Source organism: Sphaerotilus sp., from assembly GCF_031429695.1.
In the GTDB taxonomy this organism is placed as follows: Bacteria; Pseudomonadota; Gammaproteobacteria; order Burkholderiales; family Burkholderiaceae_C; genus Sphaerotilus.
On the sequence record NZ_JANPAB010000014.1, the window covers coordinates 57,029 to 104,957 of the forward strand.

At 67.2% G+C, this 47,929-nt stretch carries 46 protein-coding genes (1 of these 46 only partly in view); 18 read left to right on the forward strand and 28 right to left on the reverse strand.

Annotation, left to right across the window (positions count from 1 at the left end; genetic code table 11):
* Window positions 1–435: the 5' portion of an SDR family oxidoreductase gene (locus RMP06_RS03115; RefSeq protein WP_310460307.1), read on the reverse strand. 417 nt of this gene lie to the left of the window's left edge; 435 of the gene's 852 nt are visible here — the first part of the coding sequence; it begins with the start codon at window positions 433–435; the stop codon falls past the left edge of the window.
* Window positions 436–536: 101 nt separating this feature from the next.
* Between RMP06_RS03115 and RMP06_RS03120 the strand changes: the two genes are divergently transcribed.
* Window positions 537–938, forward strand: coding sequence for a winged helix-turn-helix transcriptional regulator (locus tag RMP06_RS03120; RefSeq protein ID WP_310460308.1), 402 nt, complete (start codon window positions 537–539; stop codon window positions 936–938).
* A 28-nt stretch (window positions 939–966) separates the two neighbouring features.
* On the opposite strand, the gene RMP06_RS03125 is transcribed toward RMP06_RS03120, so the two are convergent.
* The 3 genes from RMP06_RS03125 to ybeY are packed head-to-tail and all read right to left on the reverse strand — an operon-like array spanning window position 967 to window position 5,159.
* On the reverse strand, window positions 967–2,616 hold the full coding sequence (locus RMP06_RS03125) for an ABC1 kinase family protein (protein ID WP_310460309.1): 1,650 nt from the start codon (window positions 2,614–2,616) through the stop codon (window positions 967–969).
* A 24-nt stretch (window positions 2,617–2,640) separates the two neighbouring features.
* Window positions 2,641–4,701: a prolyl oligopeptidase family serine peptidase gene (locus RMP06_RS03130; protein ID WP_310460310.1), complete on the reverse strand. Its 2,061-nt coding sequence runs from the start codon at window positions 4,699–4,701 to the stop codon at window positions 2,641–2,643.
* On the reverse strand, window positions 4,698–5,159 hold the full coding sequence (gene ybeY, locus RMP06_RS03135; RefSeq protein ID WP_310460311.1) for an rRNA maturation RNase YbeY: 462 nt from the start codon (window positions 5,157–5,159) through the stop codon (window positions 4,698–4,700). The genes RMP06_RS03130 and ybeY overlap by 4 nt, the downstream gene beginning before the upstream one ends.
* A 210-nt stretch (window positions 5,160–5,369) precedes the next feature.
* Between ybeY and RMP06_RS03140 the strand changes: the two genes are divergently transcribed.
* The 4 genes from RMP06_RS03140 (at window position 5,370) to ruvB (ending at window position 9,857) form a co-directional block, all read left to right on the forward strand.
* Window positions 5,370–7,322 (forward strand): sensor histidine kinase, encoded by a 1,953-nt coding sequence (locus RMP06_RS03140; RefSeq protein ID WP_310460312.1) that lies wholly within the window; start codon window positions 5,370–5,372, stop codon window positions 7,320–7,322.
* 113 nt (window positions 7,323–7,435) lie between these two features.
* Window positions 7,436–8,104, forward strand: coding sequence for a response regulator (locus RMP06_RS03145; RefSeq protein ID WP_310460313.1), 669 nt, complete (start codon window positions 7,436–7,438; stop codon window positions 8,102–8,104).
* Window positions 8,105–8,147: 43 nt separating this feature from the next.
* On the forward strand, window positions 8,148–8,723 hold the full coding sequence (gene ruvA / locus RMP06_RS03150; protein WP_310460314.1) for a Holliday junction branch migration protein RuvA: 576 nt from the start codon (window positions 8,148–8,150) through the stop codon (window positions 8,721–8,723).
* 57 nt (window positions 8,724–8,780) lie between these two features.
* Window positions 8,781–9,857 carry a Holliday junction branch migration DNA helicase RuvB gene (gene ruvB / locus RMP06_RS03155; RefSeq protein ID WP_310460315.1) on the forward strand — a complete coding sequence of 359 codons (1,077 nt, stop codon included), beginning with the start codon at window positions 8,781–8,783 and terminating at the stop codon, window positions 9,855–9,857.
* Between the two features lie 92 nt (window positions 9,858–9,949).
* Here the strand turns inward: ruvB and RMP06_RS03160 are convergent, their stop codons facing one another.
* The 8 genes from RMP06_RS03160 to RMP06_RS03195 are packed head-to-tail and all read right to left on the reverse strand — an operon-like array spanning window position 9,950 to window position 15,532.
* Window positions 9,950–10,636 (reverse strand): histidine phosphatase family protein, encoded by a 687-nt coding sequence (locus RMP06_RS03160; RefSeq protein WP_310460316.1) that lies wholly within the window; start codon window positions 10,634–10,636, stop codon window positions 9,950–9,952.
* Window positions 10,637–10,639: 3 nt separating this feature from the next.
* Entirely contained in the window at window positions 10,640–10,963 is a 324-nt protein-coding gene (locus tag RMP06_RS03165; RefSeq protein ID WP_310460317.1) for a DUF1840 domain-containing protein, read from the reverse strand.
* A 26-nt stretch (window positions 10,964–10,989) separates the two neighbouring features.
* On the reverse strand, window positions 10,990–11,760 hold the full coding sequence (locus RMP06_RS03170) for a lysophospholipid acyltransferase family protein (RefSeq protein ID WP_310460318.1): 771 nt from the start codon (window positions 11,758–11,760) through the stop codon (window positions 10,990–10,992).
* Window positions 11,760–13,067 carry a dihydroorotase gene (locus RMP06_RS03175; protein ID WP_310460319.1) on the reverse strand — a complete coding sequence of 436 codons (1,308 nt, stop codon included), beginning with the start codon at window positions 13,065–13,067 and terminating at the stop codon, window positions 11,760–11,762. The genes RMP06_RS03170 and RMP06_RS03175 overlap by 1 nt, the downstream gene beginning before the upstream one ends.
* The gene (locus RMP06_RS03180; protein WP_409050087.1) at window positions 13,064–14,026 is read right to left on the reverse strand and encodes an aspartate carbamoyltransferase catalytic subunit; all 963 of its coding nucleotides are present in this window, start codon (window positions 14,024–14,026) and stop codon (window positions 13,064–13,066) included. Before RMP06_RS03180 ends, RMP06_RS03175 begins: the two co-directional genes overlap by 4 nt.
* Entirely contained in the window at window positions 14,026–14,526 is a 501-nt protein-coding gene (pyrR, locus tag RMP06_RS03185; RefSeq protein WP_310460320.1) for a bifunctional pyr operon transcriptional regulator/uracil phosphoribosyltransferase PyrR, read from the reverse strand. Before pyrR ends, RMP06_RS03180 begins: the two co-directional genes overlap by 1 nt.
* The gene (ruvX, locus tag RMP06_RS03190; protein ID WP_310460321.1) at window positions 14,523–14,942 is read right to left on the reverse strand and encodes a Holliday junction resolvase RuvX; all 420 of its coding nucleotides are present in this window, start codon (window positions 14,940–14,942) and stop codon (window positions 14,523–14,525) included. Before ruvX ends, pyrR begins: the two co-directional genes overlap by 4 nt.
* A 2-nt stretch (window positions 14,943–14,944) precedes the next feature.
* Window positions 14,945–15,532 carry a YqgE/AlgH family protein gene (locus RMP06_RS03195; protein ID WP_310460322.1) on the reverse strand — a complete coding sequence of 196 codons (588 nt, stop codon included), beginning with the start codon at window positions 15,530–15,532 and terminating at the stop codon, window positions 14,945–14,947.
* Window positions 15,533–15,567: 35 nt separating this feature from the next.
* Between RMP06_RS03195 and RMP06_RS03200 the strand changes: the two genes are divergently transcribed.
* Window positions 15,568–17,055, forward strand: a complete 1,488-nt coding sequence (locus RMP06_RS03200) for a cryptochrome/photolyase family protein (RefSeq protein ID WP_310460323.1) — start codon at window positions 15,568–15,570, stop codon at window positions 17,053–17,055.
* A gap of 21 nt (window positions 17,056–17,076) precedes the next feature.
* Here RMP06_RS03200 and RMP06_RS03205 read toward each other — a convergent pair whose 3' ends face one another.
* The 7 genes from RMP06_RS03205 to RMP06_RS03235 form a co-directional block, all read right to left on the reverse strand.
* A complete protein-coding gene (locus tag RMP06_RS03205; RefSeq protein ID WP_310460324.1) occupies window positions 17,077–18,150 on the reverse strand; it encodes a GGDEF domain-containing protein in 1,074 nt (357 codons plus the stop codon).
* On the reverse strand, window positions 18,147–24,140 hold the full coding sequence (locus RMP06_RS03210; RefSeq protein ID WP_310460325.1) for a hybrid sensor histidine kinase/response regulator: 5,994 nt from the start codon (window positions 24,138–24,140) through the stop codon (window positions 18,147–18,149). The genes RMP06_RS03205 and RMP06_RS03210 overlap by 4 nt, the downstream gene beginning before the upstream one ends.
* Window positions 24,140–26,479 carry a methyl-accepting chemotaxis protein gene (locus RMP06_RS03215; RefSeq protein ID WP_310460359.1) on the reverse strand — a complete coding sequence of 780 codons (2,340 nt, stop codon included), beginning with the start codon at window positions 26,477–26,479 and terminating at the stop codon, window positions 24,140–24,142. The genes RMP06_RS03210 and RMP06_RS03215 overlap by 1 nt, the downstream gene beginning before the upstream one ends.
* Window positions 26,480–26,501: 22 nt before the next feature.
* Complete coding sequence (locus tag RMP06_RS03220) at window positions 26,502–27,032, reverse strand: chemotaxis protein CheW (protein ID WP_310460326.1); 531 nt, start codon at window positions 27,030–27,032, stop codon at window positions 26,502–26,504.
* A gap of 34 nt (window positions 27,033–27,066) precedes the next feature.
* On the reverse strand, window positions 27,067–27,432 hold the full coding sequence (locus tag RMP06_RS03225; protein WP_310460327.1) for a response regulator: 366 nt from the start codon (window positions 27,430–27,432) through the stop codon (window positions 27,067–27,069).
* Window positions 27,433–27,497: 65 nt separating this feature from the next.
* Complete coding sequence (locus RMP06_RS03230; protein WP_310460328.1) at window positions 27,498–27,923, reverse strand: response regulator; 426 nt, start codon at window positions 27,921–27,923, stop codon at window positions 27,498–27,500.
* Window positions 27,924–27,953: 30 nt separating this feature from the next.
* The gene (locus RMP06_RS03235; protein ID WP_310460329.1) at window positions 27,954–28,106 is read right to left on the reverse strand and encodes a rubredoxin; all 153 of its coding nucleotides are present in this window, start codon (window positions 28,104–28,106) and stop codon (window positions 27,954–27,956) included.
* Window positions 28,107–28,254: 148 nt separating this feature from the next.
* Here RMP06_RS03235 and thiD point away from each other — a divergent pair, with 148 nt between their 5' ends.
* The 5 genes from thiD (at window position 28,255) to RMP06_RS03260 (ending at window position 31,924) form a co-directional block, all read left to right on the forward strand.
* A complete protein-coding gene (gene thiD, locus RMP06_RS03240; protein WP_310460330.1) occupies window positions 28,255–29,190 on the forward strand; it encodes a bifunctional hydroxymethylpyrimidine kinase/phosphomethylpyrimidine kinase in 936 nt (311 codons plus the stop codon).
* A 34-nt stretch (window positions 29,191–29,224) separates the two neighbouring features.
* Window positions 29,225–30,517 (forward strand): glutamate-1-semialdehyde 2,1-aminomutase, encoded by a 1,293-nt coding sequence (gene hemL, locus RMP06_RS03245; protein ID WP_310460331.1) that lies wholly within the window; start codon window positions 29,225–29,227, stop codon window positions 30,515–30,517.
* A gap of 17 nt (window positions 30,518–30,534) precedes the next feature.
* Entirely contained in the window at window positions 30,535–31,410 is an 876-nt protein-coding gene (locus RMP06_RS03250) for a D-hexose-6-phosphate mutarotase (RefSeq protein WP_310460332.1), read from the forward strand.
* Between the two features lie 52 nt (window positions 31,411–31,462).
* Entirely contained in the window at window positions 31,463–31,657 is a 195-nt protein-coding gene (locus tag RMP06_RS03255; RefSeq protein WP_310460333.1) for a hypothetical protein, read from the forward strand.
* Between the two features lie 93 nt (window positions 31,658–31,750).
* Window positions 31,751–31,924, forward strand: a complete 174-nt coding sequence (locus RMP06_RS03260) for a hypothetical protein (RefSeq protein ID WP_310460334.1) — start codon at window positions 31,751–31,753, stop codon at window positions 31,922–31,924.
* A gap of 806 nt (window positions 31,925–32,730) precedes the next feature.
* On the opposite strand, the gene yhhC is transcribed toward RMP06_RS03260, so the two are convergent.
* From yhhC to yhhA, 3 genes are read right to left on the reverse strand one after another with little or no spacing between them, the layout of a single operon-like run.
* Window positions 32,731–33,306 carry a cyclophane-containing peptide 2OG-Fe(II) oxygenase YhhC gene (yhhC, locus tag RMP06_RS03265; protein WP_310460335.1) on the reverse strand — a complete coding sequence of 192 codons (576 nt, stop codon included), beginning with the start codon at window positions 33,304–33,306 and terminating at the stop codon, window positions 32,731–32,733.
* Window positions 33,303–34,424 carry a cyclophane-forming radical SAM/SPASM peptide maturase YhhB gene (gene yhhB / locus RMP06_RS03270; protein WP_310460336.1) on the reverse strand — a complete coding sequence of 374 codons (1,122 nt, stop codon included), beginning with the start codon at window positions 34,422–34,424 and terminating at the stop codon, window positions 33,303–33,305. The genes yhhC and yhhB overlap by 4 nt, the downstream gene beginning before the upstream one ends.
* A gap of 13 nt (window positions 34,425–34,437) precedes the next feature.
* Window positions 34,438–34,614 (reverse strand): YhhA family cyclophane-containing RiPP, encoded by a 177-nt coding sequence (gene yhhA / locus RMP06_RS03275; RefSeq protein ID WP_310460337.1) that lies wholly within the window; start codon window positions 34,612–34,614, stop codon window positions 34,438–34,440.
* A 435-nt stretch (window positions 34,615–35,049) separates the two neighbouring features.
* Between yhhA and RMP06_RS03280 the strand changes: the two genes are divergently transcribed.
* Entirely contained in the window at window positions 35,050–35,256 is a 207-nt protein-coding gene (locus tag RMP06_RS03280; protein ID WP_310460338.1) for a TetR family transcriptional regulator, read from the forward strand.
* Here RMP06_RS03280 and RMP06_RS03285 read toward each other — a convergent pair.
* A complete protein-coding gene (locus RMP06_RS03285; RefSeq protein ID WP_310460339.1) occupies window positions 35,253–36,323 on the reverse strand; it encodes an RNA-guided endonuclease InsQ/TnpB family protein in 1,071 nt (356 codons plus the stop codon). The two genes, RMP06_RS03280 and RMP06_RS03285, sit on opposite strands and share 4 nt — an antisense overlap.
* A gap of 173 nt (window positions 36,324–36,496) precedes the next feature.
* Here RMP06_RS03285 and RMP06_RS03290 point away from each other — a divergent pair, with 173 nt between their 5' ends.
* From RMP06_RS03290 to RMP06_RS03305, 4 genes are read left to right on the forward strand one after another with little or no spacing between them, the layout of a single operon-like run.
* Window positions 36,497–36,850: a hypothetical protein gene (locus RMP06_RS03290; protein WP_310460340.1), complete on the forward strand. Its 354-nt coding sequence runs from the start codon at window positions 36,497–36,499 to the stop codon at window positions 36,848–36,850.
* Window positions 36,850–37,824 (forward strand): Bug family tripartite tricarboxylate transporter substrate binding protein, encoded by a 975-nt coding sequence (locus tag RMP06_RS03295; protein ID WP_310460341.1) that lies wholly within the window; start codon window positions 36,850–36,852, stop codon window positions 37,822–37,824. Before RMP06_RS03290 ends, RMP06_RS03295 begins: the two co-directional genes overlap by 1 nt.
* Window positions 37,821–39,374, forward strand: a complete 1,554-nt coding sequence (locus tag RMP06_RS03300) for an amidase (RefSeq protein WP_409050089.1) — start codon at window positions 37,821–37,823, stop codon at window positions 39,372–39,374. The genes RMP06_RS03295 and RMP06_RS03300 overlap by 4 nt, the downstream gene beginning before the upstream one ends.
* Before the next feature lie 2 nt (window positions 39,375–39,376).
* Entirely contained in the window at window positions 39,377–40,618 is a 1,242-nt protein-coding gene (locus RMP06_RS03305) for an NAD(P)/FAD-dependent oxidoreductase (RefSeq protein ID WP_310460342.1), read from the forward strand.
* Between the two features lie 14 nt (window positions 40,619–40,632).
* On the opposite strand, the gene RMP06_RS03310 is transcribed toward RMP06_RS03305, so the two are convergent.
* From RMP06_RS03310 to RMP06_RS03320, 3 genes are all read right to left on the reverse strand, one after another.
* On the reverse strand, window positions 40,633–41,877 hold the full coding sequence (locus tag RMP06_RS03310) for a type II toxin-antitoxin system HipA family toxin (RefSeq protein WP_310460343.1): 1,245 nt from the start codon (window positions 41,875–41,877) through the stop codon (window positions 40,633–40,635).
* Entirely contained in the window at window positions 41,874–42,113 is a 240-nt protein-coding gene (locus tag RMP06_RS03315) for a type II toxin-antitoxin system Y4mF family antitoxin (RefSeq protein WP_310460344.1), read from the reverse strand. Before RMP06_RS03315 ends, RMP06_RS03310 begins: the two co-directional genes overlap by 4 nt.
* A gap of 170 nt (window positions 42,114–42,283) precedes the next feature.
* Entirely contained in the window at window positions 42,284–45,373 is a 3,090-nt protein-coding gene (locus RMP06_RS03320; RefSeq protein WP_310460345.1) for an FG-GAP-like repeat-containing protein, read from the reverse strand.
* Between the two features lie 272 nt (window positions 45,374–45,645).
* Between RMP06_RS03320 and RMP06_RS03325 the strand changes: the two genes are divergently transcribed.
* Both RMP06_RS03325 and RMP06_RS03330 read left to right on the forward strand, forming a co-directional pair.
* Window positions 45,646–45,948 (forward strand): type II toxin-antitoxin system prevent-host-death family antitoxin, encoded by a 303-nt coding sequence (locus RMP06_RS03325; protein ID WP_310460346.1) that lies wholly within the window; start codon window positions 45,646–45,648, stop codon window positions 45,946–45,948.
* On the forward strand, window positions 45,945–46,379 hold the full coding sequence (locus RMP06_RS03330; RefSeq protein WP_310460347.1) for a type II toxin-antitoxin system VapC family toxin: 435 nt from the start codon (window positions 45,945–45,947) through the stop codon (window positions 46,377–46,379). The genes RMP06_RS03325 and RMP06_RS03330 overlap by 4 nt, the downstream gene beginning before the upstream one ends.
* Window positions 46,380–46,413: 34 nt before the next feature.
* On the opposite strand, the gene RMP06_RS03335 is transcribed toward RMP06_RS03330, so the two are convergent.
* Entirely contained in the window at window positions 46,414–47,475 is a 1,062-nt protein-coding gene (locus tag RMP06_RS03335; protein ID WP_310460348.1) for a 6-phosphofructokinase, read from the reverse strand.
* Window positions 47,476–47,518: 43 nt separating this feature from the next.
* Window positions 47,519–47,929: MarR family winged helix-turn-helix transcriptional regulator (locus tag RMP06_RS03340; protein ID WP_310460349.1), on the reverse strand; the 411-nt coding region annotated here is incomplete at its 5' end.

Here is a 47,929-nt window from a genome sequence, read left to right on the forward strand (position 1 = left end):
GAGGTAGTTCTCGGTGTACCAGCCGTTGCGCAGCAGCACATGCGGCACGCCCGACGCGCGCAGCAGCGCTTCGGTCGCGGTGTGCTCGGCGGCGAGGCCCAGCGGCGAGGTGTCGGCGTGCAGCAGGCTGGTGTAGGCCAGCAGCGCGACACCGGCGCGGCGGGCAGCGTCGATGACGTTGCCGTGCTGCGCGACGCGCTCGCCCACAGCGCTGGACGAGATCAGCAGCACCTTGGTGGCGCCCTGAAAGGCGGCGTCGAGCGTGGCGGGCTGCGTGTAGTCGGCCTGGCGGACCTGCACGCCCAGCGCGGCGAGGTCCGCGGCGGAGGCCGGCTGGCGCACGGCGGCGACGATGCCCGCGGCGGGCACGGTCTTCAGCAGCGACTGGATGACGAGGCGGCCAAGTTGGCCCGAAGCTCCGGTGACGACGATCATGGTGAGGTTCCTGACAAGGTCAAAGCAGTGAAGGTGGTGTCAGCTTAGGTTATTAACTTACTATTCGTAAGTACACACAAAAAAGTAAGTAAAGAATCGCCATGACACCCGACACTGATCCGACCCGGTCCCTGCGCGCGAAACTGCAACTGCGCGGCAACCTGTTCGCCGAAGCCTGCCCGTCGCGGGAGGTGCTGCAGCACGTGACGAGCCGCTGGGGCGTGCTGATCCTGGTGGCGCTGCTCGGTGGCACGCACCGCTTCAGCGAACTGCGCCGCAAGATCGGCGGCGTCAGCGAGAAGATGCTCGCGCAGACGCTGCAGGCGCTGGAGAGCGACGGCTTCGTGCTGCGCACGTCCTTCCCCGTGGTCCCGCCGCATGTCGAGTACAGCCTGACGCCGATGGGCATCGAGATCGCCGGCCAGGTGCAGACGCTGGCCGACTGGATCGAGCACAACCTGTCCGAGATTCTGAACACCCGGGCACAACGGGCTGAGGCTTAGGCCACGCGCGCCGGCCACGCGCCCGGCGCTAGTCCGCCCGGTGCAGCGCCCGAGACGCCCGCCCGCTGCGCAGCACCGACCACGCCAGCCACAGCGCCCCTCCCCCCGCCGCCAGAAAGCCCAGCAGCCCGAAGGCCGGTAGTCCGAACAAGGTCGGACCGCCTTGCACCGTCATCACGATCGACGAGCCGATGATCAGCGCCGCGACCACCATCGCCACCGTGAGCCGGCTGACGGCGCGGTCGAGCTGGTCGGCCACTTGCTCCAGGTGGCGCACCTCGACATGCACCTGCACCCCGGTGCGCTTGGTCAGCCGCATCAGCCGGGTGATCTCGCGCGGCAGGCCGGTCAGCAGGCGCACGGCGTGCAGCGCCGAAGTCCAGCCGCGCTGCGCCAGCGCCTGCGGCGCGTAGCGCGCCCGCAGCGCAGCCTCCAGCAAAGGCTGGGCCTCGGTGGCCATGTGGAACTCAGGAGCGAGGGTGCGGCCCAGCCCTTCGAGCGTGATGAAGGTCTTGATCAGCAGGGCCAGATCGGCCGGCAGCGCCAGCTGGTATTCGCGCAGGATGGCGGTCACGTCGCCGAGCATGCCGCCCAGGCTGAGCTTGGCCAGCGCCGTGCCGCGGTACTGGTCGACGAAGGCGACGACGTCCTGCTGCAGCGCGTCCTGGTCGAAGCCCGCACCCGGCCCCGCGTCCTGCGTCCAGGCCAGCAGCACCTCGACCACCGCCTCTGGCTCGCGCTGCACGAGGCCGAGCATCAGCGACAGGAGCTGGTCGCGGCGCGTCTCGCTGAGCCGGCCCATCATCCCGAAGTCGATGAAGGCGAGCCGGTTGCCGGGCAGGTAGAAGACGTTGCCGGGGTGCGGATCGGCGTGGAAGAAACCGTCGTCGATGATCATCTGCAGCACGGCGTTGGCACCACGCTGGGCCAGCAGCGTGCGGTCGAGGCCCGTGGCATCCACCCGCGCCAGGTCGTTGCCGGGGATGCCGACGATGCGCTCCTGCACGTTCACGCGCTCGCGGGTCCAGTCCCAGTAGACCTGCGGCACGACGATGTGCGGCCGGTCGGCGAAGTTGGCGGCGATGTGCTCGGCGTTGTGGCACTCGCTCGACAGGTCCAGCTCCCGGCGCAGCGAGCGGCCGAACTGGCGCTCCAGCAGACGCAGGTCGGCCTCGATCACCGGGCCGATGCCGGGGCGGCGCACCTTGACGACGACCTCCGTGCCATCGTGCAGCGCGGCGGCGTGGACCTGGGCGATCGAGGCGGCAGCGAGCGGCTCGGCGTCGAAACGGGCGAAGACCTCCTCCGGCGGCGCGCCGAGGTCTTCCGTCAGTTGCGCACGCAGCAGGGCCGGATCGACGGTGGGCGCCTGGCTGTGCAGCTTCTCGAACTCGGCGATCCAGGCCGGGCCGAACAGGTCCGCGCGGCCGGCCAGGATCTGGCCAAGCTTGACGAAGGTCGGCCCCAGCTCCTCCAGCGCCAGCCGCAGCTGCACCGGCGGATCCAGCCGCGCCAGATCGGCTGCGTGGTCCAGATGCAGCGCATGCCCGGCGCGTGCCAGCCGGTCCGCCCAGCCCAGGCGCCGCACGAGGTCACCGAGGCCGTGGCGGATGAAGACGGCGGCGATGCCCTGCAGGCGGCCGAGGTCGCGGGCGGCGGTGAGCGTGGCGAACGGCATGGGTGCGGCGCAGGGCAGGTCAGTTCAGGCGCCGAGCTGCGCCCAGAGGTAGGCAAACTCCAGCGCCTGCAGGTGCGCGCGCTGGGTGTTGTCGGCCGCACCACCGTGGCCGCCTTCGATGTTCTCGAAGTACAGCACCGGGTGGCCGAGTGCCTCCAGCTGCGCGACCATCTTGCGGGCGTGGCCGGGGTGGACGCGGTCATCGCGGGTCGAGGTGGTGAACAGCGCCCGCGGGTAGCGCACATCGGCGCGCAGGTTCTGGTACGGGCTGAATTTCTGGATCCACGCCCACTGTTCGGGCTGGTCCGGATCGCCGTATTCCGCCATCCACGAGGCACCCGCCAGCAGCCGGTGGTAGCGCTGCATGTCCAGCAGCGGCACCTGGCAGACGACGGCGCCAAACAGGTCCGGCCGCTGCGTCATCGCCGCCCCGACCAGCAGGCCACCGTTGCTGCCGCCCATGATGCCCAGTCGCTCGGGGCGCGTGACCTTCGTGCGGACGAGATCTTCGGCCACGGCGATGAAGTCGTCGTAGCTGCGTTGCTTGTGCTCGCCGACCGCGGCCTGGTGCCACGACGGGCCGAACTCGCCGCCGCCGCGGATGTTCGCGACGACGAGAACACCGCCTCGCTCGTACCACGCCAGCCCGAAGCCACCCGAGTACCACGGCTGCATCGACACCTCGAAGCCGCCGTAGCCGTAGAGCAGCGTCGGGTGGTCGCCGTCGTCGCGGCAGCCTTTCGGGCGGACGACGAAGTACGGCACCTGCGTGCCGTCCGCGCTGGTGGCGAAGCGCTGTTCGGCGGTCATGCCATCGGCGTCGAAGTAGCGCGGGCGCTGCTTGAGCACCTCCAGCTCGTCGGTGCCGGCACAGGCCAGCATCAGCGAGTCGGGGGTGAGGAAATCGGCATAGGTGACCCAGTAGTGCTCGGCCAGCGGGTCGTCCGGGAGGTGCGGTTCGTGCAACGCGGCGATGCCGAGCGTGCCGGGGCCAGGCAGGTTCACGGCGCGGCGCTGCCATTGGCCGTCCACCAGCCGCAGTTCCTCGACGCGGTTCGCCACCTGGTCCAGCACGTTCAGCAGCACATGGCCGCGGGTCCACGCGCTGCTGCCGAGCGAGCGCGTCGGCGTCGGCGTGAACAGCGCGGTCCACTGCGGACGGCCGGCGAGCAGATCGTCCGCCTGGGCGACCAGCAGCGAGCCGGCCAGGTGCGTGACGGCGCCTTGCACGAGGTCGCTGCGCAGCTCCATCACCGCCCAGTGCTCGTGGAAACCGAGGCTGGCGTCCGCCGGTTTGTCGAGGTGCTGCAGCGCACTGTCCGCGCCGACCAGCCACATCTCGGTGGTGTAGAAGTCGACCGAACGGCCGTGGATGACGCGCTCGAAGCCCGGCGTGTCGTCCACGCTGACCCAGGCCGAGACATCGCTGGTTTCGCCCTCGTGCACCGTGACGGCCGCGCTCAATGGCGTGCCGCGGTGCCAGCGTTTGATGACCCGCGGATAGCCGGAGTCGGTGAGCGCGCCGGGGCCGAAATCGGTGCCGACGAAGAGTGTGTCCGCATCGAGCCAGCTTGTGCTGCTCTTGGCCTCGGGCAGCGTGAAGCCCCCTTCGTCGGCGTCGAGGAAACGCTTGTCGATCAAGTCGAACTCGCGCACCACGGTCGCGTCCGCCCCGCCCCGCGACAGCGAGACCAGGCAGCGCCGCCAATCGCCACCGGGCACCGCAGGAGCCAGCACGTCATCGCCGTGCCAGACCCAGTTTTCGCCTTCGATCGCAGCGAGCGCATCGAGGTCGAGCACGATCTCCCAGTCAGGTTCCTGCTGCCGGTAACTCGCCAGCGTGGTGCGGCGCCACAGGCCGCGCACGTGCTCGGCGTCCTGCCAGAAGTTGTAGAAGTGCGGGCCGACACGGCTGACGTAGGGAATGCGCTCGCGGGCGTTCATCAGCGCCAGCAGCCGCGGCTTGAAGTCGGCGTACTCGGGGCGGGCGCAGAGTTCGGCCTGCGAGCGCACATTGCGGGTGCGCACCCAGTCGAGTGCAGCCTCGCCCTGCACGTCTTCGAGCCAGAGGTTCGGGTCCGTCATGGTGTGCTTTCGGCGTAGGGATCGGCAAAACCGAGCGCGGCCATGATCTCGCGTTCGCGCTCTTCCATGTACTCGGCGGCTTCCTCGTCGTCCTCGTGGTCGTAGCCCTGGGCGTGCAGCGTGCCGTGGACGAGCAGGTGGGCGTAGTGGGCCAGCAAGTCCTTGCCATTGGCGGCAGCCTCGGCCTCGACCACCGGCGCGCACAGCACCAGGTCGGCCACCACCACCGGCTCGGCGCTGTAGTCGAAGGTCAGCACGTTGGTGGCGTAGTCCTTCTGGCGGAAATCGAGGTTCAGGCGCTGGCCCTCCTCGGCACCGACGATGCGCACGGTGATCTCGCCGGGCAGTTCCAGCGCGGCGCGGACGAAGCGCGCCACCTTGTGGCGGGGCAGCACCGCACGGTGCCGCGGGTCGGCGAATTGCAGGGACAGGCTCAGATCGGGACGGGCAACAGGCATGGTTCTTCAGCGCTCGGGGTGGAAGTCGTCGGCCGCAGCGGCAGGCCGTGCAGCATCGTGGGCCTCGACAAAAGCGTGGCGCAGGATCACGGTCGGAATGTGAACTATGAGGCAAGGGCCGGGGGCGTGATTGTCGCCGCCCGTCCGGGGTGCCCGTGGTCCGGCAGAATCAAATGCTTGGCTTCAATTCTTCCGGATTTCACCATTTCAGTGGCCACGCCTACCGCGCCAGCGACCCCCGCACCATCGCCCGGCTGGCTGACCCAGCTCCGGACGCTCAGCTCCGATCGCGGCCGCCCGCTGCTGATTGCCCTGCATCCTGCACGCTGGGGACTGATGGTGGTGGCGCTGATCCTGATCGGCCTGTGGATGGTGGAGATCGGCGGGCGCGCCAGTCCCGAGGGCATCACGACGATCCGCAACGCGGTGGTGGTACGCGCCCCGACCCGCGAGGTGCCGGTCACCGGCGCTGCGCGGTTGATCACGCTGCCGGACACTTGGGATTTTTCGCCCAAATTCACATCCCCGCTGTGGTATCAGCTGCGCTTTGACCTGCCTGCCAGCCCCAACCCGGCAACGATGCAGGGCCTGTATTTCGAGCGTCTGTGTGCGTCCTACGAGGTGCGCATCAACGGCTTCCGCCTCGCCGCACGTGGCAATGTCTCGGCGCCGCAGCCCTTCAACTGCCTGGATCCGGTGCTGATCACGCTGCCACCGGCGCTGCTCAAGCGCACCGACAACCAGCTCGACATCCAGATCACCGCGCAGGTGCGCTCGCAGGTGGCGGTGCGCGAACACGCGGGCTACCTTTCGGCGGTCCGCATCGGACGCATGGACGTGCTGGAAGAAGAACTGCGCCGCGCCCGCACCTTCAACGTCAGCGCCACGCAGGCGCTGGCGCTGCTGGCCGGTCTGGTCGGCGCTGCGGCGCTGGCGCTGGCGACGCTGACCCGGCTGGCCTACCTGGGTTACTTCGGGGCGGCCAGCGTGGGCTGGGCGCTGTTGTGTGCGCTGCTGACCGGTGCGCGGCTGCCGATGTCGGTGGTGGCGCACGAATGGCTGATCGGCGCACTGATGCCGCCAGTGGCCGTGGCGAGCATCCTGTCGCTGATGCGTTACAGCGGCATCAAGGTGCGCTGGCTGGAGCTGTCGATCGCGCTGCAGAGCATCGTCGTGCCGCTGAGCCTGGTGATCGCCGCCCCGGACCGCATCAGCACCATCACCCATCCCTGGATGGTGATCCTGTCGCTGGAGGTCGCCGCCGCCACGCTCGCCTTCCTGCACCGGGCCTGGAACTACTCGCCGGCCGATTTCTGGGTGGTCTGCGCAGCGCTGGTCACCGGTCTGTTCGTGCTGGTGGTCGAAGCGCTGTTCGTGCCGGTCGCCCTGCTGCTGCCGGGCAACCACGCACTGAGCGTAGCGTCGGTCGTGATGTTCGGCGGCATGGTGCTGCGCCTGTACCAGCAGCTGCGCGGCGAGGTGACCGCGGCCGAACAGGGCCGGGCGCAGGCCGATCGCCGGGTGCAGGAAATCTCCGCCGACATCGAGAAGAACTACAGCCACATGGCCGAACTGCGTGTCGAGCAGGTCACCGCCAAGGAGCGCAAGCGCATTGCCGCCGACCTGCACGACGACCTCGGCGCCAAGTTGCTCACCATCGTCCACACCAGCGACAACGAGCGCATCGCCACCCTCGGCCGCGAGGCGCTCGAAGAGATGCGGCTGTCGGTGCGGGGCCTGGGCGGGCGGGCGATGCAGCTCGGTGACGCCATCGGCGACTGGCGCAGTGAGGTGATGATGCGCATGTCGCAGGGCGGCGTCGAGCTGGCCTGGAACACCCCCGACGACCTGCTGATGAGCGAGCGGGCGATGAGCGCCCGCGCCTATGTGCAGACCACCCGCATCCTGCGCGAGGCGGTCAGCAACATCCTCAAGCACAGCGGCGCCACGCACGCCGAGATCTCGATCCGCCAGGACATCAACGACTTCGAGCTGACCATCGCCGACAACGGCAAGGGCATCCCGATGGAGCTGGACGGCAAGCTCGACCGCGGCCACGGCATGTCCACGATGAAGGGCCGCGCCAAGCAGCTGCAGGGCCAGTGCCTGGTCGAGTCCGGACCGGGCTATGGCACGACGATCCGCTTGACTCTGCCGCTATGAGCCTAACGTCCTGCGATCTTTCACGAAATTCGTTCAATTTCGTCACCACGTTCATGTTCACCATCCAGCGGCCGATAGAGTCGTCACACTGCCATCCCGCCTGAGGAACGCTTATGAAAACGATTCTGCTGCTCGAAGATCTGCCCGAAATCCGCGCCTGGCTGCGCGCCCTGGTGATGCAGGTGTTCCCCGGTTCGACCGTGGTCGAATCCGCCCGTGTCCACGACGCACTGCAACAAGTCACTGCCCACCGCTTCGATCTGGCGATGATCGACCTCGGCTTGCCCGACGGTTCCGGCGTCAAGGTGGTGCAGGCGCTGCGCGAGTCACAGCCAGATGCGCAGTCGGTGGTGGTCACCATCCACGACGACGACCACCTCTTCCCCGCGCTGCAAGCCGGCGCTTATGGTTACCTGCTGAAAGAACAGCCGCGCGAGCAGCTGATGGAGCACCTGCAGCGCATCAGCCAGGGCGAGCCGCCGCTGTCGCCGTCGATCGCGCGGCGCATGATTTCCTACTTCTCGGCCCAGGCCAACAAGCCGGCCCTGCAGCCCTACCCGGCCACCGACACGCTCATGCCCAATGTGCAGCTGACCGAGCGCGAGCGCGAGGTGCTGCTGCGGGTGGCCAAGGGCTTCACGCTGCCGGAGATCGGCGTGCAGCTCGGCCTGTCGCGCCACACGATCGCCGACTACGTCAAGCAGATCTACCGCAAGCTGAACGTGAGTTCGCGCGCTGAAGCCGCCCTCGAAGCGCAGCGCCTCGGTCTATTCCGCCGCTGATGGCCCGCAAGCCGGTGAATCGCCCCGCGCATAATCGCGCCCCATGATCGGACGACTCACCGGCACCCTGGCGGAAAAATCCCCGCCCCAACTCCTCATCGATGTGAACGGCGTCGGCTACGAAGTCGACGTCCCGATGAGCACCTTCTACAACCTGCCCCACCTCGGCGAGCGTGTCACGCTGCACACGCACTTCGTCGTGCGCGAGGACGCGCAACTGCTCTACGGCTTCCTCACGCCCGCCGAGCGCGAAACCTTCCGCCAGCTCATTCGCATCACCGGCGTCGGCCCGCGCATCGCCTTGGCCGTGCTGTCGGGCATGGGTGCGGGCGAGCTGGCGCAGGCGGTCAGCACGCAGCAGGTCGGCCGCCTCGTCAAGGTGCCCGGCATCGGCAAGAAGACCGCCGAGCGGCTGCTGCTCGAACTCAAGGGCAAGCTCGGGCCGGACCTGGCGCTGCCGGGCGCGGCGGTGCAGACCGATGCGCAGTCCGACATCGTGCAGGCCCTGATCGCGCTGGGCTACAACGAGAAGGAAGCGGCGGCGGCGATCAAGCTGCTGCCGGTGGACATCGGGGTGAGCGACGGGATCAAGGCCGCGCTGAAATCACTGGCGAAATAACCAGTCCTGCGCACCCGCGAACCCCTGCGATCGGGCCTTTGACGGACAATCGCCCGCATGGCCATCCAGACCGACGACTTCGCCCCTGCCCCGTCCAAGCGCATCGTCAGCGCCGCACCCAGCACCCCGCAGGAAGAGGCGATCGAGCGCGCCCTGCGCCCCAAGCTTCTCGATGAATACGTCGGTCAGGCGAAGGCCCGCGAGCAGCTCGAAATCTTCATCGGCGCCGCCAAGAAGCGCTCCGAGGCGCTGGACCACGTCCTGCTGTTCGGCCCGCCCGGACTGGGCAAGACAACGCTGTCGCACATCATCGCGGCCGAACTCGGCGTGAACCTGCGCCAGACGAGCGGCCCGGTGCTGGAGAAACCCAAGGATCTGGCCGCGATGCTGACCAACCTGGAGCGCAACGACGTGCTCTTCATCGACGAGATCCACCGGCTGAGCCCGGTCGTCGAGGAGATCCTGTATCCCGCGCTGGAGGACTACCAGATCGACATCATGATCGGCGAAGGCCCGGCGGCACGCTCGATCAAGCTCGACCTGCAACCGTTCACGCTGGTCGGCGCCACGACCCGCGCCGGCATGCTGACCAACCCGCTGCGCGACCGCTTCGGCATCATCGCGCGGCTGGAGTTCTACACGCCCGAGGAACTCTGCCGCATCGTGACGCGCTCGGCCGGGCTGATGGGCGCGCCGATCGACGCCGAGGGGGCAATGGAGCTGGCCCGCCGGTCCCGCGGCACGCCGCGCATCGCCAACCGCCTGCTGCGCCGCGTGCGCGACTACGCCGAGGTCAAGGGCGACGGGCGCATCGTCAAGCTGATCGCCGACAAGGCGCTGACGATGCTGGACGTCGACCCGAAGGGTTTCGACGTGATGGACCGCAAGGTGCTGGAGGCCATCGTGCATCGGTTTGACGGCGGGCCGGTCGGGCTGGACAACGTGGCGGCGGCGATCGGCGAGGATTCGGGGACGATCGAGGACGTGATCGAGCCGTACCTGATCCAGCAAGGGTATCTGCAGCGCACGCCGCGCGGGCGGATCGCGACGCTGGCAGCATATCGGCATCTGGGGGTCACGCCGCCGGCGAAGGCGGGGGCGCTCGGAGCAGCGGGGGAGCTGTTCGGCGAGTGACCGTAGCCTGACCCCGTCATGCCCGCGAAGGCGGGCACCCACGCAGCACCTCGACAATTTGACTCGCGTGGATGACGGAGGAAGTACCCGGTTCAGGACAGGCTGTGCGCGGGCGTGCCGCCGTCGCGCCCACCATCACTGCTTTCTTCCAGCGCCGCACCGTCAAGGTGCTGCGTATCGCCCCAGCCGATCATCGTCAGCCGCGTCCCGGTGAACAGCAGCCGGTTGATGCTCGCATTGCCGAGCTGCCAGGTGCGCGGCGCTTCGATCGGCATCCCGCAGGCGGCGCGGTACAGGCAGTCGAGCACCCCCCCATGCGCCACCAGCACGACGGTCTGGCCCGGATGGGCGGCGGCCAGCCGGTGTGCGGTGTCGATCGAGCGGGCATAGAAGGTGCGCAGCGACTCGGCGCCTTCCGGCTCGAAATCCGGCTCGCGGGATTTCCAGCGTTTGACCAGTTCCGGGTGGATCGCCTCGATCTCGGCGACCGTGCGGCCCTGAAACAGCCCGAAATGCCGCTCACGCAGCCCGGCATCATGGACCACCGACAGGCCGATGCGCCGAGAGATGGCGTTGGCGGTCGCCGCGGCACGCACCAGATCGGACGAGTACAGCACCGCGATGTCCTCACCCACCAGCGCCTCGGCGGCCCGCTTGGCCTGCCAATGGCCGGTGTCGTTGAGGGGAATGTCGAGCTGCCCCTGGATGCGGGTATCGACGTTCCATGCCGTCTCGCCGTGGCGGATGGCCAGGATGCGGGTGCTGCTGCTGTGGCCCATGCCTCAGACGCCCCAGACGATGTCGTGGTCGGCCGCCTGGGCGCGCTTGAGCATCTCGATCAGCGGCCAGGCACGCTGGCGCAGGCCGACCTCCCGGAATGACGGCAGCGTGCGGCCCTCGGCGGCGGCTTCGGCTTCGGCCTCGCGGCGGGCGCGTTCCTCGTCGGCGATGCCCCGCTCCAGCGCGGCGATGGCGGCGGGCATCTGCGCCGGCTGGAAGATGCCCTGCGGCGCCGGCTCGCGGCCCATCAGCCGCATCATCCGGTCGCCGACCGGCGCGGTCATGATCAGGTCACCCGCAGCCTTGGACTTGAACTTGTAGAGCATGGGGACAGTTCCTTTCAGGCTTGCAATCAGGTCACCGGTGGATTGTGCGCCGCGTCGGGCACGCCCAGTGACGCGGCGATCCGGCCGCGCACCGCCTGCACCAGCGCCCGCCGGTCCAGTCCTTCAGAGGCCACCGGCTCCAGCACGTCCACATGGACCTCGATCCCCGACGCACAGGCGATCATCCAGAGACTCTGCACCAGCGTCGTCTCGCCGATGTAGGCCGCCGACGGGCTGACCGCGTGCCCTGGCTCCGAGAAACGCAGCGCCACCGGCTGCACCGGCGCCCCGCTGCTCACCGCCGCTTGCAGCAGGTTGGCGTGGAAGGGGAGCAGGTGGTGGCCGTCGGACGTGGTGCCCTCGGGGAAGAAGGCCACGGTGTCGCCTGCCTTGAGCGCCTCGGCCGACTGGTGGACCACACGCAAGGCGTCACGCTTGTTCTCGCGCTCGATGAAGAGCGTGCCGGCCTGGGTGATGAGCCAGCCGAGCAGCGGCCACGCTTTCACATCGGACTTCGACACAAAACGCGCCTGCGGACACACCGCATGCACGGCCATGATGTCCAGCCACGAGACATGGTTGATGGCCAGCAGTTGCGGCCCGTTCCGGAACCGCCCGCTCGGGCGCAGCGTGATGCCCAGCAGCGCCAGCATTTCTGCCGACCACTGCTGGATGCGGGCACAGCGGTGGGCGGCACTGGCGCCGTCGAACTCGCGCCATGCGATCCAGACGCCGCGCAGCACCTGCAGGGTCATGCGCCCGATCCGCCAGACCGCGCGCACGCGCCGCAGCGCCATCAGCGCGTCTCGTGGGCGACGGTGCCGGCCACGAGCGTGGTGCGCACCCGGCCAGGCAGCGCCATGCCGGTGTCGGCGAAAGCGAAGGGCGTGTACTTGCCCTGGCTGTGCAGCGCGTCCGGCGTGACGGGCCACAGCGCCTCGGGGTCGAACACGCAGACATCGGCGACACCGCCTTCGACCAGCCGCCCCGCGCTCGACGACAGCGAACCCAGCGCATCGCCCAGCACGCGCACCGGGTCGGACGTGACCCGCGCCAGCGTCGCCGGCAGCGACAGGCCCACGTCCGCGCCCCACTTCAGCGCCATGCTCAGCAGCAGTTCCAGCCCGGTGGCGCCCGGCTCGGCCTCGGCGAAGGGCAGCGTCTTGGCATCGCCCTCGACCGGTGTGTGGTCGGAGACCAGCGCGTCGATCGTGCCGTCGGCGAGTGCAGCGCGCAGCGCGTCGCGGTCGCGGCCCTGGCGCAGCGGCGGCGTCAGGCGCATGGCGGGGTTGAAGTAGCCGATGTCGATCTCGGTCAGGTGCAGCGAGTTGATGCTGACATCGGCCGTCACCGGCAGCCCTTCCGCCTTGGCGCGGCGCAGCAGCTCGACCCCGGCCGCGCTCGACAGCCGGCACAGGTGGATCCGCGCGCCGGTGGAGCGCATCAGCTCGAAGATCGTGTGCATCGCGATCGTCTCGGCCGCCACCGGCACGCCGGACAGGCCCATGCGCGTGGCCACGCCGCCGCTGGCTGCGACGCCCTTGCCGAGCCAGTAGTCCTGCGGGCGCAGCCACACCGTGTAGCCGTGGGTCGAGGCGTAGAGCATCGACCGCTGCAGCACCAGCGTGTCCCGGATCGCCACGTCCGCCTGCGAGAAGCCGACGCAGCCCGCTTCGGTCAGCTCGACCATCTCGGTCAGCGTCTCGCCCTTGAGCCCCTTGGTCAGCGCGCCCAGCGGGAACAGCCGGCACAAGCTGAGCTTGCGGGCGCGGAACTTGAGCATCTCGACCAGCCCCGGCTCGTCGAGCGCCGGATCGGTGTCGGGCGGGCAGACGAGGCTGGTCACACCACCAGCGGCGGCGGCGTTCAGCTCGCTTTCCAGCATCCCCTTCTGCTCCTGGCCCGGCTCGCGCAGGCGGGCGGCCAGATCGACCAGCCCGGGGGCGACGATGCAGCCGGCGGCATCCAGCGTGCGGTTCGGGTGGAAATCGGTCGGCGTGCGGCCGATGCCGACGATGCGGCCGGCGGCAATCGCCACCTCGGTGACTTCGTCGCGGCCCGAAGCCGGGTCGATCACGCGGCCGTTCTTGATCAGGATCTTCATGCTTCGTTCCCCGCGATGATCGACATCACCGCCATGCGCACCGCGATGCCAAACGTCACCTGCGGCAGGATCACGCTGTGCCGCCCGTCGGCCACCGACGAGTCGATTTCCACACCGCGGTTGATCGGCCCCGGGTGCATCACGATCGCGTCCGGCGCGGCCAGCGCGAGCTTGGCCTCGGTCAGGCCGTAGCTCTTGAAGAACTCGCCCGCGCTCGGCAGCATCGCGCCGGTCATGCGCTCGTTCTGCAGCCGCAGCATGATGATCACGACGGCGTCCTTGATCCCCTCGGCCATGTCATGGCAGACGCGCACACCCATCTCGCGCAGGTCGCCCGGCACCAGCGTCTTCGGCCCGACGGCGCGGATTTCCGGCACGCCCAGCGTGGTCAGCGCATGGATGTCCGAGCGCGCCACCCGCGAATGCACGATGTCGCCGACGATCGCCACGCGCAGGTTGGTGAAGTCCTTCTTGAAATGCCGGATCGTGTACATGTCCAGCAGCCCTTGGGTTGGGTGCGCGTGGCGGCCGTCGCCGGCATTGACGACGTGGACATGGGGGGCGCAGTGCTGGGCGATCAGGTACGGCGCGCCCGACTCGCTGTGGCGGACCACGAACATGTCGGCGTGCATCGCACTGAGGTTGGCGATCGTGTCGAGCAGGCTCTCGCCCTTGGCCGCGCTGGACTTGGCGATGTCGAGGTTGATCACGTCCGCGCTCAGGCGCTTGGCGGCGATCTCGAAGGTGGTGCGGGTGCGGGTCGAGTTCTCGAAGAACAGGTTGAACACCGACTTGCCGCGCAGCAGCGGCACCTTCTTCACTTCGCGGTCACTGACCGAGAGGAAGGTGGAGGCCGTGTCGAGGATGTGGTGCAGCACCGCCTTGGGCAGGCCTTCGATCGACAGCAGGTGGATCAGCTCGCCGTGTTTGTTGAGCTGGGGATTGCGGCGCGACAGCATCAGCACTTCTCCTCGACGGAAAACCGGAAGCGCCCGCCGTCTTCGCGGTCGAGCGAGAGCTGCTGCGACGCCGGCAGCACCAGGCGCGCGGCCGCAAACGCTGGCTGGATGGGCAACTGGCGCCCACCGCGATCGACCAGCACCGCGAGCTGCACCGACGCCGGGCGGCCGAAGTCGAACAACTCGTTGATGACCGCGCGGATGGTGCGGCCGGTGTAGAGCACGTCGTCGATCAGCACGATCGGGCGGCCATCGACCGAAAACGGCAGGTTCGTCGCATCGGTGGTCGAACCCAGGCCACGCGAGCCGAAATCGTCGCGGTGCAGGGTGCTGGAGATCACGCCATGCGGTGTCGCCAGGCCCAGGTCGCGCTGCAGGCGCTCGGCCAGCCAGGCACCGCCCGACCACACGCCCACCAGCACCACGTCGGGCACGATCAGGCCGCGCACACCGGCCAGCAGCTCGGTGTAGAGCGCCTCGGCATCAAGGTGCAGACTCATCGGGATTCCTTCGCAGAGTTCAGTTCTTGTTCATGGAAATACTGGGTCAGCAGCAGCGCGGCGGCGGCAGCGTCCGCGTCCCGTGCGCCAGCCGCGAGCACTTCGGTGGTGCTGTAACGCTCATCGACCTCGAACACCGGCAGCCCGAAGCGGCCCTGCAACTGGCGCGAAAAGCGCTGGGCGCGGCGGGTATTGTCGTGCGCGGCCCCGTCCGGATGGAAGGGAATGCCGACCACCAGCGCGTCCGGCTGCCACTCCTTGAGCAGCGCCGCGATCTTGACGAAGCGGGCATCGCCTTCGGCCGCGACCGTCGTCAGCGGCGTGCCATGGCCGAGCAGGCGGTTGCCACTGGCCACGCCGGTGCGCTTGAGTCCGTAATCGAAGGCGAGAAAGGACTGGGGCGGTCGATCCGCCACGGTCAGGCGTGCCCGGCTTCTTGCGACAGCATCGCCGGATCGACGCCCAGCAGCGACAGCGCCCGGTGGTAACGCAGCTCGACGGGGGTGTCGAAGATGACGGCCGGATCGGCGTCCACGTTGAGCCAGCCGTTGCGCGCCATCTCGTCTTCGAGCTGACCCGCGCCCCAGCCAGCGTAGCCCAGGGTGATGAGCACGCGCTTCGGACCTTCGCCGCCCGACAGCGCTTCGAGCACGTCGCGGCTGGTCGTCATCGCCAGTCCGCCAGGGACCGAAAGCGACGAGGTGTAGGGCGCATGGTCGTCCGCCTGCCGGTCGTGGAGCACGAAGCCGCGCTCGGTCTGCACCGGGCCGCCGTAGTACACCGGCATGTCGGCCAGATCGGGGCGGTCGAGCGTCATCTCCACGCGCTCGAACAGGTTGCTGACCGTGATGTCGATGGGTTTGTTGATCACCAGCCCCAGCGCACCGCGTTCGGTGTGCTCGCACAGGTAGACGACCGAGCCGGCGAAGCTGTCGTCGGCCATGCCAGGCATGGCGATCAGGAACTGGTTGGTGAGGTTGATGCGACCAAGGGCGGGGGCGGACATGGCGCGGATTGTACCGATCGCGCAAACTGGCAGACATGCACAACCTGCTCCCGCCCTCCCCCCGTCTGGACCCCGTGGACCGCGCGCTGGTCTGGTTCCGCCGCGACCTGCGGCTCGACGACCACGCCGCGCTGTACCGCGCGCTGCGCCAGGCCCGACAGGTCTGGTGCGTCTTCGTGTTCGACACGACGATCCTCGATGCCCTGCCCCGCGCAGACCGGCGCGTCGAGTTCATCCAGCACAGCGTGGACGAGCTGGACCGGCTGCTGCGCGAACGCGGCGGCGGGCTGCTGGTGCGCCATGGTGATCCGCGGGTGGAAGTTCCGGCGCTGGCGCGGGCGCTGCACGTGCAGGCGGTCCACGTCAACCGCGACTACGAGCCGGCCGCCGTGGCGCGGGACGCCAAGGTGCGCGGCGCGCTGGCCGAGTCGGGCATCTCCTTCCTGAGCTGGAAGGACCAGGTGGTCTTCGAGCACGACGAGGTGATGACCGCCGGAGGCACGCCGTTCTCGGTCTTCACGCCCTACAAGAACGCGTGGCTGCGGAAGCTCGATGCCTTCTATCTGAAGGCCTACCCGGTCGAGCGCCACGCCCAGGCGCTGGCCGCGCCGCCCGCCGCGCTGGACCGGGGCGTCCCAAGGCTGTCGGACCTGGATTTCCTGCCCACCGACATGGCCGCCAAGCTGCACCCCGGCGCCAGCGGCGGCGCGCACCTGCTGCTCGATTTTCTGGAGCGCATCGACCGCTACGAGGACACACGCAACTTCCCCGCCGTGAAAGGCCCGAGCTACCTGAGCGTGCACCTGCGCTTCGGCACCGTGTCGATCCGCCAGCTCGCCCGGCTTGCACACGAGCGCATGGTCGGCGGCTCGCGTGGCGCGGAGGTCTGGCTGTCGGAGCTGATCTGGCGCGACTTCTATGTCCAGATCCTGCACCACCACCCGCGTGTGGTCGGCCACTGTTTCAAGCCCGACTATGACGCGGTGAAATGGGAGCACGGCAAACACGCCGACCAATTATTCGCCGCGTGGTGCGAGGGCCGCACTGGCTATCCGATCGTGGACGCCGCGGTGCGCCAGCTCAACCAGACCGGCTACATGCACAACCGGCTGCGCATGGTCGCGGCGAGTTTCCTCACCAAGCACCTCGGCATCGACTGGCGGCGGGGCGAAGCCTATTTCGCGCTGCACCTCAACGATTTTGATCTGGCGGCGAACAATGGTGGCTGGCAATGGGCCGCCTCGACCGGCTGCGACGCACAACCGTATTTCCGCATCTTCAACCCGATGACGCAGAGCCGGAAGTTCGACCCGGCCGGGCGCTTCATCCGGCGCTATGTGCCGGAGATCGCCGGGCTGAACGACGACGCGATCCACGCACCGTGGGAGGCGAAGCCGATGGAGCGGCTGGCGGCGGGAGTGGAGCTGGGGAAGACCTATCCGGCGCCGGTGGTGGTGCATGAAGAGGCGCGGGCGCGGACGCTGGAGCGGTTTTCCGCCATCAAGAAACCCCCGTCGAAATAATGAATGCCCTGCGCTTGTATCTCAGAACAGCTCAATGTCCCCGCAGTGGCTGGTGTCCTCGATCAGCCCCTCGGCCACCAGCACCTCGTGGGCATGGGTCTGGTTCCGGCCACTCGCCTTGCCGTGGTAGACGGCCTTGTCGGCGCGGTCGAAACAGGCTTGCGGCGTGTCGCCAGGGCGCACGTCGCTGAAGCCGATGCTGACCGTGACGCGGTGGATCGCCGGAAAATCGCAGGCCTCGATGGCCAGGCGGAAGCGCTCGAAGGCCTTGCGGGCGCCGGCCTCGTCGCGGGCGGTCAGCAGCACGACGAACTCCTCGCCGCCAAAGCGGTAGAGCTGGTCGTCGAAGCGGAATACGGTGGTCATGATGCGCGCCACGATCGACAGCACCTCGTCGCCGACGGTGTGGCCGAAGCGGTCGTTGACCAGCTTGAAGTGGTCGATGTCGATCACCCCGAGCCAGTGCCGGCGGGCGGCTTGGGTGCGGCGTTCGCTGGGAGGGCCTTCGTCGGTGGCGCCATAGATGCGTCGGGCTTCGGCGACCGTGGCGTGCATGAAAGCGGTGTCGAAGCGCTTGCGGTTGAGCAGCCGGGTCAGCGTGTCGCGCTCGCTGTAGTCGAGCAGGCCGAGCACATTGCGGTGGCCTAGCAGCAGGCGTTGCACGTCGGCGAGCACGGCGCCGTCCAGCGGAACGACAGTGTCCAGCTCGATCAGCCCGTCCAGTGAACCGCCATCTTCGGTGATCAGCGGCAGGCCGGTGTGCCAGCCGGGCGCCTCGGCACGGGCGGTGGCGAGCACGGTGGCCGCCTCGGCGCACTGCACCAGATCCGGCCGCTCGTGCCACGGCACCAGCGTGCGGGCAGCGTCGCCGAGGTGCTCGACCGGAGTGGTGGAGGCATGGCCCTGGTGCTGCTCGCCGCAGAGAATCCAGTGCCGCTGGCTGCCCGCGCCGCCCTTCACGCGCCACAGCCGGGCCCGCACCGCGCCGGTCTGCGCCGCCAGCGCGGTCAGCATGAGCGCATCGATGTCGGCCTGCTCGCGGATGCGGGTCATGGCCAGCACCGCGTCGAGCAGGTCGGGCGGGCGCACGCTCATGGGCTGGCGTGCGACGCGATCAGGCGGAGCAGCTCGTCTTCGCTGTAGGGCTTGCCGAGGTAGTGGCTGGCGCCGAGTTCGAGCGCCAGATCGCGGTGCTTGCTGGCGATGCGCGAGGTGATCATCACCACTGGAAGCCCCGCCAGCGCGGTATCGCTGCGGATGTTGCGCAGCAGGTCGAAGCCGTCCATGCGCGGCATCTCGATGTCCGAGAGCACGACCACCGGCCGCTCGCCCGCGAGCTGGTCCAGCGCCTCCATGCCGTCCTTGGCCAGCGCGACGCGGTAGCCCTCGCGCTCCAGCAGGCGCTTGGTGATGCGGCGCACGGTGAGCGAGTCGTCCACCACCAGCACCAGCGGCGCCGGCTTCACCAGCTCGACCGGCTCGGCATCGTCCGGCCCGGTGAGCGCGGCCACCTGCATCAGCCGCTGCGCCCGCACGCCGTAGACCGCCGCCAGCGCGACCGGGTTGTAGATCAGCGCCACCGCGCCCGAGGCCAGCAGCGTCATGCCCGCCAGGCCCGGCACCCGCGCCAGCTGCGCGCCGAGGTTCTTGACCACGACTTCGTGGTTGCCCAGCACGTCGTCCACATGCAGCGCCACCCGCTGCTGCGCCGAGCGCACGATGACCACCGGCAGCGTCCGCCCGCTCATCTCCAGGCTGCGGCCGGGACTGTCGAGCAAGGCGCCGAGCCAGTAGAACGGCAGGGTCTGACCGAGATAGGGATACTGGCCGTCGTGGTAGGCCTGTGTCACGCGCTCGGCCGGCGTGCGCTGCACCAGTTCGATCAGGTTGGACGGCACGGCGATCGAGCGCGTGCCGGCGCGCAGGATCACGACCTGCGTCACCACCGTCGTCAGCGGCAGCACCAGCTTGAAGCAGGTGCCCCGACCCGCCTCGGAGCGGATCTCGATCCGCCCGCCCAGCGACTGCACATCGGATTTGACGACATCCATGCCCACGCCACGCCCTGCCACCTCGGACAGCACCGCCGCCGTGGACAGGCCCGGCGCGAAGATCAGATCGGCCAGGGCCGCGTCCGCGACCACGGCATCGGCAGGCACCAGCCCCATCGCCACCGCACGTTCGTGGATGCGGCCCAGATCCAGCCCGGCGCCGTCGTCGCGCAGCTCGACGCAGACCTCGTTGCCCTCCTGCACCAGCGACATCGTGATGCTGCCGACCGCATCCTTGCCCGCGGCGAGGCGCTGTTCGGGGGCCTCGATGCCATGGGTGACGCCGTTGCGCAGCAGGTGTTCGAAGGCCGCGGTCATGCGGTCGAGCACGCCGCGGTCGACCTCGACTCCGCCGCCCACGATGTCGAAGCGCACCTGCTTGCCGACCTCCTTGGCCGCCAGCCGCACGACGCGGTAGAGGCGCTCGGACAGGCTCTCGAACTCGACCATGCGCGTGCGCAGCAGGTCGCCCTGCAGCTCGCGGGTCAGGCGGGCCTGGACGGCGAGTTCATCCTCGGCGGTCTGCAGCGTGCGCTGCAAGGCGCTGCGCACGGTGGCCACGTCGTTGACCGACTCGGCCATCATGCGGGTCAGTTCCTGCAGCCGGGTGTAGCGGTCGAGTTCGAGCGAGTCGAACTCCTGCGCCGCGGCGCGGGCAGCCTCGCGGCGCGATTCGAGCTGGGTGTCGGCCTGCAGCGTCACGTCGTGCAGTTGCCGGCTCAGGCGCTCCAGGTTGTCGGTCAGGTCACCCAGGGAACTGCGGATGTTGCCAATCTCGGCGTCAAGCCGCGAACGGGTGATGCTGACCTCGCCGGCGAGATTCACCAGCCGGTCCAGCAGCGCCGCACGCACGCGCACCGGCTGCGGGTTGAGCACGACACGCTCGGTCGGCACGACGGGCGTGCTGCCCACCGGCGCGATGAAGCGTGACCAGTCGATCGTTCCGACGGTGTCGAGCGGCAGGGACACCGGCGCGGTGGTGGCGGCGCGCGCCGCAGCACCGGGCATGGGCGGTGCCGGCCGGCGCGCCTCTTCCGACAGCGGGCGCGGCGGGGTGAGCGTGGTTTGCGCCCAGGGCGCGGCAATCATCGTGGAGGCAGGCATCGACTGGCGTTCACGCAGCGCCTCGAAGGCCGCCACCAGCGCATCCACCCGCTGGGCCAGCACCGCCAGTCCGGCCGCAGACACCGCCCCACCCCCGGCCAGCAGCGACTCGATCGCTGACTCGAATCGGTGCGCCAGCTCGCCCAGGCGCATGGCGCCGGCCAGGCGGGCACTGCCCTTGAAGGTGTGCAGCGTGCGCATGCACGCGGTCGAGGCGCTGGTGTGCGCCGGGGTCTGCAGCCAGGCGGCGACCTGCGCCTCCAGCCGTGGCAGCAACTCCTGCGCTTCCTCGGAAAAGATCGGGAACAGATCGGCATCGACCTGGTCAAGCTGGTCGATGTCGGCGTCGAATTCGTGGTCGATCACGGGGCCTGCATTGGCAACGGAGACCGACACCGGTGTTGGCGTTGGCATCGGTCCCAGTGCAGGCACGGGTACCGCTGCAGTCCCGGACAGGCGCTGCTGGGCGGACTGGCTCCAGGCCTGCAGCCGCTCGCCGATCAGCGGAGACGCCACTTGAAGGAAACCGGCCGCGAACTGGTGCAGCAAGCGGCGGATGTCGTCGCTGACCATGACGAACAGTTCCGCCTCGGTCGGGTCGATCGGCTGGGTCGCCTGCAGCGCCAACGCCTGGTTCAGCGCGTGTTCCAGTGCACGCGCCAGCTGCGCGAGTTCCGTGAAACCAACGGTCGCCGAATTGCCAGCCAGCGTGTGCGCCAGCGTCATGGCTTCCTCGCCGAGCGGACGCGGCAGCTCCATCGCCCACAGGGTCAACTCGGTGCCCAGGCGGCGCGAGACCTCGTCGGCCTCGTTGAGGTAGATGTTGAAGAGCGGGATCTGCAGCCGCAGCGGGCCGATGACCTTGATCTGGTCGTCGTCGCCCTGGCGATCGGGTTGTGCGGCACGCAGTACGTCGGTGGCGATCTGGGCGCGCACACCGTCAAGGTCGATCACGTTGGCAGCCGGCGCCTCACCCACGTCCAGATCGAGGGGCTCGATCTCGGGCGGCAACTCGGACGGACGGGCCAGATCGGCCTCGGGCAGCGGGCCGCTCAGGGTCACGTGGTCCGAGGAGGTCGTGGTCTCCAGGGGCGCGCGCCAGCTGTGGTGCTCGTCGTCCATGCCGGACGAACCGACCTCGATGCGCTCGACCGAACCCTCGGGCAGGTCGAAATCGTCGAACGACACATCGACCGCGGGCGCGCTGAAGTCCAGTGGCAGATCAATGAGCATCGACGGCTCGACCGGAGCCGGGGGCGCAGGCACACGCCACATCGCGCCACCCAGCTCCATCGGCCGCGTGGCCTGCAGCGGCTCCATCAGCGGCCGGGCGGGTTCGTCAAACGGCACTTCGAGATCGACATGCCCGCCATCGGACAGCCCACCGAAGCGCGAGATCGGCGGCGGTGGGGCCGGTGGCATCGACAAGCCCGGCAGGCACACCCGCATCAGCTCGCCCGCGTGGCGCAGCGCCTCGGCGCCCGCCATCACCGGTTCGGGCAGGAAGCCGGCGACGTCGCGGCGGCCAATGGCCTCGGTCCAGGCGGCGAAGTAGCGCAGCGCGTCGCCGGTGAAGGTGCGCAGCTCCGGGCTGGCGGGCGTCTGCTCGGCCAGCCAGTGGTTGTAGAGCTGCTCGCACGACCAGGCCGCTTCGCCGAAGGCATTGAAGCCGACCATGCGGGCGCTGCCCTTGAGCGTGTGGAAGGCGCGACGCAGGTGCGTGAGCAGCGGCAGGTTGCCGGGGGTCTGGGCGAGTGCGTCGAGTGCGGCCTGACCCTCTTCGACCACCTCGCGGGCTTCGTCGAGGAAGACCCCGCGCATCTCGTCGTCATCTTCCAGCCCGGTGGGCTGGAACTGCGGCATGTCGAGCGGGCTGGACGCCGGCGGCCGCGAGGTCAGCGGCGGGCCCAGCGGATCCAGACCCAGCGGTGCCGTGGCGGTCGCGACAAAGTCCTGCATTTCCTGCAGCACCTGGGCGCGGTCGCCGTCGTGGTCCAGCGCGTGGCGGGCGGCACTGAGGTGCGCGGACAGCGCTGGCAGCGCGGTGACCTGGGCATCGTCCTGCAAGGCCTGCAGTTCGGCCGCGACCGCATCCCGCGACATGCCGTCGTGCTGCACGGCATCGGCGATGGCCTCGGCACGGCTGATCACGTCGGCCGTGACCGCCGAGCGGCCCATCACCGGCGACAGCACGCCCAGCAGCGGATCGAAATGGAACAGCGACTTCGCCACGACCGGCTGCACGTTGAGCATGTCGATCAGGAAACCGAGCGCGCCCAGATTGGCCGCAAGCCGCTGGAAGGCGCCCAGCGTGCGCCGGTCCTGCGGCTGGTGTTCGCTGTGCAGCAGGTGTTCGACGTCCTCGCGCATGCAGTGCAGCGTCTGGATCGCCGCCTCGATGCCCAGCACCGAGAGCACGCCACGCATCGAGCCCAGCAGGCCCGGGACACCCGCGAGCAGCCCGCTTTCCTGCGGACTGCGGAAGAACTGGTCGATCTGCTGCTCGACTTCGCCGAGGGTCGCGCGCAGTTCCTGCACCACGCTGCCGAGCGTCAGGCGCTCGCTGACGCGGCGGTAGAGCGCCTCCATCCACGGCTCCAGCGGCTGCGAGCGCTGGCCGGCGGTGACACGGTCGATGCGCTCGGCCAGCCGGACGGCGTGGGCGGCGTGGCCGGTGCGGTCGACATCGGCTTCGTCGAGCGCCGCTTCCAGATACAGCAGGCTGGTGGCGACCTCCATGCCCAGCTCCGGGCCGGGCGGCCGGTTGCTGCGCACGACGGACATGGCGGCCGCGACCAGCGCGCGGGCCAGCTGGCCACCGTCCTCGTAGAGCCGGCTGATCGATTCGCCGACCAGCGTGAACACATCGAGCAGCGGAACCCCGCGTTGCGGATCGCGGAAGGCTTCCGGCGACGACACCAGGCTCCACGCCTCCTTGGCCGACTTGACCCGCTTGCGGGTCTGCAGCACCTGCGCGGGATCGCTGCGGCCATAGAACGGCACGTTGTAGTCGAGTGGTGCCAGCGGCGGCAGGTGGTAGGCGGTCTGCACCGCAGCCAGCATCGGCGCGGCGTGTCCCGGCCGGGGCCAGGCGCGGGCGCAATAGAAGAGCAGGTCCTGCGCCAGGCGCTCGGAGAAGCCTTCCTCGCCCTTGACCTGGCTGCGCAGCTGCGCCATGACACGGGACGCCGTGCGCTTGAGGAACATGTCTGGCGGCAGCAGCCCGAGCGACCAGGCCTGGAAGAAAGCCGACGCCAGGCGCCAGAACGTCGCCTCTTCGGCGGCCGTCGCGGCCAGGGCCAGACTGGCGCAGTCGCGCGCCAGCGCCGTGGCTGCGGCAGGGATGTTCTGGCGCATCAGCCCGAGCAGCGCCCGCTCGACGCTGGCCAGCATCGGTGCATCGGCCCGGTGTGCCACACCGCCGGAGGCGTCCGGCACGTCGCGCAGGCGCCAGTCGTGCACCCAGAGGTCCGCAGGGTGGACGCGCTCGGCGCTGTTCAGCTCCAGCAGCACGCGCCACTGCGCGAACAGCGCCACCGCCTGCACCGGCCTGCCGGCCAACTTCTGGCCCAGGTAGTCGAGCAGTGCGAGCGCGGCCTTCTCGACGGCCTCCACCCCCGCCGCGTCGAGCCGCTGCGGCTTGGCAACGAAGCGCTGCACCAGCTGTTCGGCCGAACGCAGCAGCAACGCACCCTCGGGCAGGTTGACCAGCTCCAGCGCACCCACGCCCTGGTGGATCTGCTGGCGAGCCGTGCGCAGGATGGCCGGGTCGACGTCATCCAGGTCCGAGCCCTCGGCCGCGCCGACCTCGCGCAGGTAGCGGCGCAAGGACTTGTGCGCGGCCTCCAGCGTCTTGCGGAGTTCCTCCAGCACCCAGGCGAGGGCGCTGAGGTCATCGGTCACGGCGGTGTGGTGCGGGTCCATCGGCATCAACTGATCTTGAATCGCGCCACCGACTGCCGCAATTCCTCGGCTGTACGGGACAACTGGCGCACGAGCTGCGCGGTGGAGCGGGTGCCCTCGCCGGTCTGCTCGGTGACGGCGAAGATGTGCTGGATATTCTGCGCCACGACCGTGGCGTTCTCGGCCTCCTGGCGGGCCTGCGCCGAGATGGCCTCGATCAGCTCGGCGAGCTGGCGCGAGACGCGGTCGATCTCGGTCAGCGCGGTGCCGGCGTTGTCCGACAGCTTGGCGCCCTCGACCACCCCCTGCGTCGAGCGCTCCATCGCCACCACCGCGTCGGCGGTGTCGGTCTGGATGGTCTTGACCAGCACGGCAATCTGGCGCGTCGCGTCGCCCGAGCGCTCGGCCAGGCGCTGCACTTCCTCGGCCACGACCGAGAAACCACGGCCGGCCTCGCCCGCAGACGCCGCCTGGATCGCAGCGTTCAGCGCCAGCACGTTGGTCTGCTCGGTGATGTCGGAAATCAGCTCGGTGATCTCGCCGATCTCCTGCGACGATTCGCCCAGGCGCTTGATGCGCTTGGAGGTTTCCTGGATCTGCTCGCGGATGGTGTTCATGCCGCCGATGGTGTCGAGCACCGCGGTCAGGCCCGACGTGGCGGCGGAGAGCGAATGCCGTGCCACATCGGCCGACTGCTGCGCCTGGCCGGACACCCGCTGGATGCGCCCGGCCATCTGCAGCACCGCTTCGCCGGTCTCGCGGATCTCGCGCAGCTGCTCGTCGGACGCGGCGAGCAGCTCGGTGGAGGTGGCCTCGACCTGCTGGGTGGTGTCGGTCACCCGGGCCACCGTGCCCTGCACTTGCGAAACCAGCGAGCGCAGCTCTTCCACCGTGTAGTTGACCGAGTCGGCGATGGCGCCGGTGATGTCCTCGGTGACGGTGGCCTGCTGCGTCAGGTCGCCTTCGGCCACCGTCTGCAACTCGTTCATCAGCCGCAGGATCGCCGCCTGGTTGGCGTCATTGACCCGCTTGGCCTCGCGCTCCTGGCGCTCGGCTTCCAGACGCTGGACATCGGACACCGACGCGCGCTGGCGCTGGTCGGCGGTGAACACCAGCAGCAACCCCAGGCCGCCCAGCAGGCCCAGCAGCAGCGACAGCCCCAGCAGCCCGACATTGAACCAGCCGATGCCGCCCACCGACGACACGCTGGCCTGAACCTGTGTCAAACCCTGCCGCAGCAGTTCGGTGTCGGCGATGATTGCCGTCTGCGCCTCGCGGGCCGAGACGAGGCCTTGCAGATTGCCCAGGATGGCACCGGCGTGCAGGCTCAGCGCCTCGTGCGACTTCAGCAGCGCGTCCAGCCGGGCGCGGACCTGCGGATCCTTGCTGGCGGTCAGGCGCAGATCGGGGTTGCCGTCGAGCAGGCCGCGGGCCACGTCGCGGAAGGTGTTGAGGTCCTTGCCAAGGAGGAACAGCGCCTCGGGCGACACACCTTCGACCGTGAGCGCCTCGTTGGCCGACTTGCCGATGCGCTGCGTCAGCATCACCAGCCGGCCGGCGGCGGACACCTCGGTCGGCAGTGCGTCCTGCTGTACCTTGGCAGCGGCGATGGCTTCGGTGGCGTCGAGCAGTTCACCCGACTGGCGGTTGATCGCCTTCAGCGCCGTGCCGACCTGGGTCAGCAGCTGTTCCTGGGCGAGTACGGTGCCGACATTTTTCTCGGTCTTGTCGACCACGGCCATCAACGGATTGATCAGACCGCGGGTGGTGAGAGAGACCGCCTGCAGGCCGCTGTCCGCCCGGCCGCTCTGCAGGCCGCGCACACTGGTGGCCAGCACCGCTGTCGATTCACGCACTTCCGCGAACGCTTGTGGCTGGCCAGCCAGCGCCTGCAGCACTGCCTTGGCCAGGCGCTGCGACTGCATGAGCGCCTGGCCCGTCGCGCCGATCTGGGCTGAGCTGCCACCCGCCGAGCGCACCGCCATCGCCGACGCCAGCACCAGCCCCAACCCGCCCAACGCAAGCAGCACGCCCAGAAAACGCTGCTGCCGGTCCGAAGACCAGCGCCCGATCAGCGGCAACCGGACGCGTGCGCCCAGGAGTGCCCGGCGCGGTGTGGCCGTCTGCGACGGCCGGCGCTCGTGGAACGGCCTTTGCAGGCTCGACGGCGCGGCCTCGCTGATGATGGACCCTTCGGCGACCGAAATCGTGGTACTGAGCGAGGCGTCCTGGACGGTGTCGCGCAGGTCGTCCTGCTCGTCGCCGCTCACGGTGTACGGGCCGGCGTAGGACTCGTCATCAGGCATGGGTGCATCTGGCCCGCCGCGCTGTCGATTCTTGCCCTTGAGCTTGTCCATGAACCCCATTCCCGCCTCGTCTTTCACGCTGTCATTCCACACCGATGATGCGCAGGAACCGCTCGTCGCGCGGCAACATCGACAAGCGCAGCTCCTGCCACAGCCGACCGGACGCATCGAGCCAGCGCCCACCCGCAAATGCCGGCTGTGGCCGGTCATCCGAGGCCACCGGGGTCATCTGGTCGGCATGGCGCAGGCCGGCCAGCTTGTCGATCAGCAGCGCGGCATTCAGCTCCAGTGCCGGATTGAACGCCACGACACGCGCCTGTTCCCGCACAGCGGCCGGAATCCGTTCGCGTAATCCGAGAAAACCGGCCAGATCCGCCACCCCGGTCAGCGCACCGCGCAAATTGGCCACACCCAGGAACCACGCCTCGGTATGCGGCACGCTCAACAGCGCGCCGGGCTGGAAGATCTCGCCGGCCTCGGCCAGCGGGAACAGGAAGGCGTGCCCGGCGCACTCGACCGCCAACCAGCCCACGGTGTGCTCGATGCTGCGCACTTCCTGCAGACGCTCGGCCAGCCGGCCCTGCAGTTCCCTCAGCGCTTCCTTGTTGGCCATGAGGGCTCCTGGTGATTGAAGTTCAGCGTGACGTTCAGCCGAAGGCCCGGATCTTCTGGACCAGCTCGTCGGGGTTGACTGGCTTGACGACGTAGTCGCGCGCGCCCTGGCGCATGCCCCAGACCTTGTCGGTTTCCTGACTCTTGCTGGTGCACATGATCACCGGCACGTCCGCATAGCGCGGATCGCGGGTGATGGTGCGCGTGAGCTGGAAGCCGTTCTGTCCCGGCATCACCACGTCCATGAGGATCAGATCGGGCTTTTCTTCGGCGATCCGGCGCAGGGCCTCGTCGCCGTTTTCGGCCGTGCGGACACGAAAGCCCTGGCGCACCAGCAGGTCGGTCAGGACGTGCAGTTCGGTCTTCGAGTCGTCCACCAACAGGATGTTGTGTATCGGCATGGCGGGTCGTTGGGGTGCGGGTCGTCGCAACCGGACTCAGCGCGGGCTGGCCCGGTCAACACCCATCAGGACACCACCCGACAGTGCAACTGCACCGCCTGGAGCAACTGGTCCTTGGTGAAGGGCTTGGTGAGATAGTCTTCCGAACCCACCATGCGCCCGCGCGCCTTGTCGAACAGGCCGTCCTTGGACGACAGCATGATCACCGGCACACTGGCGAATTCGGGATTGCGCTTGATGATGGCGCAGGTCTGGTAGCCGTCGAGCCGCGGCATCAGGATGTCGCAGAAGATCAGGTCCGGGCGGTGGTCGCTGACCTTGGCCAGCGCATCAAAACCATCCTCGGCCAGCACGACCTCGCAGCCGCCCTGCTTCAGGAAGATCTCGGCGCTGCGCCGGATGGTGTTGCTGTCGTCGATCACCAGCACACGCGTGACCGGGCGCTCGCGTTCGGAACGTCCGGAAGTGGGGGTGTCAGGCAGGTGTTCCACGGCGGTGCTCGTTGCGTTCGCAGGTTGAATTCAGATCTGGACCATCTCGAAATCTTCCTTGCGGGCGGCGCATTCCGGGCAGACCCAGTTCATCGGAACATCCATCCAGGCCGTGCCTGGTGCGAGGCCATGTTCCGGATCACCAGTCGCCTCGTCATAGATCCACCCACAGATCAGACACATCCAGGTTTTCGAAGGGCTCACGGCGCGTGTTCAGCTTGTCTACAATGGACAAAGATTGTAGCCACTGGCTCCGCCCGCCCGGCGAGATTCAGACGGATCCCTTCACAACTATTCTCAGAAAACGGCCAGAGTCCCTCGGCCCTCCCGGATGAACCCCAACGCAACCGAAATCGTCAGTGACGACCCCCAGGACCTGCCGGCCCCGGCTTGCGTGATGAGCTTCAATGCCAGTGACGCCACCGGCGCCGGCGGTGTCGCTGGCGACATCGCCACCATCGCGGCCATGGGCGCACACGCGCTGCCCGTGATCTCCACCATCGTCATGCGCGACACGGCCGAGATCTTCGAGCACACCCCGCTCGATCCCGAAACCGTCGTCGAGCAGGCCCGCAGCGTCCTGGAAGACGTGACCATCTCCGCCTGGAAGGTCGGCTTCCTCGGCAACGCCGAGATCGTCGGCGCCGTGGCCGAGATCCTGTCCGACTACCCCGACGTGCCGCTGGTGACCTACCTGCCCACGCTGTCCTGGATGGACGACGAGGACGAAGCTGCGTCCTACCACGAGGCGCTGCGCGAACTCGTGCTGCCGCAGACCGAAGTGCTGGTCGGCAACCAGAAGACGCTCACCGACTTCCTGCTGCCCGACTGGGACTCCGAACGCCCGCCCTCGGCCCGTGAACTGGCGATTGCCGCCGGCAAGCATGGCACCAAGTACGTGCTCGTCACCGGCCTGCAGTTGCCCAACAACCAGGTGGACAACGTGCTCTCGTCGCCGCAAGGCGCCATCACCGGCGAGAAGTTCGAGCGCTTCGAGACCTCGTTCATCGGAGCAGGCGACACGCTGTCGGCTTCGATCGCCGCGTTGATGGCAACGGGACAGGAACTGCACATCGCTGTCTCCGAAGCGCTGGCCTTCCTCGACCAGTCGCTCGACTCGGGTTTCCGCCCCGGCATGGGCAATGTGGTGCCCGACCGCTTCTTCTGGGCCATCCCCCCGGACGACGAGGACGAAGACGGCGAGGACATCATCGATGCCATGACCGCCGACATCGACTCGCCCACCAAGCCGCGCAGCATCCACTGACAAACCCGGCGCCGGTCCGCCCGGCGCGAGACCGATGACCACCAACGACCAGTTGTTCGAACGTGCCCGGAAGGTGATTCCGGGCGGCGTGAATTCCCCCGTGCGCGCCTTCCGGGCTGTGGGCGGCACCCCGCGCTTCATCGCCCGCGCCCAAGGCCCCTACATGTGGGACGCCGAAGGCAAGCGGTTCATCGACTACATCGGCTCGTGGGGTCCGATGATCCTGGGCCACGGCCACCCGGCGGTGCTGTCGGCGGTCCAGCAGGCGGCGACCGAAGGTTTCAGCTTCGGCGCGCCGACCGAGCGCGAGGTCGAGCTGGCCGAGGAGATCCTGTCGCTGGTGCCAAGCGCCGAGCAGATCCGCCTCGTCAGCTCCGGCACCGAGGCCGCGATGACCGCGATCCGGCTGGCGCGTGGCGTCACGGGGCGGTCCAAGCTGATCAAGTTCGAGGGCTGCTACCACGGCCACGCCGACGCGCTGCTGGTCAAGGCCGGCTCCGGGCTGGCCACGTTCGGCAACCCGACCTCCGCCGGCGTGCCGCCGGAAGTCGTGCAGCACACGCTGGTCCTCGAATACAACAACCTCGAACAGCTCGAAGAGGCGTTCCGGCTTCACGGCCCCGAACTCGCCTGCGTGATGATCGAGCCGATCGCGGGCAACATGAACTTCGTGCGGGCGCAGGTGCCGTTCGTGAAACGCATCCGCGAACTGTGTGACCAGCACGGCGCCCTGTTCGTGTTCGACGAGGTGATGACGGGCTTCCGCGTCGCCCTCGGCAGTGCGCAGAGCCTGTACGCCGAGGCCCTCCCCGGCTTCGCGCCCGACATCAGCGTGTTCGGCAAGGTGATCGGCGGCGGCATGCCGCTGGCGGCGTTCGCCAGCTCGTGCCGGATCATGGAACACCTCGCCCCGCTCGGCTCCGTCTACCAGGCCGGCACGCTCAGCGGCAACCCGGTAGCCACCGCCTGCGGGCTGGCCACGCTGCGCGAGATCCGCAAGCCCGGCTTCTTCGACGAGCTGTCGCGCAAGACGCGCACGCTGGTCGAGGGCTTGAAGGGGGCGGCAGACGCGGCCGGCGTGCCTTTCTCGGTGGACAGCCAGGGCGGCATGTTCGGTTTCTTCTTCATGCCCGAGCTGCCGCAGAACTACACGACGGTGATGACGACCGACCAACCGCGCTTCAACCGCTTCTTCCACGGCCTGCTGGACCGCGGCGTGTACCTGGCGCCCGCGCTATATGAAGCTGGCTTCGTCAGCGCCGCGCACACCGACGCTGACATCGCCGAGACGGTCGCCGTCGCCGCTGACGTGCTGCGCAGCCTGTGAGCGAAAGAGCGCCTGCCATGTCCGACACCCACGCCCAACCCCGCGCCCTGTACCCCACCGGCCCGATCTCGTTCAACGGCCAGCCTGCCGTCCAACTGCGCTCGCCCAACGGCGCGCAGGCCACCATCCTGCTGGACGGCGCGCATGTCGTGTCGTGGATCCCGGCGGGCCATGAGGAACAGCTCTACCTCTCGCCCGAGTCGAAGTACGGCGACGGCGCGGCGGTGCGCGGTGGCGTGCCGGTGATCTTTCCGCAGTTCAACCAGCAAGGCCCGCTGCCCAAGCACGGCTTCGCACGCAACCGGGCGTGGCAGGTGCAGGTGGCCGAGGTGCGCGGCGAACATGCCTTCGCCGTCCTGACCCTGAGCGACGACGAGGCGACCCGCGCGATCTGGCCGCACGCCTTCACGCTGGAGCTGACCGTCAGCGTCGATGACCGGCGGCTGGAGATGGAGCTGGCGGTGCTCAACACGGGCGAGGCGGCGTTCGAGTTCCAGGCCGCGCTGCACACGTATCTCGGCTGCGGCGACGTGCGCCACGCGCAGTTGGAAGGTCTGCTCGACCAGAACTACCACGACGCCGTGCTCGACCAGCCGCGCCAGCAGTGGATCGACGTGGTCACGATCGCGCAGGAAATCGACCGCATCTACTGGAACGCGCCGAAGGAGCTGACGCTGCGCGAGACGGGGCGGCGGCTGCTGATCCAGTCGCATGCGTTCGATGACGTGGTGGTGTGGAACCCGGGGCCGGAGAAATGCGCGGCGCTGCCGGACATGCCGGATGACGACTGGCTGCAGATGCTGTGCGTCGAGGCGGCGCAGATCGGCGAGCGGGTGCGGCTGGCGGGTGGGCAGGAGTGGGTGGCGATGCAGACGCTGGTGGTGGCGGACTGAGTCAAGACAACAGCGGTATTGCATCTACCTCGCTGGAATGGGGAGAAAACGCATGACGCCACAGGAACTGGCCCAGGCCAAAGATCCAGATATCCGAGCCTCCTTGCAGGCCATGCATCGGGCGGCCGAACTGGCCCGCCAGACAGCGATCCAAACTGGAACCGACCTCGTGATCGTCGAGAACCAGCAGATCGTGAGGATTTCGGCTGAGCAGCTTCAGCGGGCGCGGACGCAACATGAAGGCTGAATACGACCTGTCCAAGCTGAAGTCGCGCCGCAACCCGTATGCGTCGAAGTTGAAGAGCCCCAGCGATCTCGACTCCAAAGACTGCCGCCAGTCATGGACATCCACCCGATCCGCACGGAAAGCGACTACCTCGCCGCGCTGAAGGCTGTCGAACGCCATTTCGACACCGAGCCTGATCCGGCCAGCGAAGCGGGCGAGCATTTCGAGGTGCTGCTGGCGCTGATCCAGGTTTGCGAGGCTCGGCATCACCCGGTCGATCTGACCTGATCTGGGAGGGTTGCCTGACTTCGCCGAAGCTGCCGATCAACGAGTGCCTGTCGCTCGCACTGCCCAGACTGCCCGACAAGTCGTGAATTTCTTCACGCGCAAAATTGAAGTGAAAAACTATGCTTCCGGGGCTGTGACGGCGTAACGGGTTACGCCAGCAGCGCAGGCTTTGGGCCTGTTTTTACGGATGGAAACCATGCAAGATCGAGAACATATCAATCATGGTGCAGATTCTGGCGCCACCGCCAGCAAGCTGATAGGCAGTTTCAAATAAATTGATTCTTAAAATTCAAACGTGTACTTTTTTCCAAATCTATCGAGTATTTCGGTCACATCCTGTTCAAGAATCAATTTATCCCGACGCTTTGCTTTCATCCAAGTGTACAGCAATGCCGTTTCAATCGTTGACTTGGTTTGATACAGTGTCAAGCGCATCCTCGCCCGCTCTCCTCTCTTGCGCTAGTTCTCATCCCTGACCTCAATTTCGCGGAGTTTTTCTAGGTCTTCTGGGGAGAGAGAAGTCACGGCTCTTGATCATGATTTCATGTCGTTGATTTGACTCCAAAATTCTACAGGCAATCGCATAAATCTCAAACAACAATTAAACTTTATTGAGACTGCTTAGTAGTTAAAATAATTTTATATTATTGTTAGTTATTTATAAATCCTGATGCAGGCTATTATAATATTTTATCTACCCAAGAGATAACATTTTGGTCGATAATTTCAAAGATAATTGACCTCTATAAATTTTGAAGATCAATGCTCATAAATCTGACACCACCTTGGCTGAATTGCAATTAATATTACTTACCGTAAAATGACAGAACCAAGGTATAGCGATCACCAAAATTAATTGGCGAAACAGCATGATATGATATTGGCGATATCTCGAAGGCAATCGAAGTATTATGAGCCGGATTGTATATATTTCGCAGATCTTCAGCATTTCTGCTGCCAAACATCATTAATATGCCGCCATTTTCACTACTCCATGCCCTGTTTAGCTGAATTAATACTCTATGAGTTTCTTCATTCGGAATAAAGTCGTTATGTATGCGAATTCTTTGCCCTTTTACGAGCTTGTGTGCCGTTATATCTATTCTGTTTGATAGATTTGTTTTGAATGTGCGCTCAAGTTTTTCTCGCAAATTAATAAGTGATCCATTATTAAATATTGACCCAATATCGCAAGGTAATTCCAACTGATTAAAACTGAATTCATATTGTTCATAAAACTCAGCGAGTTTTAACTTCCACGGAGCATCTTTTTCAAGCCAGCTTAGAATTTTCAAACTATCGGCAAAATTAAACGCCTGAGTTGTGCAAACATGCGGGAATGGGTCAGCGCGAAGCGTACTTGGTAATGTATGCAGTATCAATTTATCAGCCTTTCTTTTTTCAGGTAAAACTCAATATACTTTATTAATTCTTTTTGATCAACACAGTAAACTGAAGGGTTGTCATATCCCGTAGTATCTTTCCATCGATGAAGTGGCATACCTCCACCGCAAATTTTGAAAAATTCACAATCGAGACAAGTTTTTGACGTGGCTCGCTGAAGCTCGTGATAAACTTTGAACTCATCTGTACGCAATACATCGAGTAGACGATCTTTGTGAATAGACCATCTGTGTTCAAATTTATCTGCGCCGTCAAATGTGCTTTTTAAAGTGTCATTCTTTGCAATGCTTCCATCGGTTTCAATTATTACAATGCCATAATCAGACTGACCAAGACCTTCTTTTATTCCTCGACCGCCAAGACGAAGTTTTATAATATCATCTAGAAATCTTATTTTTGGTGGACTTTTGTCTTTTAAATAGGCGTCCAACAATCTACATAACCAATTTGCGTACTCGGTAGAGTCTATGGAATTTTTCCCGAATGGCAGGTTTGAATGATTCCCATCGCGATACAAAAAATCAACAGACGGGGCTTCCAAGCTCTTAAAATAATTATAATTTTCTATAGGGTCAGAAGTCGGATCAATTACTGACAAGAGGCCAGAATATAAAAATTCTGACGCCTTATGATCACGAAGCTTTTTTATTCCCGATATCACTTTGTCATGCGTTCCTTCGCCCTTTTTATCAATACGAAAGCGATCGTTTATTTTTTTGGGACCATCGAGACTAATGGAAATTGACATTCCGTAACTGGCGCACAGATCAAGAATATTATTGGTTAACAACATCCCATTTGTTTGCATACATAAAACATGACTCTGTGGCAGCACTGAACGTAGAGACTTGAGAATAAACTCAAGTCGGCGTTCACCTAGCATCAGTGGCTCCCCGCCATGCAAAACTGTGGCGAATGGTTTAGCTTGATCTGTAGAGAGTTGCCCGAGTGCTCGCGCGAGAGCGGAAGCTGTGTCGCGGGAAATGAGCGTTGGCATGTCGCGCCACCCATCATCTCCCATGTTGTATACATAACAATAGGAACAATTGATGTTGCAACGGCTTGCAACTTTCACCAAAACGGTATCGATCTGCACGCCAAATACTCGTTCAGCGATTGTGGCGATTGTGTGTCCGGTCATACGCATGCGTACCGGACATCTCATCATTTTTTACTTCATCTATCAGGCGCGACAGCGCTGCACTTGACAGACGGGACATATCAACTTCGATGCTGCTTTGCTCGGGTTCACTCGAAACTGGCCAATTCAAATCATCATACGACATCAAATTACTCCTGCTGAAATGGAAAAATTTCCACTTCTATTGTGGAAGATCTAGTGCGTGAAAGCAAGTCCCTATAAACCTTTATGAATCAACAGCTTACAGCGCACAAGCGTGGGCTTGATGCCTGCATTGCGGCAGAAAAATCTTTATAAATCAATAACTTAGCGTGAGTAATCGCAAAGCATCACTTGCTCTTCGCCAGCCAATGCCAACGATGACCGTTGACGATAGTGATTTTGTCTCGGGGATGGCTTATGTGTGAAATATTCACGGTAATGATCGATTGCCTGTTGCTGCAAAAGCAGCTCGGCAACTCCCGCAGAGCGAATGTGTGACTGCAGCGATCGACGCTGCGGCTAAAGTAAGCCAAGTCGCGGAATGACTCACGCGGCAACTACCTTGACATGCTCCGCCCTCGCTAACCCACGCCCCCCCGTGCCCGCCACCCTGCACCAACTCCGCAGCGAGCAGACCCGCGAGCGCCTGCTCGACGCGGCCATCGCCCTGATGGACGCCAAGGGCCACGGGCAGTGGTCGGTGCATGAGGTGGCGCGGGCCGCCGGCATGACCTCCGGGGCGGTGCAGCACCACTTCGCCTCCAAGGCCACGCTGATGCTGGAGTTGACATCCTCCCTGCCCTAAAGGACGGGGATTCCTCCTGCGAGACGCGCATGTCCGCGCGCAGCGATGTTCAGGGCTGCGTTCACGTCGCGGTGGTGTTCCACTCCGCAGTCGCAGCAAGTCCATCGCCTCATTCGCAGACCTGTCCTACCTTTCGGACTGCAGGCGGGAATGACCCCGCAGCTCGAACAGGTCTGGGTTGTGTAGGCTTCATTCACCTCTTCGAACACGATGCCTGCCTGATGGCTCTTGTATTCCAGCATCGTCTTCAACATCGACCATCCGGCGTCCAGCGTGGACTTCGCCATCTTGGTCTTCACCATCGCGCCCGCCTGCACGTTGCCGACGAAGATCGCCGCGTTGCGCACGACGAGCCCCGTCGAGAACTTGTGCATTGCATCCTTGCGCGTGTTGGCGATCTTCGCGTGGATCGCCCGAACCCGGTTCTTCTTGCCTGCGCGCTGGGCGATCCCCAGCGCGCCCTCATGCTTGCGGTACAGGCCCGATGCCAGCTCTTCGCCGTCCGAGCACGTCGCCGCCGTCTTCATGCCGAGGTCGATCCCCACCGATCCGACGCCTTCCGACTTCGGCACGTCAACCTTGACGCACACGTTCAGGTACCACCGACCGCGCGCGTCCTGCGAGAACGCGCCGGCGCGCAGATCGAAGCGGCTCAGGCCGTAGCTGTCCCACAGGCTGAACTTGTGCCCGAGGAAAGCGATCTGCCCAGCCTTGTACTTCGCACCACCGGCCTTGAATGGCACCCAGCCGAGTGAATACTTCGCCGACTTCGGGTTCGACACGCGCCAGCTCAGGCGCGACTTCTTGAACTGCTTGCGTCGGGTGGCGTATTCCTCGCACACCTGTTGCACCGTGGCGCTACCGATCCGCACGCCCTCACACTTCGAGTACCCCGCAGTGAGCTTCTGAAGGTCGAACGAACTCAGGAACTTGCGCCGATCCCGAATCGCCCGCAAACTCGTCTCGTTACAGTAGTTCCACACGAAATTGACCTCGCGTGCCATCGCGGAAAGCACGGCGGCGTGCTTGTCCTTGATGCGCAGCTTGAGGGTTTTGGTGGCTTCCATCTTGATACTGTAATTTTATACAGTTTTTATGGCAAACCAGAACGGCTTGATCGCTCGACCCCGGAGCGCGCCGCTTCGTCAGGGTCATCACCCGCCTCATCGGCCAGCTCGAAGGCGGCAGCGACTTCTGGCCCCCCGCCCACTGGCCGCTGCCGCAGCGGGCCGAGCACTTCGTGCAGCACGCCTGGGCGCGGCTGTACGGCCAGCCCCGTTTCGCCGTGGCCTGGTCGGCCTACCTCGCCGCCCGCGAAGACACGCACATGGTCGCGCACATCCACGCCCAGCGCGCCCAGCTCGCCACCACGCTGGAGCAGCGCATGGTCCAGTCCTTCCCCGAGCTGGGCCACGGCCCCGAGGCGGCGGCGCGGGTGCAGTTCGTGCTGTCCGTGCTGCGCGGGCTGGGGCTGGCAGCGCCGTTTTCACCCCCCGACACCACCGCGCCCCAGTTGCGCGTGCTGTCGGACTACCTGCAATCTCTGCAACCCCTGCAGTCCCTGCAGCCGTTTTCCCCCGAGGAGCTGACGTGATGACCCGGATGACCTGGACCCACAAGATCCTGCCGACCCTGGCGCTGCTGGGTACCAGCCTGCTCGCCCAGGCCGCCTATCCCGACAAGCCGATCACCCTGGTCGTGCCCTACCCGCCCGGCGGCGCGACGGACATCATCGCCCGCAAGCTCGCCGGCCCGCTGGGGCAGCGGCTGGGGCAGACGGTCGTCGTCGAGAACAAGGCCGGCGCCGGCACCGCCATCGGCGCGACCGCTGTGGCCCGCTCGGCGCCGGACGGCTACACCCTGCTGATCTCCTCGAACACCACGTTCACCGTCAACCCGGCGCTCAAGAAGACCCTGCCCTACGACCCGCAGCAGGATTTCGAGTCCATCGGCCTGATCGGCAGCTCGCCGCTGGTCCTGATCGCCCACCTCGGCGTCGCGGCGAACAACGTCAAGGAGCTGCTGGAGCTGGCCAAGCGCACGCCCCAAGGGCTGAGCTTCGGCTCCTTCGGCGTCGGCACCTCGGCGCACCTCGCGGGCGAAATGTTCAAGGTCATGACCGGCGCCAACCTCGTCCATGTCGCCTACCGGGGCAGCGCACCCGCCATGACGGACCTCATCGGCGGCCAGATCCCCCTGAGTTTCGACACCACCGTGGCCGCCCAGCCCCAGATCGCCGCAGGCAAGGTCAAGGCCATCGCCGTGACGACCCGCCTGCGTTCGGCGCAGATGCCGCAAGTGCCGACCGTGGCCGAAGCGGGTTTCCCGGACTACGAGATGGTCCCCTGGATCACGGTCGTCGCCCGGCGCGGCCTGCCAGCGGACGTGCGCACCAAGCTGGCCCAGGCGCTCAAGGACAGCGTGAACGACGCCGCCGTCAAGGCCGACCTGCAGAAGGCGGGCCTGGACGTGCTCCACCAGCCCGGCGCGGAGTACGACACGCGGATCGCGCAGGAGCTGCCGCTGCTGCGCGCCTACGTCCACCGTGCCAACATCCCGGTGGAATGAGCGCCATGCCGGATGCACAGACCTCGCTGCCGGAACTGGGGGCGGTCGCGCTGCGGCGGCTGATCGGCGAACGGCAGGTCTCGCCGCTGGAGCTGATGCGGGCCTGCATCGCGCGGATCGAGCGGTTCAATCCGGCGGTCAACGCGCTCTGTGCGACCGACTTCGAGCGGGCCTTGCAGGCGGCGCGGGTGGCCGAGGACCAGGTCATGCGGGGCGCGCCGCTGCCGACGCTGCACGGCCTGCCGCTGGGCGTCAAGGATCTGCAGGCCACCGCCGGCCTGCTCACCACCAGCGGCAACGTGCGGCTGCGCGGCCATGTGCCGACGGCCGACGTGTCGCTGGTCGCCCGGCTGCGCGAGGCCGGCGCCATCGTCACCGCCAAGACCAACACGCCCGACATGGGCGCCGGCGCCAACACCCGCAACCCCGTCTGGGGCGCCACGGGCAACCCCTTCGACCCGACGCGCAACGCGGGCGGCTCGTCGGGCGGGTCGGCCGCCGCGCTGGCCACCGACCTGCTGCCGCTGTGTACCGGCTCGGACACGGGCGGCTCGCTGCGGATTCCGTCGGCGCTGTGCGGCGTCGTCGGCCTGCGCCCCTCGCCGGGCTTGATCGCCAATGACCAGCGCCCGCTGGGCTGGTCGGCGATCTCGGTGCTGGGGCCGATGGGGCGCGACGTGGCCGACACCGCGTTCCTGCTGCAGGCCAGCATGGGGCCGCATCCGATGGACCCGCTGAGCCTCGGTGTCCACCACGCGCCCGTGTGGCCGGTGCCGGAGATGGACCTGCGCGGCCTGCGGGTGGCGTACACCGAGGACTTCGGCGCCTGCGCGGTGGACCCGATGATCCGCCGGACCTTCCGCCAGCGCATCGCGGCGATCGAGCGCGAAGTGGCCGTCTGCGAGCCGCTGGACTGGGCGCTGCACGACGGCCACCGCTGCTTCGACGTGCTGCGGGCGGAAAGCTTCGTCGCGGCCTTCGAGGAGGTCTATCGAACCCGCCCCGAGACCCTCAGCCCGCAGGTGCGCGCCAACGTCGAGATGGCCGCCCGCATCACCCTGGCCGACCGCGCCTGGGCACACCTGGCGCAGACCCGCCTCCTGCGGCAGTTCCAGTCGGCCTTCGAGCGGTATGACCTGATCCTCGCGCCGGTCACGCCCGTCTCGCCCTTCCCGTGGACGCAGCCGCACGCCGAGGTCATCGACGGCCAGCCGCAGCGCCACTACTACGAGTGGCTGAGCCTGACCTACCTCGTGACGCTGGCGACGAACCCGGCGCTGTCGCTGCCGTGCGGGCGCGACGAGGCGGGGATGCCGTTCGGGCTGCAGCTCATCGGGCCGCTGCACCAGGACGGCCGCCTGCTGGCGATGGCGGCAGCGTTCGAGCGGCACTTCGCCGGCCACGCAGACCTCGCCCGCCCACGTCCCGACATGGCGACGCTCGCCACACCTCGGCCGGAGCTGCGCAGCATCGTGACCCACCCGCCGCTGTATCCCGGCGATGCGGAACATGCGGGCGAACAAGCCACCAACACGCGCACGGCAGTCTGACCATGGGCAGCACACCGATCCTCGTCCTCGGCGCCGGCATGGTCGGCACCTGCACCGCGCTGCACCTCCAGCAGCGCGGCTTCGACGTCACGCTGGTGGACCGGCGCCCGCCCGGACAGGAAACATCCTTCGGCAACGCCGGACTGATCCAGGGCGAGTCGGTCGAGCCGTATGCGTTTCCGCGTGACGCCGGGTTTCTGCTGAATGTCGCGCTCGGGCGTGGGGCCGAAGTGCATTGGCATCTGCGCGGCCTGTGGCAGATGGCGGGGCCGCTGCTGCGGTATTTCCGGAACTCGCACCCGCAGGCCCACGCCCTGGCGACGCAGCACTACAGCCGCCTGATCGCCCACGCCATCGCCGAACACGCGCCGCTGATCGCCGCCGCCGGGGCGGAGGATCTGGTGGTGCGCGAGGGATTCCGCTTCGGGTTCCGCACGGCGCGGGCCTTCGACGAGGGCGTTCGGCGGGCGCAGGCGCTGGCAGCCCGCTACGGCGTGCGGCACCGGGTCGAGGACGGCGCGGCGCTCGCGCAGGCCGAACCCGCGTTGCGCCAGACGCTGGCCGGGGCCGTGCATTGGCTCGATCCCTGGGCGGTGCGCAACCCCGGCGCGCTGGTGCAACGCTATGCCGCGCTGTTCGTCGCCCGTGGCGGGCGGGTGCTGACCGGCGACGCGACCACCTTGCAACGCGCGGGCGCCGCCTGGAGCGTGCAGACCGACGCCGGCCGCGTGGAGGCCGCGCAAGCCGTCCTCGCGCTCGGGCCGTGGGCGGACGGGCTGATCCGCACGCTGGGCTACCGTTTCCCACTGTTCCTCAAGCGCGGCTACCACCAGCACTACCGCGCCCCGGTCACGCTGCGCCAGCCGCTGCTGGACGCCGAGCGGGGCTATGTGCTGGCGCCGATGGAGCAGGGTTTGCGGCTGACCACGGGAGCGGAGTTCGCGCCGATCGACGCGCCCGCCACCCCGGTGCAACTCGCCAAGGCGGAAGCCCTCGCCCGCGAGTGGGTGGACCTGGGCGAACCCGTGGCCGGGCCGCCGTGGCTGGGCGCGCGGCCCTGCACGGCGGACATGCTGCCGGTCATGGGGCCGGCGCCGCGGCATCCGGGGCTGTGGTTCAACTTCGGGCATTCGCACCAGGGGTTCACGCTCGGGCCGGTGGCGGGGCGGATGGTGGCGGAGATGGTCGCGGGGGAGCGGACTTGGATTGATGGGGCGGCGTATTTGCCGAGCCGATTTGGCTGAGGTCAGCAGCGGGTCTAGGCGCCCAGACGCGCAGCCAGACGCCGTGTCATCGACTTCACTTCCACGGCAAGCTGCCCGGCAAAGATCCGCCCACTCGGGGTGAGCTGAGGGGAGATGTCGCTCACCGCCTGGTCGATCGCCTCCGGCACCTTCGCCGCCAGCGTTCGCGCCACCGATTGCAGGTAGCGATGCCCCATGCCGAGCTGTTCCGCCAAGCCCTGCATCTGTGCCGCCCCCATCTGACCGGGCAGCACTTCCCCGCCGAGGTTGAAGGCAAACTCTCTCGACAGGCCCGGATAGATCCGCGTACACATCAGGTCATAGAACGGCGTGAGTCGCACGCCGTGCCCCGGTCGCCAGTAGACCGACAGGTTCTTGGCGTGGCTGTCGTTGTTGCCCACGTACAGGTTGAAGAAGATCCACTGCACGAGGGCCTGCAGATCCTGGGCGGGGCTGGTGCTGTACTGGCGCAGGATCTGGGCGCAGCGGACCACGCCGGGGCCGCCCTCCTTCTCGTACTTCCGCTCCGACGCCATGCCCGCGAGCTGGCAGAAGTCGTACTGGATGAGCCGCCCCAGCGAACCGTCCTCGCGGCGGCAGCGGTCGAATCGCTCGACGACGCAGGCGCGGGTCAGCGGCTCGTAAAACACCTGGGCGGTGCGCAGGCCGCAGTGGGCCGCTGTGCGCAGGATGATCGCCTCGTTGGCAGCGGACTCGCGCACCTTGGGCAGCCGGCGGATGTCGGGCTTGAGGATGTGGGTGGACGGTGCCGTCCCCCTTGGAAGCAGCGGCGTCTGGCCGTCCAGGATCGCGATCGACGCCTTGTCCTGCGCGCCTGCCAGGGAAATCCGGGTGTGGCCGTCCTCGGTCTGGATCGCGGCGGCCGACTGGCGGTGGACCGTGTCGGCCAGGGCGGCCCAGGTCGTGGGTTCGTACACCGCTGGCTGTGGCGCCTGCCCCTGCGGCAGCAGCACGAAGGCGCCCGCCGTGTCACCCGCCACTTCGCGCAGCAGGGCGAACAGCGTGGACGCCTTGCGCTGCTGCGACAGGTAGACCCGCAACTCCCCTTCGGGCAACAGATTCTCGAAAAACGCCAGCACCTCGGGCGACGTGATCGGGCCGGGTTGCAGCCGGATCGCGGACAGCGGGAAGGCACCAGGACGCACCAGCCAGGCTGGCGCATACGCGAAACTCACCGGCTCGGTGTCGTGGAGCGTGCCGACGCACTCGTCACCAAAGAACACCGCCAAGAAGGTCACAGCACCGACCTCGACGCCTTCGACCGCACCGTCAGCTCCAGGCCCAGCAGCTCCAGCACATCCAGCACCTTCTGCAGCTGCACGGTCGGCTTGCCCTTCTCGATGTCCACGATCAGGCGGTTGCCGGTGTTGCCGATGCCGGCCAGGTCGATCTGACGCAAGCCCTGGGACTGGCGCTGCGCACGCACCACCTGGCCGATGTCCGTCGCGGTGCGCAGCACCACGGGTTGATCCAAGTTTTCAAAATTACTGATCGGGAATTTTTGAGAATCATCGAGCATGATTGACTTCTTGAATTACTTATCGGTAATTTAAAGCAAGCCATTCGATGCGTCCATCGGAAAATTACCGATCAGGAATTTTTTATCCCCAGGCATCCACCCGAACGGGTGCCGTGTCCACTGGCTCAGCGGCTGGCCGCCCGCCAGCGGGTCAGCGCCGTCCGACCCAGACCGAGGCGGCCACCCGTCGCCTGTCGGGCCGCAAGCGCACTGGCACGCTGAGCCTGCGCCCCAGCAGCGGTGGCGGTCGTGGCAGAGGCCGGTGCGAGTTGATACTGAACCCGCACATCACCGTCGTCCTGGCTCATCGCGTAACGCGGCAGGCCCACCAGATCGGGCAAGCCATCGCCGTCCAGGTCAACGGCCGTCGTGAAGGTGGTGAACCAATGGGTCGCGGCGGATTCCTGCGCCCACAGGCCGGCGCTGCCCTGCAGGGCATACGCGAGCTGGTATTCACCGGCCAGGCCCGCGTCGATGCGCCCGTCGCCATTCAGGTCCGCCACGATCAGGCGAACCATCTGGCTGGCCGGCAGCAGCGACGCGGTGGCGTCAGAGGACACGAACGCACCATCGGCCTGCTGGATCAGGTAAGCCAGGTGGTACCAGCCCGAGGAGGTGGTCATCATCACGACATCGCTGCGGCCGTCCCGGTTCAGGTCCGCAATGCCGAGCTGCTCCACAGAGGCGGCCTGACCGAACACGCGGGGAGCCGGAAGGTAGCGGGCCGGCGCCAAGGTGCCATCCGCCCGCTGCGTCAACAGCATCAGGCGCCGGTCCAGGTTCTGGTCGTAGGTCATCAGCAGCACGTCCGCACGGCCGTCGCCATCCAGGTCCGTGACCTGAACCGCCCGGTAAGGCGACTGCGCGGGATAGCCTCCTGGCGAGGGCAGCGCGATCGACCGGACCGGCTCCAGGCCCCCACCGGCGCGCTGGCGGGCCACGTCGAGCGTGAGGGTGTCGCGGCTGAGGCTGATCAGGTCCAGCCGGCCGTCGCCGTCCAGGTCGGCCAGGACGGGGCTGACCCAGGTCGCGGGCAGCGACACGACCGACGTGGTCCATTGGCCAAGGCTGTCGCGCACGATCACCTGGGTACCGCAGTCCTCGGTGTAGGTCAGCACGAGGTCGGGGCGGCCGTCGCCGCTGACATCGCCTGCCGCCAGCCCGATCGGCCAGCAGTTGGTTCCCGTGGGGCTGGTCGGCGGGGTCAGGGCCACGCGCAGCGGCGCTCCCAGCGGCAAGCCCGTGCGCGGGCTGTAGATCAGCATCTCGGAGACTTGTGCGGCGATGGCGGGCGCCTGCATCACGATCAGCGACGGCCGGCCGTTGCCGTCCAGATCGGCGGTGATGATCTCCCTCGCGAATCCGGGCTGGTTGTCGGTGCGGAAGTCGGCGGCGAACTGGAGCGGCGCGGCCATCCGACCAGAGGTGGTCAGGGTCAGCTCGAAGCGGGCCATGTTGCCATGGACATCGGCCAGCCCCCCGCTGCTGAGGTAGCCGTCGAATCGGTGCGTGCTGCCCGGCATGAGCATCACCCCGAGCCGGATGCGCGTCGGGCTGTCCTGCACGATGCTCAGCAGCCGGGTGGTCCGGGAGTCGCCAACAGAGATCGCGGCCGTCGTGACCGATGCGGGCGCGATCGGTTCGTCGAACTCCAGCGTGATCGAGGTCAGGTCAGGCGACACGCCGACCGACCCGCTGGTCGGGGAGGAAGCGACGAGCGCCGGGGCGGTGCGATCCGACGATTCGGTGGTGAACGGGCCGATCGAGGCGGCGACCATCGTGTTGCCGCTCAGGTCGCGCAGGGTGCCGGCCACGTCGAGGACGTAGTAGCCCGGCGTGGCCAGCGGTGCAGAGAGCCGCACGCGTGAGCCTTCGACCGCCACGGCCGCCAGCGGGATCGTCTGGCGGGTGATGTTGTGGATCAGCTTGAAGGCCGAGAGGGTGACGGAGGCGGGATCCAGCGGCTCGTTGAAGTCGATGGCGAAGGCCGTGACCGCCTCCCCAGGTGCCACGACGACCGATGACGGCCAGGCGCGGACGATGGGGGCGGCGCGGTCGAGCACGGTGAACTCTGCGGAGCCTTCGATCGTGCCGGTCAGTGCGCGTCCGGCGAGGTCGCGCACGGACGTGGCGACCGCGACCCGGTAGCGTCCGAACGGCATCGGCGTGGTCGGCGTGAAGGACAGCTCCCAGGCGATCGTGTCGTCCCGCACCATCCGGGCGGCGGTGGTCGTGCCGGGCAGGCGCTGCCCGCTCGCGTCGGTGACGACGAGCCCGCTGGCCGCCGTGGCCGGGTCCACCTGATGTCCGGTCACGCGCACCGTGACCGGGCCGCTCCAGCTCCCCGGAAACTGGTCAACCAGCGACACCTGGCCATCGGTCGGACTGACCACCGTCCAGGAGGACGCCGACACGCCCGGCTTCACGCGGTCGCCGACGCGGTAGTCGATCAGTTCGAGGCTGTCCCGTTCCTGCCCGGAGGGGTAGACGCTGAGTTCGCTGTTCTTCACCAGGCCGATGCCGGGGGCGTACCAGTCGTCATAGGTCGTGGTGGAGGTCGGCGTCGCCGCCAGTGCGCTGCTGCGCGAGAGGGTGACGGTCTCGCGCACCACCGTCACCACATGCACGGCGTCCGGGAAGGTGCCAGCGGGCACGGTCACGGTTTCAACGCCGGAAACCGTGACCTCCGCCCGAACCGCGAACCGCTCGTTGACCCCGTCGCCATCGAGGTCGGAGCCGAGGTCCAGCCCGGTCTGATCGAGGGCAACGTGGGACATGCCGGCCTTGAGCGGAAACCGGAGCAGCTCGATGCGGCGCAGGCCGAGCAGCAGGTCGGCGGCGGCGGTGGAGCGGGCCAGCTCGAACACGCCGGCATCGGTCTTGAGGCGGAATTCCTCGTCGTCATCGGGCAGGCCGGTCATTGCATCGCGGCGCTGCAGGACGTGGACCTGGGTGTCCTGGACGGTGGCCAGGCGCGTGATCTCGTCGATCTTCGTGGAGACCCCGGAAACGCTGTTCGTCTTGTGCCAGATCCAGCGATTGCCGACGGCCAGCGGATAGAGGTTGGTCGGATCGCCACCGCCCGACGCGGGAACCTCTCCGGAACTGTCTCCACCGCTCCCACCGCCGCCGCACCCGGCCAGCATGGTCACCAGTGCCAGCGCGGCCAGCACGAAACGTCCCCGCCACAGCGGCGTGTGCCCACCCTTGTACATCTGTCTTCTCCCCTGTCGCTTGTCAGCTTGTCGTGCAGCCGTGCAGTGGCTGCTGGTCATCCGTCGCGGATGATTTCCGATTTTGCGTTTTACCGCAATCTGCCTGAGGTTCTCAGTCCCCCAGACGCGCAGCCAGACGCCGTGTCATCGACTTCACCTCCACGGCCCGGCGGTAGCAACACCATGATTCCCGCGACGCTGGAGCGGATCTTCTTGCGCTGCCGCAGGCCGATGGCTTGAATTCCGGCCACATCGCCCGTACTCTAGTCAGCATGACCAGTTCCACCACATCAACACCGGGCACCGTCACCCCAAGCGCCGCCTCCTGGCCCCTGCAAGACGCCAAGGCCCGCTTCAGCGAACTCGTCCGCCACGCCCGCAGCGAGGGGCCGCAGCATGTGACGCTGCATGGCCGTGATGCCGTGGTCGTCGTGGATGCCGACGCCTACCGGCGCCTGACCGGCGCCCGCACCGGCCAACTGCTCGTCGAGGCGCTGCAGGCGTCGCCCCACCAGGACATCGACATCGAGCCACCCCGCGGCATCGAGATGCCCGTGCGGGACGTCGAGCTGTGAGCGATGGCTGGCTGATCGACACCAACGTGCTGTCCGAGCTGCGCCGCCCGCGCCCGAACGCCCGCGTGGTCGGATTCGTCGCCTCGCTGCCGCTGGACGATCTGTACGTCAGCACGGTCACGCTGGCCGAGATCCGCTACGGCATCGAGCGCGTCGCCGACCCGGTGCGCCGCGCCGAACTGCACGACTGGCTGACCCACCGCGTCCGCCCGATGTTCGAGCACCGGACGCTGGAGGTGTCGGAGGACGTGATGCTCCGCTGGCGCCTGCTGGTCGATGAAGGGCGCCGCGTCGGGCACACCTTCTCGCAGCCCGACCTGATCATCGCCGCCACCGGCCTGTGCCACGGGCTGACCGTGGTGACGCGCAACACGGTCGATTTCGAGCAGGCGCATGTGGCGGTGTTCAACCCGTGGGCAGCGCCGGCCTGAGACTGCAGCCGAGTGGGAAACCCCGCACCACCAATCAGGCCACATCCCCCAGGCAAACCCCGATCTCCCGCGCGCACCCCAACAGCGCATGCTCCAGCGGCACACACCGGTTCAACCCCGCCACCTCGTCCAGCCCCACGCTCCCGAGGCACCCGCCCTGCAGCGTCACCATCCGCCCGAAGTCCCCACGCCGCAACAGCCGCGCCGCCTCGTTGCCGTACTGCGTCGCCAGCACGCGGTCGAACGGCGTCGGACTGCCGCCCCGCTGCACATGGCCCAGCACCGTCGCCCGCACCTCGCAGGCCAGCAGCGGCTGCAACTGCGCCCGCAGCGCGTGGGCGACGCCGCCGAGGCGGATCGGGTCGGGGCTGCCCTCGACGGTGCGCTCGACCGTCATCGCGCCACCCACGGGTTTCGCTCCTTCCGCGATGCAGATCAGCGTGGCCCGCCGACGGGCGTGGCGCGCGCGGCAGACCTCGGCGATGCGCGCCACGTCGTAGCCGATCTCGGGCAGAAGGATCACGTCCGCCGCCCCCGCGATGCCCGCCTCCAGCGCGATCCAGCCCGCATAGCGCCCCATCGTCTCGACGACCATCACCCGGCCGTGGCTCTGGCCGGTGGTCTGCACCCGCTCCAGCGCGTCGGTGACGGTGGCGACCGCCGTGTCGAAGCCGAAACTGCGCTCGCAGCCGGCGATGTCGTTGTCGATCGTCTTGGGCACGCCCACCATCGGCACCCCGCCCGCCGCGCCGAGCCGTGCGGCCATCGTCATCGTGCCGTCGCCGCCGATCGTCACCAGCGCGTCCAGCCCGAGCGCGCGCTGGTAGGCGATGACCTCGGCCGACACATCGGCGCCGTGCCACGCGAAGGGGCTGGCGGTGTTGCTGGTGCCGAGGATGGTGCCGCCGGTGGCGAGGATGCCGCTCACGTCGTCCCAGCCGAGCGGGCGCACGCGGCGCTCGATCAGGCCGAGAAAGCCGTCCTCGATGCCGATCACCTCGGCGCCGCACTGCCGGATCAGCGACTTGGTGACAGCGCGGATCACCGCGTTCAGGCCGGGGCAGTCACCGCCGCCCGTGAGGATGCCGATGCGCATGGGTGGCTCCTTGGAGAAGCGGGTCAGGTCAAGTCAGATCGGATCAGGTCGCGCGGGCCTGTGCAATCAACCGGTCGAACATCGCGCCCAGCAGCGCCTGCTCGTCCGGCGTGAGGCAGCCGAAGATCGTCTCGTTGCGCTGCGCGATCAGCGCCATCACGCGGTCGAAGCAGACCCGTCCGTCCGGCGTCAGCGCCAGCACCACGCCGCGGGCGTCCAGGTCGCTGACCGTCTTGGACACCAGCCCGCGATCGACCAGCGACTGCGCGGCGCGGCTGGCCTGGCCCTTGTTCAGGCTGGCGTGCAGCGCAAGGTCGTTCACCGACAGCGGCCCGAACGAGCCGATCGACGCCAGGCAGCGCGCCTCGCCGATCGGCAAACCGGTCTCGCGTTCGTAGAGGTCGTGGCTGCTGCGGTCGGTCAGCTTGTTGAGCAGGTGCAGCCGGTAGGTCAG

What these genes read in the sequence shown, in the direction of transcription:
- RMP06_RS03120 (WP_310460308.1), top strand. Translation starts at nt 537, where the DNA reads ATGACACCCGACACTGATCCGACCCGGTCCCTGCGCGCGAAACTGCAA.
- RMP06_RS03125 (WP_310460309.1), bottom strand. Translation starts at nt 2,616, where the DNA reads ATGCCGTTCGCCACGCTCACCGCCGCCCGCGACCTCGGCCGCCTGCAG.
- RMP06_RS03130 (WP_310460310.1), bottom strand. Translation starts at nt 4,701, where the DNA reads ATGACGGACCCGAACCTCTGGCTCGAAGACGTGCAGGGCGAGGCTGCA.
- ybeY (WP_310460311.1), bottom strand. Translation starts at nt 5,159, where the DNA reads ATGCCTGTTGCCCGTCCCGATCTGAGCCTGTCCCTGCAATTCGCCGAC.
- RMP06_RS03145 (WP_310460313.1), top strand. Translation starts at nt 7,436, where the DNA reads ATGAAAACGATTCTGCTGCTCGAAGATCTGCCCGAAATCCGCGCCTGG.
- ruvA (WP_310460314.1), top strand. Translation starts at nt 8,148, where the DNA reads ATGATCGGACGACTCACCGGCACCCTGGCGGAAAAATCCCCGCCCCAA.
- ruvB (WP_310460315.1), top strand. Translation starts at nt 8,781, where the DNA reads ATGGCCATCCAGACCGACGACTTCGCCCCTGCCCCGTCCAAGCGCATC.
- RMP06_RS03160 (WP_310460316.1), bottom strand. Translation starts at nt 10,636, where the DNA reads ATGGGCCACAGCAGCAGCACCCGCATCCTGGCCATCCGCCACGGCGAG.
- RMP06_RS03165 (WP_310460317.1), bottom strand. Translation starts at nt 10,963, where the DNA reads ATGCTCTACAAGTTCAAGTCCAAGGCTGCGGGTGACCTGATCATGACC.
- RMP06_RS03170 (WP_310460318.1), bottom strand. Translation starts at nt 11,760, where the DNA reads ATGGCGCTGCGGCGCGTGCGCGCGGTCTGGCGGATCGGGCGCATGACC.
- RMP06_RS03175 (WP_310460319.1), bottom strand. Translation starts at nt 13,067, where the DNA reads ATGAAGATCCTGATCAAGAACGGCCGCGTGATCGACCCGGCTTCGGGC.
- RMP06_RS03180 (WP_409050087.1), bottom strand. Translation starts at nt 14,026, where the DNA reads ATGCTGTCGCGCCGCAATCCCCAGCTCAACAAACACGGCGAGCTGATC.
- pyrR (WP_310460320.1), bottom strand. Translation starts at nt 14,526, where the DNA reads ATGAGTCTGCACCTTGATGCCGAGGCGCTCTACACCGAGCTGCTGGCC.
- RMP06_RS03195 (WP_310460322.1), bottom strand. Translation starts at nt 15,532, where the DNA reads ATGTCCGCCCCCGCCCTTGGTCGCATCAACCTCACCAACCAGTTCCTG.
- RMP06_RS03200 (WP_310460323.1), top strand. Translation starts at nt 15,568, where the DNA reads ATGCACAACCTGCTCCCGCCCTCCCCCCGTCTGGACCCCGTGGACCGC.
- RMP06_RS03205 (WP_310460324.1), bottom strand. Translation starts at nt 18,150, where the DNA reads ATGAGCGTGCGCCCGCCCGACCTGCTCGACGCGGTGCTGGCCATGACC.
- RMP06_RS03210 (WP_310460325.1), bottom strand. Translation starts at nt 24,140, where the DNA reads ATGCCGATGGACCCGCACCACACCGCCGTGACCGATGACCTCAGCGCC.
- RMP06_RS03215 (WP_310460359.1), bottom strand. Translation starts at nt 26,479, where the DNA reads ATGGGGTTCATGGACAAGCTCAAGGGCAAGAATCGACAGCGCGGCGGG.
- RMP06_RS03220 (WP_310460326.1), bottom strand. Translation starts at nt 27,032, where the DNA reads ATGGCCAACAAGGAAGCGCTGAGGGAACTGCAGGGCCGGCTGGCCGAG.
- RMP06_RS03225 (WP_310460327.1), bottom strand. Translation starts at nt 27,432, where the DNA reads ATGCCGATACACAACATCCTGTTGGTGGACGACTCGAAGACCGAACTG.
- RMP06_RS03235 (WP_310460329.1), bottom strand. Translation starts at nt 28,106, where the DNA reads ATGTGTCTGATCTGTGGGTGGATCTATGACGAGGCGACTGGTGATCCG.
- thiD (WP_310460330.1), top strand. Translation starts at nt 28,255, where the DNA reads ATGAACCCCAACGCAACCGAAATCGTCAGTGACGACCCCCAGGACCTG.
- hemL (WP_310460331.1), top strand. Translation starts at nt 29,225, where the DNA reads ATGACCACCAACGACCAGTTGTTCGAACGTGCCCGGAAGGTGATTCCG.
- RMP06_RS03250 (WP_310460332.1), top strand. Translation starts at nt 30,535, where the DNA reads ATGTCCGACACCCACGCCCAACCCCGCGCCCTGTACCCCACCGGCCCG.
- RMP06_RS03255 (WP_310460333.1), top strand. Translation starts at nt 31,463, where the DNA reads ATGACGCCACAGGAACTGGCCCAGGCCAAAGATCCAGATATCCGAGCC.
- RMP06_RS03260 (WP_310460334.1), top strand. Translation starts at nt 31,751, where the DNA reads ATGGACATCCACCCGATCCGCACGGAAAGCGACTACCTCGCCGCGCTG.
- yhhA (WP_310460337.1), bottom strand. Translation starts at nt 34,614, where the DNA reads ATGTCGTATGATGATTTGAATTGGCCAGTTTCGAGTGAACCCGAGCAA.
- RMP06_RS03285 (WP_310460339.1), bottom strand. Translation starts at nt 36,323, where the DNA reads ATGGAAGCCACCAAAACCCTCAAGCTGCGCATCAAGGACAAGCACGCC.
- RMP06_RS03295 (WP_310460341.1), top strand. Translation starts at nt 36,850, where the DNA reads ATGACCCGGATGACCTGGACCCACAAGATCCTGCCGACCCTGGCGCTG.
- RMP06_RS03300 (WP_409050089.1), top strand. Translation starts at nt 37,821, where the DNA reads ATGAGCGCCATGCCGGATGCACAGACCTCGCTGCCGGAACTGGGGGCG.
- RMP06_RS03305 (WP_310460342.1), top strand. Translation starts at nt 39,377, where the DNA reads ATGGGCAGCACACCGATCCTCGTCCTCGGCGCCGGCATGGTCGGCACC.
- RMP06_RS03320 (WP_310460345.1), bottom strand. Translation starts at nt 45,373, where the DNA reads ATGTACAAGGGTGGGCACACGCCGCTGTGGCGGGGACGTTTCGTGCTG.
- RMP06_RS03325 (WP_310460346.1), top strand. Translation starts at nt 45,646, where the DNA reads ATGACCAGTTCCACCACATCAACACCGGGCACCGTCACCCCAAGCGCC.
- RMP06_RS03335 (WP_310460348.1), bottom strand. Translation starts at nt 47,475, where the DNA reads ATGCGCATCGGCATCCTCACGGGCGGCGGTGACTGCCCCGGCCTGAAC.